51 protein-coding genes, 5 pseudogenes and 2 riboswitches (1 of these 58 running past the window's edge) are annotated in these 57,671 nt (G+C 31.1%); of the genes and pseudogenes, 8 read left to right on the top strand and 48 right to left on the bottom strand.

Annotation, left to right across the window (positions count from 1 at the left end; genetic code table 11):
• The 3 genes from JFU20_RS00270 to JFU20_RS00260 form a co-directional block, all read right to left on the bottom strand.
• On the bottom strand, nucleotides 1–375 hold the 5' end (the start) of the coding sequence (locus JFU20_RS00270) for a sensor histidine kinase (RefSeq protein WP_078204010.1). Its footprint begins 705 nt before the window's first position; only the first 375 of its 1,080 coding nucleotides appear in the window; it begins with the start codon at nucleotides 373–375; its stop codon lies off the left edge, out of view.
• Nucleotides 372–1,085: a response regulator transcription factor gene (locus JFU20_RS00265; protein WP_061675673.1), complete on the bottom strand. Its 714-nt coding sequence runs from the start codon at nucleotides 1,083–1,085 to the stop codon at nucleotides 372–374. The genes JFU20_RS00270 and JFU20_RS00265 overlap by 4 nt, the downstream gene beginning before the upstream one ends.
• A gap of 780 nt (nucleotides 1,086–1,865) precedes the next feature.
• Entirely contained in the window at nucleotides 1,866–4,121 is a 2,256-nt protein-coding gene (locus tag JFU20_RS00260; protein WP_201038165.1) for an N-acetylmuramoyl-L-alanine amidase family protein, read from the bottom strand.
• Nucleotides 4,122–4,995: 874 nt separating this feature from the next.
• On the opposite strand from JFU20_RS00260, the gene JFU20_RS00255 reads away from it, so the two are divergent.
• A complete protein-coding gene (locus JFU20_RS00255; protein ID WP_151304091.1) occupies nucleotides 4,996–5,589 on the top strand; it encodes a TasA family protein in 594 nt (197 codons plus the stop codon).
• Between the two features lie 370 nt (nucleotides 5,590–5,959).
• Here JFU20_RS00255 and JFU20_RS30485 read toward each other — a convergent pair whose 3' ends face one another.
• The 7 genes and pseudogenes from JFU20_RS30485 to mgtE form a co-directional block, all read right to left on the bottom strand.
• Complete coding sequence (locus JFU20_RS30485) at nucleotides 5,960–6,214, bottom strand: SunI/YnzG family protein (RefSeq protein ID WP_033728921.1); 255 nt, start codon at nucleotides 6,212–6,214, stop codon at nucleotides 5,960–5,962.
• A gap of 499 nt (nucleotides 6,215–6,713) precedes the next feature.
• Entirely contained in the window at nucleotides 6,714–6,860 is a 147-nt protein-coding gene (locus JFU20_RS00250) for a hypothetical protein (RefSeq protein WP_176127015.1), read from the bottom strand.
• A 283-nt stretch (nucleotides 6,861–7,143) separates the two neighbouring features.
• On the bottom strand, nucleotides 7,144–7,986 hold the full coding sequence (locus tag JFU20_RS00245; RefSeq protein ID WP_201038164.1) for an arylamine N-acetyltransferase family protein: 843 nt from the start codon (nucleotides 7,984–7,986) through the stop codon (nucleotides 7,144–7,146).
• Nucleotides 7,987–8,255: 269 nt separating this feature from the next.
• A pseudogene (locus tag JFU20_RS00240) lies at nucleotides 8,256–8,795 on the bottom strand (methyl-accepting chemotaxis protein); the annotation flags it as partial.
• Between the two features lie 320 nt (nucleotides 8,796–9,115).
• The gene (locus JFU20_RS00235; protein WP_002187237.1) at nucleotides 9,116–10,009 is read right to left on the bottom strand and encodes a cation diffusion facilitator family transporter; all 894 of its coding nucleotides are present in this window, start codon (nucleotides 10,007–10,009) and stop codon (nucleotides 9,116–9,118) included.
• A gap of 824 nt (nucleotides 10,010–10,833) precedes the next feature.
• Nucleotides 10,834–11,931 carry a phosphodiester glycosidase family protein gene (locus JFU20_RS00230; protein ID WP_078205576.1) on the bottom strand — a complete coding sequence of 366 codons (1,098 nt, stop codon included), beginning with the start codon at nucleotides 11,929–11,931 and terminating at the stop codon, nucleotides 10,834–10,836.
• Between the two features lie 160 nt (nucleotides 11,932–12,091).
• Nucleotides 12,092–13,420 (bottom strand): magnesium transporter, encoded by a 1,329-nt coding sequence (gene mgtE / locus JFU20_RS00225; RefSeq protein WP_016093729.1) that lies wholly within the window; start codon nucleotides 13,418–13,420, stop codon nucleotides 12,092–12,094.
• 277 nt (nucleotides 13,421–13,697) lie between these two features.
• Nucleotides 13,698–13,865, bottom strand: a riboswitch (M-box (ykoK) riboswitch).
• Nucleotides 13,866–14,385: 520 nt separating this feature from the next.
• Nucleotides 14,386–14,562, top strand: a riboswitch (M-box (ykoK) riboswitch).
• Between the two features lie 187 nt (nucleotides 14,563–14,749).
• Here mgtE and JFU20_RS00220 point away from each other — a divergent pair.
• Complete coding sequence (locus tag JFU20_RS00220; RefSeq protein ID WP_016097052.1) at nucleotides 14,750–15,877, top strand: FtsW/RodA/SpoVE family cell cycle protein; 1,128 nt, start codon at nucleotides 14,750–14,752, stop codon at nucleotides 15,875–15,877.
• A gap of 104 nt (nucleotides 15,878–15,981) precedes the next feature.
• Here the strand turns inward: JFU20_RS00220 and JFU20_RS29895 are convergent.
• From JFU20_RS29895 to JFU20_RS30320, 17 genes and pseudogenes are all read right to left on the bottom strand, one after another.
• Nucleotides 15,982–16,062: pseudogene (locus JFU20_RS29895) on the bottom strand (serine hydrolase); the annotation flags it as partial.
• Nucleotides 16,063–16,218: 156 nt separating this feature from the next.
• On the bottom strand, nucleotides 16,219–17,205 hold the full coding sequence (locus tag JFU20_RS00215) for a choloylglycine hydrolase family protein (RefSeq protein WP_078205577.1): 987 nt from the start codon (nucleotides 17,203–17,205) through the stop codon (nucleotides 16,219–16,221).
• Nucleotides 17,206–17,312: 107 nt separating this feature from the next.
• Nucleotides 17,313–18,845 (bottom strand): alpha/beta hydrolase, encoded by a 1,533-nt coding sequence (locus JFU20_RS00210; RefSeq protein WP_201038163.1) that lies wholly within the window; start codon nucleotides 18,843–18,845, stop codon nucleotides 17,313–17,315.
• A gap of 891 nt (nucleotides 18,846–19,736) precedes the next feature.
• Nucleotides 19,737–19,976, bottom strand: coding sequence for a cupin domain-containing protein (locus tag JFU20_RS00205; protein ID WP_078205579.1), 240 nt, complete (start codon nucleotides 19,974–19,976; stop codon nucleotides 19,737–19,739).
• Between the two features lie 293 nt (nucleotides 19,977–20,269).
• Complete coding sequence (locus JFU20_RS00200) at nucleotides 20,270–21,097, bottom strand: helix-turn-helix transcriptional regulator (protein WP_078205580.1); 828 nt, start codon at nucleotides 21,095–21,097, stop codon at nucleotides 20,270–20,272.
• 728 nt (nucleotides 21,098–21,825) lie between these two features.
• Nucleotides 21,826–22,035 carry a hypothetical protein gene (locus tag JFU20_RS30480; RefSeq protein ID WP_001021335.1) on the bottom strand — a complete coding sequence of 70 codons (210 nt, stop codon included), beginning with the start codon at nucleotides 22,033–22,035 and terminating at the stop codon, nucleotides 21,826–21,828.
• Between the two features lie 474 nt (nucleotides 22,036–22,509).
• On the bottom strand, nucleotides 22,510–24,630 hold the full coding sequence (locus tag JFU20_RS00195; protein WP_078205581.1) for a binary toxin-like calcium binding domain-containing protein: 2,121 nt from the start codon (nucleotides 24,628–24,630) through the stop codon (nucleotides 22,510–22,512).
• A gap of 55 nt (nucleotides 24,631–24,685) precedes the next feature.
• Nucleotides 24,686–25,324, bottom strand: a complete 639-nt coding sequence (locus tag JFU20_RS00190; RefSeq protein ID WP_078205582.1) for an EndoU domain-containing protein — start codon at nucleotides 25,322–25,324, stop codon at nucleotides 24,686–24,688.
• Between the two features lie 33 nt (nucleotides 25,325–25,357).
• The gene (locus JFU20_RS00185) at nucleotides 25,358–25,993 is read right to left on the bottom strand and encodes an EndoU domain-containing protein (protein ID WP_078205583.1); all 636 of its coding nucleotides are present in this window, start codon (nucleotides 25,991–25,993) and stop codon (nucleotides 25,358–25,360) included.
• Nucleotides 25,994–26,268: 275 nt separating this feature from the next.
• Entirely contained in the window at nucleotides 26,269–27,162 is an 894-nt protein-coding gene (locus JFU20_RS00180) for an ETX/MTX2 family pore-forming toxin (RefSeq protein WP_201038162.1), read from the bottom strand.
• Between the two features lie 701 nt (nucleotides 27,163–27,863).
• Nucleotides 27,864–28,874, bottom strand: coding sequence for a zinc-ribbon domain-containing protein (locus tag JFU20_RS00175; protein ID WP_078205584.1), 1,011 nt, complete (start codon nucleotides 28,872–28,874; stop codon nucleotides 27,864–27,866).
• A 13-nt stretch (nucleotides 28,875–28,887) separates the two neighbouring features.
• On the bottom strand, nucleotides 28,888–29,190 hold the full coding sequence (locus JFU20_RS00170; protein ID WP_078205585.1) for a hypothetical protein: 303 nt from the start codon (nucleotides 29,188–29,190) through the stop codon (nucleotides 28,888–28,890).
• Nucleotides 29,191–29,876: 686 nt separating this feature from the next.
• Nucleotides 29,877–30,803, bottom strand: a complete 927-nt coding sequence (locus JFU20_RS00165; RefSeq protein WP_078205586.1) for a CBASS oligonucleotide cyclase — start codon at nucleotides 30,801–30,803, stop codon at nucleotides 29,877–29,879.
• A gap of 13 nt (nucleotides 30,804–30,816) precedes the next feature.
• Entirely contained in the window at nucleotides 30,817–31,794 is a 978-nt protein-coding gene (locus JFU20_RS00160; RefSeq protein WP_078205587.1) for a hypothetical protein, read from the bottom strand.
• On the bottom strand, nucleotides 31,760–32,353 hold the full coding sequence (locus JFU20_RS00155; RefSeq protein WP_176127016.1) for a 7-cyano-7-deazaguanine synthase: 594 nt from the start codon (nucleotides 32,351–32,353) through the stop codon (nucleotides 31,760–31,762). Before JFU20_RS00155 ends, JFU20_RS00160 begins: the two co-directional genes overlap by 35 nt.
• 1 nt (nucleotide 32,354) lies before the next feature.
• Nucleotides 32,355–32,963: a hypothetical protein gene (locus JFU20_RS00150; protein ID WP_078205589.1), complete on the bottom strand. Its 609-nt coding sequence runs from the start codon at nucleotides 32,961–32,963 to the stop codon at nucleotides 32,355–32,357.
• Nucleotides 32,964–33,621: 658 nt separating this feature from the next.
• A complete protein-coding gene (locus JFU20_RS30320) occupies nucleotides 33,622–33,747 on the bottom strand; it encodes a hypothetical protein (RefSeq protein WP_274606569.1) in 126 nt (41 codons plus the stop codon).
• Nucleotides 33,748–34,091: 344 nt separating this feature from the next.
• Here JFU20_RS30320 and JFU20_RS00145 point away from each other — a divergent pair, with 344 nt between their 5' ends.
• Nucleotides 34,092–34,970, top strand: a complete 879-nt coding sequence (locus JFU20_RS00145) for a hypothetical protein (protein ID WP_201038161.1) — start codon at nucleotides 34,092–34,094, stop codon at nucleotides 34,968–34,970.
• A gap of 463 nt (nucleotides 34,971–35,433) precedes the next feature.
• On the opposite strand, the gene JFU20_RS00140 is transcribed toward JFU20_RS00145, so the two are convergent.
• The 4 genes from JFU20_RS00140 to hfq form a co-directional block, all read right to left on the bottom strand.
• Nucleotides 35,434–35,739: an N-acetyltransferase gene (locus JFU20_RS00140; RefSeq protein ID WP_201038160.1), complete on the bottom strand. Its 306-nt coding sequence runs from the start codon at nucleotides 35,737–35,739 to the stop codon at nucleotides 35,434–35,436.
• A 458-nt stretch (nucleotides 35,740–36,197) separates the two neighbouring features.
• Nucleotides 36,198–36,872 (bottom strand): DUF6037 family protein, encoded by a 675-nt coding sequence (locus JFU20_RS00130; RefSeq protein WP_201038158.1) that lies wholly within the window; start codon nucleotides 36,870–36,872, stop codon nucleotides 36,198–36,200.
• A gap of 38 nt (nucleotides 36,873–36,910) precedes the next feature.
• A complete protein-coding gene (locus JFU20_RS00125) occupies nucleotides 36,911–38,347 on the bottom strand; it encodes a toll/interleukin-1 receptor domain-containing protein (RefSeq protein ID WP_078205088.1) in 1,437 nt (478 codons plus the stop codon).
• 79 nt (nucleotides 38,348–38,426) lie between these two features.
• Entirely contained in the window at nucleotides 38,427–38,615 is a 189-nt protein-coding gene (hfq, locus tag JFU20_RS00120) for an RNA chaperone Hfq (protein WP_078205087.1), read from the bottom strand.
• A gap of 471 nt (nucleotides 38,616–39,086) precedes the next feature.
• On the opposite strand from hfq, the pseudogene JFU20_RS00115 reads away from it, so the two are divergent.
• Nucleotides 39,087–39,479: pseudogene (locus tag JFU20_RS00115) on the top strand (cardiolipin synthase); the annotation flags it as partial.
• 108 nt (nucleotides 39,480–39,587) lie between these two features.
• Here the strand turns inward: JFU20_RS00115 and JFU20_RS00110 are convergent.
• Together JFU20_RS00110 and JFU20_RS00105 are read right to left on the bottom strand one after the other, a co-directional pair.
• Nucleotides 39,588–40,802, bottom strand: coding sequence for an MFS transporter (locus JFU20_RS00110; RefSeq protein ID WP_078205086.1), 1,215 nt, complete (start codon nucleotides 40,800–40,802; stop codon nucleotides 39,588–39,590).
• A 57-nt stretch (nucleotides 40,803–40,859) separates the two neighbouring features.
• Nucleotides 40,860–41,336, bottom strand: a complete 477-nt coding sequence (locus JFU20_RS00105) for a MarR family transcriptional regulator (RefSeq protein ID WP_046956890.1) — start codon at nucleotides 41,334–41,336, stop codon at nucleotides 40,860–40,862.
• 288 nt (nucleotides 41,337–41,624) lie between these two features.
• On the opposite strand from JFU20_RS00105, the gene JFU20_RS00100 reads away from it, so the two are divergent.
• Nucleotides 41,625–42,095: a MarR family transcriptional regulator gene (locus JFU20_RS00100; RefSeq protein ID WP_078205085.1), complete on the top strand. Its 471-nt coding sequence runs from the start codon at nucleotides 41,625–41,627 to the stop codon at nucleotides 42,093–42,095.
• Nucleotides 42,096–42,219: 124 nt separating this feature from the next.
• Here JFU20_RS00100 and cypX read toward each other — a convergent pair whose 3' ends face one another.
• The 6 genes and pseudogenes from cypX to JFU20_RS00065 all read right to left on the bottom strand — a co-directional run bounded on the left by cypX (nucleotide 42,220) and on the right by JFU20_RS00065 (nucleotide 49,154).
• The gene (cypX, locus tag JFU20_RS00095; protein WP_078205084.1) at nucleotides 42,220–43,440 is read right to left on the bottom strand and encodes a pulcherriminic acid synthase; all 1,221 of its coding nucleotides are present in this window, start codon (nucleotides 43,438–43,440) and stop codon (nucleotides 42,220–42,222) included.
• Nucleotides 43,441–43,475: 35 nt separating this feature from the next.
• Nucleotides 43,476–44,195 carry a tRNA-dependent cyclodipeptide synthase gene (locus JFU20_RS00090; RefSeq protein WP_078205083.1) on the bottom strand — a complete coding sequence of 240 codons (720 nt, stop codon included), beginning with the start codon at nucleotides 44,193–44,195 and terminating at the stop codon, nucleotides 43,476–43,478.
• 814 nt (nucleotides 44,196–45,009) lie between these two features.
• Nucleotides 45,010–45,516: a DUF3902 family protein gene (locus JFU20_RS00085; protein ID WP_078205082.1), complete on the bottom strand. Its 507-nt coding sequence runs from the start codon at nucleotides 45,514–45,516 to the stop codon at nucleotides 45,010–45,012.
• 54 nt (nucleotides 45,517–45,570) lie between these two features.
• Nucleotides 45,571–46,216, bottom strand: a pseudogene (locus JFU20_RS29890) (D-serine ammonia-lyase); the annotation flags it as partial.
• 948 nt (nucleotides 46,217–47,164) lie between these two features.
• Complete coding sequence (locus JFU20_RS00070; protein ID WP_176126983.1) at nucleotides 47,165–48,436, bottom strand: O-antigen ligase family protein; 1,272 nt, start codon at nucleotides 48,434–48,436, stop codon at nucleotides 47,165–47,167.
• 418 nt (nucleotides 48,437–48,854) lie between these two features.
• Nucleotides 48,855–49,154 (bottom strand): ArsR/SmtB family transcription factor, encoded by a 300-nt coding sequence (locus tag JFU20_RS00065; RefSeq protein ID WP_033728925.1) that lies wholly within the window; start codon nucleotides 49,152–49,154, stop codon nucleotides 48,855–48,857.
• A 570-nt stretch (nucleotides 49,155–49,724) separates the two neighbouring features.
• On the opposite strand from JFU20_RS00065, the gene JFU20_RS00060 reads away from it, so the two are divergent.
• Nucleotides 49,725–50,105 (top strand): nuclear transport factor 2 family protein, encoded by a 381-nt coding sequence (locus tag JFU20_RS00060; RefSeq protein ID WP_078205081.1) that lies wholly within the window; start codon nucleotides 49,725–49,727, stop codon nucleotides 50,103–50,105.
• A 38-nt stretch (nucleotides 50,106–50,143) separates the two neighbouring features.
• On the opposite strand, the gene JFU20_RS00055 is transcribed toward JFU20_RS00060, so the two are convergent.
• The 4 genes and pseudogenes from JFU20_RS00055 to JFU20_RS00040 all read right to left on the bottom strand — a co-directional run bounded on the left by JFU20_RS00055 (nucleotide 50,144) and on the right by JFU20_RS00040 (nucleotide 52,222).
• On the bottom strand, nucleotides 50,144–50,596 hold the full coding sequence (locus JFU20_RS00055) for an SMI1/KNR4 family protein (RefSeq protein ID WP_078205080.1): 453 nt from the start codon (nucleotides 50,594–50,596) through the stop codon (nucleotides 50,144–50,146).
• Between the two features lie 14 nt (nucleotides 50,597–50,610).
• Nucleotides 50,611–50,802: pseudogene (locus JFU20_RS00050) on the bottom strand (HNH endonuclease); the annotation flags it as partial.
• A 535-nt stretch (nucleotides 50,803–51,337) separates the two neighbouring features.
• A complete protein-coding gene (locus JFU20_RS00045; RefSeq protein WP_078205078.1) occupies nucleotides 51,338–51,850 on the bottom strand; it encodes a helix-turn-helix domain-containing protein in 513 nt (170 codons plus the stop codon).
• Between the two features lie 21 nt (nucleotides 51,851–51,871).
• Nucleotides 51,872–52,222: a zinc-finger domain-containing protein gene (locus tag JFU20_RS00040; RefSeq protein ID WP_033707514.1), complete on the bottom strand. Its 351-nt coding sequence runs from the start codon at nucleotides 52,220–52,222 to the stop codon at nucleotides 51,872–51,874.
• Between the two features lie 232 nt (nucleotides 52,223–52,454).
• Between JFU20_RS00040 and JFU20_RS00035 the strand changes: the two genes are divergently transcribed.
• Together JFU20_RS00035 and JFU20_RS00030 are read left to right on the top strand one after the other, a co-directional pair.
• Nucleotides 52,455–53,498, top strand: coding sequence for a tyrosine-type recombinase/integrase (locus JFU20_RS00035; protein ID WP_078205077.1), 1,044 nt, complete (start codon nucleotides 52,455–52,457; stop codon nucleotides 53,496–53,498).
• Nucleotides 53,499–53,709: 211 nt separating this feature from the next.
• Nucleotides 53,710–54,036, top strand: a complete 327-nt coding sequence (locus tag JFU20_RS00030) for a helix-turn-helix domain-containing protein (RefSeq protein ID WP_078205076.1) — start codon at nucleotides 53,710–53,712, stop codon at nucleotides 54,034–54,036.
• A 273-nt stretch (nucleotides 54,037–54,309) separates the two neighbouring features.
• Here JFU20_RS00030 and JFU20_RS29885 read toward each other — a convergent pair whose 3' ends face one another.
• The 5 genes from JFU20_RS29885 to tnpB all read right to left on the bottom strand — a co-directional run bounded on the left by JFU20_RS29885 (nucleotide 54,310) and on the right by tnpB (nucleotide 57,533).
• Nucleotides 54,310–54,606: a hypothetical protein gene (locus tag JFU20_RS29885; protein WP_242488114.1), complete on the bottom strand. Its 297-nt coding sequence runs from the start codon at nucleotides 54,604–54,606 to the stop codon at nucleotides 54,310–54,312.
• Between the two features lie 111 nt (nucleotides 54,607–54,717).
• The gene (locus JFU20_RS00020) at nucleotides 54,718–54,996 is read right to left on the bottom strand and encodes an AbrB/MazE/SpoVT family DNA-binding domain-containing protein (RefSeq protein WP_078205075.1); all 279 of its coding nucleotides are present in this window, start codon (nucleotides 54,994–54,996) and stop codon (nucleotides 54,718–54,720) included.
• A gap of 70 nt (nucleotides 54,997–55,066) precedes the next feature.
• Nucleotides 55,067–55,294 carry a hypothetical protein gene (locus JFU20_RS00015; RefSeq protein WP_078205074.1) on the bottom strand — a complete coding sequence of 76 codons (228 nt, stop codon included), beginning with the start codon at nucleotides 55,292–55,294 and terminating at the stop codon, nucleotides 55,067–55,069.
• A 24-nt stretch (nucleotides 55,295–55,318) separates the two neighbouring features.
• A complete protein-coding gene (locus JFU20_RS30630; RefSeq protein WP_242488113.1) occupies nucleotides 55,319–55,486 on the bottom strand; it encodes an ArsR family transcriptional regulator in 168 nt (55 codons plus the stop codon).
• A gap of 925 nt (nucleotides 55,487–56,411) precedes the next feature.
• Nucleotides 56,412–57,533 carry an IS200/IS605 family element RNA-guided endonuclease TnpB gene (gene tnpB / locus JFU20_RS00005; protein ID WP_078205072.1) on the bottom strand — a complete coding sequence of 374 codons (1,122 nt, stop codon included), beginning with the start codon at nucleotides 57,531–57,533 and terminating at the stop codon, nucleotides 56,412–56,414.
• Between the last annotated feature and the right edge of the window lie 138 nt (nucleotides 57,534–57,671).

Here is a 57,671-nt window from a genome sequence, read left to right as displayed (position 1 = left end):
AATCAGCTCCTTACGTGCCTTTTCCCCTTCTTCTAACTTAGTAAACCCTTCTTCTAAATTTTTAGCCATCCGTTGAAAGGCTGTTGTTAATTCTTTAAACTCCCGTGGTTCTTTTCCAATTATGTACATCGTTTCAAATTGTCTATCGCTAAATTGTTTCGTTAGTTCAATTAAATTTTGAATGGACCTCATGATAGGGCGTGTCATTAACCAGTAAATAAACGTTGAAATAATCAGTCCGACAACCGCAATTACTGTTAATAGCCGTGTTTGTTCTGGTTCAAGTAACATTTGCGTTTCACTATACCATATAGCAATTACCAAGATACTGGTACTTAATAAATTCATCAATAACAATTGAATACGTAAACTCATGTTTCATTTCCTCCATTTGGCTCAAAGCGATATCCTATTCCCCAAACCGTATGAATCCAACGATTCTTTGTCGTATGCTTTTCCAGCTTGTCACGTAAACGACTCACTAACACGGTTACTGTGTTTGTACCCCCTTCATGTTCAAAATCCCAAATAAGTTCAAGAAGTTGCGAACGGGAAAACACTTGTTTTGGATGCTGTGCCATGACATAAAGTACCTCGAATTCTTTCACAGTTAATTCCACGTTATTTTCACAAACGAGTACACACCTTGTCTTTGGATAAATTTTTAAATCTGGAAATTCTATCACTTCTGATAGATATTCTTTTGCTTGTATCGTTACCTGGCTGCCTCTTCTTAATATAATTTGAACCCTTAATACTAATTCACGAGGTGAAAATGGTTTTGTTACATAATCATCTGCGCCCATTGTTAAGCCTAAAATTCGATTTCTTTCCTCTCCCTTAGCAGTTAACATAATAATAGGAACATTTGATTGTTGACGAATTTCCTCGCATAATTCCCATCCATCTTTTTTGGGCATCATCAAATCTAAAATAATCAAATCTGGTTGATATTGATGAAATACATCCCAGCCTTCCATTCCATTCATAGCTGTATATACTTCGTATCCTTCTCTTTCTAAATACCGTTTGCATACTTCTCGAATGTTTTCTTCATCTTCTACGATTAAAATCCTTTTTTTCATATATAATCCTCGCTTCTTGTGCATAAATCACAATTGAAATGTTTCTATTATCTGCTTTAATCTAATAAATCTATGGAACTTGGAGATGCAGGTGCTATAACTGATAGTATTGCTAGGTTAGAATCCAACAATTTGATCTTATATTCACTAAAAATTATTAAAAGTGATTCTATAATCCAGATGGTAATTTTAACACTTGATTACTTGTATGACTAGATAAGTTCTGTTTATGTACCATTCTGAAAAGAATACATACTGGGGAGTATTTAGTTTGTGGCGTATAGAATAGAGGTAACAAATTTATAGAAAGACTTGCTACATTAGAAATCTATATAGGTACCCCCTCTCCATACGGACAGGGGGTACCATATATAGCATCATTCTTTACTTAATACTTTCTAACTCCCATTTGTGGTTATCACCTGTGAGGTTGTATTCTCAGGTTTTAAAATAAACTCACTAGAAGCTACAACTGGGGCGCTACCATTATTTGCAACAGTACTAGCCCATTATTAACTAACTTTTCACCTTGTAATATCCATTACTATCAAAGACGAAGGTCCTACGGCCATTCTCGACTTGTTGTTTCATGGACATTAGAAATGTACTTCTTCACATGATTAAATTCTTAAAAGAATATCAACGCCCACTCTTTAACCCATTTTCTCATTCACTGATTGGAAGCCTTGTTTTTAGTTTTTCAGAGTTATATGATCCAGTTAGGTTGAGGGATCTCATTTAGAGAGTCATATTTATAAAAAACAGACTCTTTTTGGATTATTAATAACCTTTGTGTCCATGACTGTCAAATTTATAAGTCTTCCAAACACCTTTCCCATTATCAAGTTCAACAGTGGTGTTTTGATAAATTGAACCATCTTCTTTGGCATAATAAGTAAAGTACCCGTAATAAGGGAAATGGTATCCAACACCAACAGAGAACCATCCTATCTTAGCTGCTCCAGAATCATCGAAGTAATACCATTTACCATCGATTTCTTGCCACCCTTTTTGCATTACGCCTTTATTATCGAAGTGGTATATTTTACTATTTTCTTTTTTAAACCCTGTCAACATAGCTTGTCCGTCATTATTAAAATAATATTTTTTTCCGTCAATATTTTCATAACCATCAAAAGTGTAGTGCTTACCATCTTTAAAATAATAATTCTTTCCATCAATTATCTTCCAACCCGAATAGGAAGCTCCATCCTCTAAGCTATAATAGTGCATTGTGACTTTTTCAGTTCCATCTGATTGGAGGAAAGGTCTCTTTCCAGTGAGTCCTGGCTTTCTAACAGAACCGTCTTTCTCAAAGACTACGTGTTTCCCGTTAAGAGTAACAGTAGTAGTACTAGCTAATGCTTTCCCATTCAGATCTGAAGCCCTCTCAAGCACGCCTTTGTTGGAAAAGTGAAGAATGACATGTTGGTCTTCTAGACGCATTTCATTCTTTGTAACTGCGAAATCTTTAAAATAGTAAATTTTACCTTCTATTTCTTTCAGACCCTCTTTAACAAACGCTCCAGAAGCATCAGAATATTGCTCATCTTTCCAGGCTGATCGCTGCAGAACACCAGAATCCTTGAAATGATAGACCTTACCCTCAATCTGTGCATCAGATGAGTTTGACGACATTACCAGGGAGTTAGAATGCGGAGCAAAATAATACGTATTAGCCTTAATTTCCTGCCAACCCTTCAAAAGAACTCCAGAAGCATCTGCATAATGATATGATCCATCTCGTTCTATCCAACTATTCGTTATTAATTTTCCAGAAGAATCGTATGCAGTCCATATAGAGCCATCACTTTTATCATTAGCTTTGAACTCTACTCTTCCATCATACTTCTGTCTATCATGTTCTTTACCAGGGTACCAGTCTATTAACCAGTTGTGAACTTCATCATTCGTTTTTGCAGTGAAACTAATTCCAGATCTGAAAGAATTAGCACCATCGTTTTCCTTCAGGAAGCCTTGAATGTATGGATTACTAGTCAGACGTACTCCATTCTTGTTTACCAAATCAAACTGCCATTTATTAAGAAAAGCGGGGGCTGAGACAAGTTCAAACAATTCATCGTCACCAATCGAATCGGAATATTGAAGAACATTTCCTTCTTTCCCTGAAAGATATTTTGAACCTGCTTTTACCAATACTTTATTGCTTCCTTTTTTATAGGGGATAATTTGATAGGATTCACCGTGATTTAGTGAGCCATATGCTGCTTTAATAGGTGTCTCTAGGGTATTGGTGATCTCTGCGAATACATTACTTGACCGGTTATTAAAATCTGCTTGAGCTGTAGGGTTATTCGTAACATAATTAGAAAGAACTTCTCTACCTACTGGATGTGAAGTCAATGTTGCTACCTTCTTTTGTTCATCTGTTAAGTAAGAAAAGCGGTCCACCCCTAATCCTTTAAAACCGTCAAGAGAATCTGCTCCAAATTTCTTCTTATAAAATTCGTCAACAAGTACTTTATTTTCACCGGATGTTTTTTCTACGTATATGGTGATACCTTGATTAAGCGCAACCCCGGTTTTTCCTTCATCCAATTGCGCCTTTGTAATGTAAAGAAGATCGTGCTCTGATACAGATTCTGCAAAGGGTTTCAAATCTACAATTGTACCGGGTTCTGTAATCTTAAGCTGTTGCCCCGATTTTAAGTCTTTCATCTCACTTTTTCCATCTGGATAAAGTACTTTAATCGTTCTAGTGAAATTGGAATCTCCTTTCGTATGATGCATAGAAATATTAAATTCCCCAGATTTAAAGTTAGGAGCTCTGTAAGACACATTCTCTGCATAGGGGCCAGTGTAATTAGATAAGTCAGGCTCCCCTACAGATATCCCAAGCTTTTCATAAATATCAGCTACAATACCTAATGAAGTAATAGTCACATCCAACACCGTGGCTAAACCTGCGCTAGCTTTGTTCTCTGCAACAGGGGCTAAAGAAAAAAGAATACCTAATGCAGCTGTGGCAGGAATTAATTTCTTACCAATTCTAATTGTTTTAAAGTTTTTTTTCATTTTTGTTTTCCTCTCTTAGTAGAATTTAGTTCAGATTGCTTTAACACAATGCTGTTCCTCACTCTCTACTTGTACTTTTTATTAACCACTGATATAACATCAATATCAGTAAGTTCATCTTAGTTTAAAAATCTTTCATTTCTCTTTCACAAATGTTACAAAAGTCTTTCATAAATCTTTTTTTATTTTATGTATATATTATGTTGCTTTTATGGTGGGTAGTTTGAGTGAAAATAATTGGGGTCTTATCAACAAAATGCGGTTGTACAAGTACATGAAACTCCATACCATTTAGACAAGAAAATCTAAACTAAATTTTTATAGATTTAAAGAACTATACCCATTTAATCTTGAGTGAAAAACTCCCATTCTTACCTAATAACCTATACCATCATGCTTACTAATTTATTCATATAAAGATAATGATTTTAAGTGGATTATGGGAGTTACATTAGTTTGAGGGAAAGCTTTTTTCCCGACAATTCATATATGATTCAAAAGGTCTATGTATTTTTGAAGTCCTTCAAAATGTTATCTCGAACCTTTCGACACATTGATTTTTATAGAAATTCCACCACTTCAAAAGGCGTACCTTTTGAAGTATTAGAATACTCCTGAAGAAATAAATAATTCTAATCATAAAGGGCAGTTAATATTAATTTGTTTTTGGCAGAGGTTTTGATAATTATAAATCCAACTTTTCTATTTTTGGCACGTTTCATTTACAGAAGATAGATAATAACATAATTTTCTCAATAAGGAATTTTCTGCTTTAAATATAATTTTTTCGCAATTCATGGTATATCTGTATTAAGGGGACCTTTTCGGTTGATTAGGGAGAAAGATTATAAAAATGATATGGGAGGAACAAAAAATGTCATTGAAAAAGAAATTAGGTGTTGGAGTGGTTTCAGCCGCTCTTGGTTTATCTTTAATTGGTGGGGGAACATATGCATATTTTAGCGATCAAGTGGTGACAAATAATTCATTTGCTGCAGGTACATTGGATTTAGCTATGCAACCAACTACTTCACTTAACTTAGAAAATTTAAAACCAGGGGACAAAATATTAAAGAAATTCAATTTAAAAAATGGTGGTACATTAGATATTAAAGATATCATGATGAAAATAGACTATACTGTAAACGATTTAAAACAAAATAACACTACAGAAGATTTCGGTAAACATATTAAAGTACAATTTCTTTGGGATTGGGATCCTGCAAAAAGCCCTGCATACGAGACAACCCTTGCAGAACTAAAATCACAAAGCCCAGAGATTGCCTCCAAAAAAGTATTTCATTCTAAGTGGACTGAAACAGGAGGATTAAAACCTGGGAAAATGGATTGGTTTTGGATTAAGTTTATATTTGAAGACAACGGAACAGATCAAAACGTGTTCCAAGGAGATAGTATTGCTCTAAAAATGGAATTCCAAGCCAATCAAACAGATGGACAAGAAAGATAAAGTATTTATATTCAGGATTAATTTATATCTTTTGTTATTTATGAAGAATTGAATTTTAACTTCACATTTAATTAGTATTTGCTATTTTTACAAAGTACCCACTTTGGTGTCTTAGTTTAAAAAGTACCCATTTTCTTGTCTCGATATATGGACAAGAAAATGGGTACTAAATGAAATGTATCTGTAGATAATTCAGCATTTTACACTTTAAAATCAGTTCCTACTTTCATGACTTTTTACAAACGACATGAATCTCTAAGCTATTTCGAGAAGAAAGTACAAAATTTATTTACTGTCTATTTATCAACGTTTGTTAATGAGATTTTAGTTTAGACTTACATGCCGTTCTACACTTCTTATTAGAACTGTATTACTCAATATTAATTTCTTCTAAGATTATAGATGGATTAACAACAAATATAATGAAGTTTAAGTTTGTAGTATGTACTAGTATTCTATTCTTCGAGGAAGATGGAGTTCCAATATAAACAACATGATCGAGCTTATTATAAGGAACGTCATTCGTAGATATAGTAATTATATCTTTTAAAGGGATGGTAATCTCTGCTGATTGCCATGCAATCATTATACTATCTTGGGACTTTGTTATGCTAATTATTGACATTTTATATCAATCCTTTATTAATTTTAGATAAATAATTAACCAATTACCTAAATTATTTTAAATTAAACCATCTATCATGATATAAGGATTTTAAGAATTTGTGCTTATATATGCAAAATTACATGTACAAACTCCTTATTTTCATAAAAATACACTATATTAAAAACGATTTGACTACTATTAATCAATTTCGTTTCTTTTCAATTTAACAGTAATTAATTGAAAAAAGCTGCTATTCTATTAGCGAATCAAATAAGGCATAAATTGATGAAAACAAAATCTTTGTAGACAATAGTGTGGGATTTTTTGACACATCTGCTCAATGAAAATAAAAAAGACCATTGTATTTTATAAAAGTTACAATAGTCTTTTTTAAAATCTTATATCATCATATTTGATATTTATTATTTCTCTTTTCCTTTTTCCTCAATAATAAATTTTGAAACTAATTTCGATAAAGCTTCTACTTTTTATTTTGTTAGATTGATTCGATATCTCCTCAATTGATACTTAAGCCTATTATTACATTTATACCTTCTACTTTAAGAGTCTTACTTAGATTATCAATAAATATAGCATAAATGGAAAATAAGATACCCATAATTCCACCAGTAAGCCCTAATCTGTATTCTGTTGTTCTTCTCAAGATTAACACTCCTTAAAATACAATATTATTCTATTAAAAGTAAAATACAAATCAGTTACTTTTATAGCTATATTGATTTATAGTTTTATGAACGAAAAAAGCACTCTTTCGAGTGCTTTTTCTAATACTGCATAAAAAATTATGCTTTTCCACTCTTAAAACATATTGTAAATAAAGTATACTAACTATCTCAATTGAAATTATATAAAGGTATAAAAATGTAATTTTATTTAAACAAATCTATTTTTAAACGACAAAGAAATTTTATATGAGTTAGTTTAAGCTAGCCTCTTTCTAAAATTTTATCGAGGTATTTATCTAGAGAAATATTAAATACTTCTTTAAGAATCTGCTGATATTCTTCTTCATTTATAGTTCGTTTACTTTTTTGGCCTTTTCTTGTTTCTGTAATACTTTTTTTAGTAAGCGAAATATGTCCATCTTCTACTAATTTGCAGACAATGTATCCTTTGTTAAAAGGTGATTCGGGGTGCTCTACAATAATATTTTGTATAGCATTTACTTTGTTGGAATCAATTTCATTTAATGAAAACGCAAACCCAGTACACCATGTATTAGTAGGTTCAGAATTAAGGAATTGGGCACTCTCCCCATTTTCTCCTTTTTTCATTTCAAGTAGGTAAGTTCCTTTTTCAGTATTCTGTTTACGAATACGATATTTTCCCGTTTGAGATGAGATCACTTCACCGCTAAATGGAACTGGGTACAATGGAAGATGTGAGGCAAGTCCCCCATCTACAATGTATTTTTGATTATTATAATTTAAAATAATAATTACATGTCCATCGTCAGGTTTCCATTTACCACCACCTAAATCGTAGACTGTACCAGATATGCGATAGACATCAAATCCACAATCAAGTAAAAAATAATATAATAGTGTATTAAGCTCGTAACATAGTCCTCCGCGTTGAGTTATGAGTAATTTTTCTTGAACATTTTTTCTAGTAATTTTTCGGGTATTTTTGTCCATAACGTCTAAATTTTCATAAGGTATTACATATGCCATTTGCTGAAGAATTTCATGTAAATTTTCAAAGCTTACATCTTTTTTCGGAGTTATCTGTAGCCGTGAGAAAAAATTTTTTTGTAAATCAGTCAACATTGTATATAACCTCCCATTTATAGAAAATTTAACCATTGAACATAATGATACACTAAATAAATATATAATCAAGTGTAATAAAATAAAATCAAGTTCTTTATGGTATGTTTTTATATAAGACATAGCATAAAGCTATTTATTATATGAAAATTTATCCAAAAACAAATTTCACGTTCCTTGAGGAAGGAGTCTTCTTGGCTAAAATGATAAAAAAGTACAGGCCTTTAATTGATTAAGGACCTGTACTTTTTTGTCATATTTGATATATTTTATTTCTCGTTTTTTTGCTCTTCAATAATAAATTTTGAAACTAATGCTGACAATGCTTCTACTTTTTCTTTTATTTTGTTAGATTGATTCGATATCTCCTCAATTGATGCTGCTTGTGATTGGATTGAATGTACAGTTTGAGTTGTTTCCTTAGCTACTTGTGTTGCTGTTTCAGAAACACTCGACATAGAGGCATTTACTTCTTCTGTCGCTGCAGATACTTCTTGAATTTGGCTAGTGATTTTATTAATAGCCACCATAATAGATGAGAATGCTTGATCTGCTTTATTAGCAGTTTCTTTTCCTTCCGAAGCTTTTTGTTGGCCTTTTTGCATTGCATCAACTGTATCTTTTGTATCTCTTTGAATTAATTGTATTAAAGTATTGATTTCATTTGCGGATTTTTTAGACTTCTCAGCTAAATCCCCCACTTCTGCTGCCACCACCGCAAATCCTTTTCCATTTTCTCCAGCACGTGCAGCTTCAATTGAGGCGTTTAAGGCAAGAAGGTTTGTTTGTTCAGCAATATTATTGAAAATGAACCCTCATATATTAATTCATTCCCCTCAATGATATTTATCTTTCAGATTTTGTTGATGCTTTGTATAAAAAAATTCAAAGGTAATTGTAATTGAATTAGAGAAAATACGCGAAGGTTGGGAAATTAGTAAATCATAGATAAAAACGTCCTATATTTTAATAGGACGTTTTTTCTTCTATAAATAATGTATTTGAGATGTATTGTACTCATAACTATAAATGTTTTTTAATTATGGACATTATACCAGTCGACCAATTCTCCAATATCTAAAAAGGACGGTTTAACTACTTACTTATATCTATCTATAATTCAATAAACCTACTTCTCCTCATACCATGGGTTTAAATGAATTAGTACTTCATATATTTCTGGGTTCTGATTTATAATAGTAGTTTTTATATCCCTACAAATATCATGTCCTTGCTGGATGCTTAAATGTGCCGGAACACTAATTCTAATATCAATTAGTACATAGTGACCATGATCACGTGCGCGCATTCTATCAATTCTTTTTACAAAAGGATGGGCCTGAATTATTCTCTTATATTCACTACATTTCTCGGTATGAATACCACCTTCCATTAATATATATATTGATTCTTTCCCCATACTAATTGCTAACTTTAATACGAAAAAGGAAACGATAATACCAGCTAAAGGATCCCCATATGCTGCATATGGAATGGAATAGATATTGTTTATCAAAGCAATACCAATTCCAATTACAGCTGCAATTGAGGCATAAACATCAGCAAGATGATCATAAGCAGTTGCTATAAGCCCTTTGCTGCTTGTTTTTCGACCAATTCGTATTGTGTATACATATAAAATTTGCTTCCATATTAATGAAATAATCGCTGCTATAAAAGCAATTATATGGGGTTCTGTCGCTGGTTCAAATAATGACTTTATTGATTCATAAGCCATAAATAAAGCCGCTAAAATTAAAATCACAGCTACAATTCCTGATGATATAACTTCTGCTTTACCATGTCCATAAGGATGATCTTCATCAGCTGGCTGGTTTGAAATTTTCATTGATCCCAATGAGGCTACGGATGCTACAACATCGGCAGCATTATGAATCCCGTCGGCTAATAATACCTGACTTTTGAAAAGTAAACCGACTATAATTTTGATGAGAGTCAGAAATATATTGCTAATTACACTAATCCATGCTGCCAATAAGGACGTTTTTTGGTTAGCATTCATAGTTATCCCCACCTTAACTTTACTCTTGTTTCAAAATATTATTGTTTAATTCAATTGTGTAGTTATAAGTCTATGTCTCATCATTTTAATTTCTTTCATACATTACCCAATAATAAGTGTGTGGGTCTATACAAACATTTTCTCCCATCAGTAAAGGTTTAAAGCATAACTTACTTTGTTCTTTTATCCTTATTTGTTATGAAGTGTAAAAAGAGTGACACAAAATGCCATGCTTTTATTATTCCTTTTACGTTTAGTATTGGAGTTACTTTAACATCCTTAAAATAGTAATTATGATTGAATAAAAAGACGAGAGTTGGAAATTAGGAAATCATAGAAAAAACGATCTATAAGATGTAATACTGAACCTAAAATAATTAAAGATAAATAAGATATACTACACGACGACGCATGTTGTTTAACAATGTAGTTTTAGGGTGTATTATCCCTTTGCTTGATACACCTATTGTTTATGTTTTTTATCACCCTTTTATCATTACAAACATCAAAGCGACTAATGTGTTGCTTTGATGTTTGATGAAATGTTTTCAGGTATGATTACTAATTCATTCTGCGCATTAATCTTTACTCATCTGATCACAACAATTATTTTTACAGGTTGTCCATTTCACATAGCTGTAGCAAATACTATAAGATTAAAAGCATATAATTGAATATGAGTGTAAACTGTATACATTATTTATCCTTCTTTTAACTTCTTGGAGATTTTCCATATGATTGAGTATCTCTTTACGCTTTTCTTTAATTACACTCTTTGTATGTTAGTTTTTAAACTTTAATTAATCCTTCATTTATTTAAGAATTCATAAATCAGTTGAAATATTTGCATCAAATTCATCTGATTTTTTAGTATCTATTTTTTTCCCATCTATTGTCATCTTTATTTTTTGTTTTTGGTTTGCTGTTACCACCCAAGTATTTGGTAAATAACGATCTTCATGTGATAATGTAGAAGGTGAATTTATAACCTTTCCTCCTAAATATAGCGTAGCAGAAGAACCTCCATCCATTGCCATTGCATTTATTGCTCCTTTTTCATATAGAATATCTTGACACTCTTTTAACGTGGCTCCTATGCTATGTGTTTGTCTACCATCTATCACTAGAAACATTATTGTGCCATCTTCTTTTTGAGCCATAATACTTCGTGGAGCAGAACCCCAACCACCGTCTCCTTCTGTGATCATTTTTTCTCCATTTACAATTAACTGTGGCATAAATCCTGCTGCTGAAACGACTTGTTTATCCAAAAGTTGTTGGGTAGAATAATTTCCTGTTATCATTTGTCCAAACTTTGTTAAACCGGTAATAATTGTAGGGGTATTTTTATCTATATTTGTATCAATAGCTTTTCCATTTTCTATTACTATTCCAGTTGCAACATTCCCTCCACCTCTTCCTGTCTCATCAGCAAATCCACTTGCATTCACAGCAACAAGTGCATGATTACGTTTTGCCATTACACTAATTTTTTCTCCCCTGTTAGCTCCTTGTGTTCCTTGATGGCTAACAAGTTTAACATTGAAGGGATTGCTAATGGTAATTAACTTTCCTTCGAAAAGAAAACGACTATCTTTATTACTTTTAATTGTTTCTACATCAATTTCTAATGGCTGATTTTTTAATTCTTCTAATCTTTTTCCTGCTATTTTTTTATAAATAGCCTCATCACTATTTGACCATTTTGGATGATTAATTCTATCTTGCAGTTTATCTAGTTCCTTTTGGGATAGGAATGTATATTTCGCATATTGTGGATGCTGAGAAGTTAGTATACTTCCAGCAATTGTTACACGAAGATCTCGGCCATAGTTAGTACCAAATAATATTCCTATGCCAATAAGCATGAAAATAGAAAAAAGAAGCAAAATTCGTTTGAAGATTTTTCTTAGATGTTTCATAGGTTTCTCCTCCGGCATTAATTACATTCAATGAATCCTTTAAGATATTATTTGCCTAAAGACAAAAGTGTTTGTTTCCCTCATTCCCGAGTTCCCCACTATGTCTTGGCAAGCAAAGCAAAATACTTATTCTACATTTCGTATTTATTTCAGTGTATATTTACAAATTTAATAACGTTTTTGCAACCATGAAATAAATTACTAATCCTGTTCCGTCAACAAATGTTGTAATAAATGGACCAGAAACGACTGCAGGATCTAATTTTAATTTTCTCAGAATCAAAGGTAAAACAGCTGCAACAAGAGAGGCCCAAATAACAATAAATAATAAAGTGATTGCTACAACTTGTGCAACTTCTGTTCCAACTCCTAACATATAAGCACGAGTGAGCCCAGCTACCCCAAGTGCAAGTCCGAGAAGCATACCAATTGCAAATTCCTTTTTCATTACACGGAAAATGTCTTTAAATTTCACCTCTCCAATACCGATTGCACGAGTAATTGTTGCTACAACCTGTGTTCCTGTATTTCCTCCAGTACCTACTAATAAAGGTACAAAGAAAGCTAAGGCAACTACTGTTTCAATTTCGTCTTCAAAATACTTTAGTACTGTACCTGTATATGCTTCAGCAACAAAAAGAAGCAATAACCATGGTAGACGTTTGAAGAAAATGCTCCAAATACTAGATTCAAAGTAAGATTGATTTAACGGTTCACTTCCGCCTAACTTTTGGATATCTTCTGTAGCTTCTGCTTCCATAACATTCATTACGTCATCAAATGTTATAATACCAATCATTTCATTATTTGCTGTTGTTACGGGTAATGCTGCTAAATTATAATTCAGTAGCTTTTTTACAACTTCTTGCTGATCAACTTCAGCGTGTACTGAAATTACCTCTTGAATCATGATAGTAGATAATATTTCTTCATCTGCTGCTAGTAATAACTCATGTATGGAAACGATTCCCTTAAGATAACCATGACTATCAAGAACATAGATATAAGATATTGATTCTACATTTTCAGAATGCTCCCTAATGTACTTCAATGTCATTTTTACTGACCAATTCCCTCTAACTGCAACAAAATCACTTGTGACAAGACTTCCTGCCGTTTCAGGTTTGAAAGCCATTAATTTTTTTACATTATGTTTTGTAATTTTATTTAAATACGCCATTAATTTAGCTTGTTTTTCCGGATGAACCGCTAGAAGTAGATCTACTGTTTCATCAATCGGTTGTAAATCTAGTAACTTTTTAGCTTTGTTTTCAGATAAGTGAATTAAGATATTATATTTTTCTTCTGTACTCAAATGTTGAAGAATTTTTGAGCTTTTTAATACAGGAATCTTATCTAGTAATATGACTTGATCTTCAATTGAAAACCGTTTTACTTCTTGCGCAACATCATACGACGGATGACGTAAAACTTTCTCTGCATCCAAATTATTTTGGGTTACAAGTAATTCATTTAATAATTTCTTCATGTTAACTCCTCCTTATATTGCTAAGGGAGACTCTAGAGTTTCATGAGTGGTTTTGTGTTATTTTATCTGTCTAAAATTTTTATTAGAGCATTAATAGTTACATTGCTATCAATTTATTATTTAGAACTACCTCCTTTTTGAATATAGACAAGATAAAAATAAATAACATTAAACAAAAAAACCTTTACTCAAAAAGGAGTAAAGGTTTTTTACAATACAAATAAATGATTATTAAGACAGCTCTGTTAAAGTCCCAGAGTTGTCTTTCTATCAAATCGTATACCACTCCCTCGTTGAGTTTTAGCACTGTATAGCATAGGTTTTTATAACCAGCTACATTAAAAAGGGCCTTAATCCGACCGTTCCTGTTGACCCATTGGCGTCTCTCGACATTTTTGGGCAGCAGCGTTTCTCTATACAGGAGCCTCACCTAACAAAGATTATTGAATTACTTCAAAATTTAAACCAGATTTTAATATTTGTCAACTAACGTTCAATTCGATTCATAAAAAAATTATTTTATAGAAAAATGAAATTATATTCTATTACAAATTTAAAATTCCACTTAAAAAACATAGAATTCAAATAGATTTAATTAAAAGAAACGTTATAAAACATATGAAATCTCGTATATGAAGCTTATTGTTTATGATGAATTTTTAACTTTATAACAGAAGTGGAATCATTAGTCATACCGTACTTCAAAAGAACATTCTTCAAAAAATCTTATTATATGACTAAAATCTTCTTTACTGTTTATCAAATTTATATGGTTAAACTACTTAATCATATACACCCCAAGTCGAAAATATGTATCTATATGAGACGATTAAATACAATTTCTCACATCATTTCTCAAAGAATTATAAAGCAATAAAGAATATAAAATTAGCGATACGTATACTTGACAAGCAAAAAAAAAGTAATTATGCTGGCTACACGAAACAAATACATAAAATTTATATTGCTAAACCTGTTAGGTGAGGCTCCTATACAAACACAGGCTATTGCCCAAAAATGTCGAAAGACGCCAATGGGTAGAACAGGAATTGTCGGATTAAGGCTCTTCTTAAGATAGCTAAGTAATCAATTTCCATTACTTTACGTTGTATAGTGCCAAAGCTCTACTAGGGGGAGGAAAGCTTTATTTAGTCATGCCAATTTAAATCCCCCTAGTATGTAACTAGGGGGGATTTTTGCGTAAGAAAACAGGGTGTAAGCTATAGAATCTTTCAAAACAAAAATACTATTTAGTAGTTGATGAGAACAAGATTCTACTCATTAGCAAATGTGATATTAAGTGTTAATGTAAATCAGGAGGATATTAAAATGAAAAAAATATTAAAACTCGATTATCTATTGCTCCTCCCTCTATTCATAACATGTACTTTAGGTATTATCATGATGTATAGCGCGAGCTCCATTGTTGCTGTTCAACATTACGGTTATAACAGTAGGCATTTTGTTGATTCTCAATTAACAAAGCTATTTTTAGGAACAATAGGGTTAATAGTTTGTGCTATTCTCCCTTATGAAATATGGAAAAAACGAATAGTCTCTATCTGTATTATGGTTGGGGGAATTTTTTTATTAATTATGGTTTTGTGGAAAGGAAAAGTGGTAAATAATGCTCAATCATGGATCTTTGGAATACAGCCAGCTGAATTTCTTAAATTAGGAACAATACTTGTAACAGCCCGTTTTTTTGCATTACGACAAGAACGAGCTAAAAATATTTGGAGTGGTAGCGGAAAACTTTTATTTTTTTTAGCTGCAATTTTTTTCCTAATCTATAAACAGCCAAACTTAGGATCTGCACTTTTAATATTAGGTATAGGTTTTAGCATATTTCTTTGCTCTGGAATAAATGTAAATCTATTAATTAAAAGAATTATAATCGGTTCTATTTTTTGGTTACCTTTTTTATACTTTTTAATTCAATTTAGCTTGTCAGAAGTTCAAAAGACACGTATTACTACAATTCTCAATCCCTTTGTTGATGCGCAAGGAAAAGGATATCAACTTGTAAATTCTTTTATTGCCATTGGCTCTGGAGGAATTACTGGACGTGGATTCGGAAATAGCATTCAAAAAACCGGTTATCTTCCAGAACCACATACTGATTTTATAATGGCAATAGTTTCTGAAGAACTAGGGTTTATTGGTGTATTTATTGTATTGGCAGGGGTTTTGACTATCGTTCTTCGTTCCTTAAAAATTGCACAACTATGTGTAGATCCATTCGGAAGTTTTATAGCAATTGGTATAGGATGTATGATTGGTATGCAATCCATTGTAAATTTAGGTGGTATTACGGGACTATTTCCTCTTACTGGTACCCCATTTCCATTTGTTAGTTTTGGTGGAAGTTCTTTAATGGTCAATTTAATAGCAATAGGAATATTGCTTAATATTTCAATTTTCAATAAAATTAAGTTTAATAATTATAATATATAATTCTATTTTTGGGAGATTATAAAATTTAACCTCATTGAGCAATCTATGTTCAAATAATTTCTAATTAGGTTTTTAACTGTATGAATATTAATTTTAATACCAAAAAAGGCAGGAGCTTTTGGTGAAAACTTGTTAAATAATTGTTTAATCGATGTATGTGTCTTTTCATTATATGTATTATTCATCTCAATCACATACCCTTCACCTAAAATGATTAGAAATATATTGACTTGTTATTTTTCTTATATTGAATTTAATGGGAACACTGTTGTATTGTCGTATCGCCTATAAAAAAAGAAAACTTAATTAAGTTTTCTTTTTTTATGTTATTCCAAATCTGATTAGTTTTCATAAAGTATCTTATGTTTCCGCTGGAACGGATAAGTTTTAATTTCATCTGTATCTAAATTTTCATGAAATAAATGAATAGCTATAATTTGTCTACAATCATAGGTATGGTAATAATATGTACCAGAATCCATACACATTGCGCTTGTATAAATGGTATTATCTAATGTACCTTCTTCCGTTATTACTCCACCTTTTGGAACCTCACAATTTGATAAGATATGAAAAAGGGCCGATATGCCCTCTTCTTCGTTATCTATACCTTGAATATTTTGTTTGCCATACGCTGCCCGAACAAACCTTGATGGTGGGGTGAAATCCCCAGGGAGTCCCATCGAACCTGAACCTTGTCCAAAAGCACTTAATGGTACATCCCCCCATTGTGTTGGCGCATATGGCTGCGATTTAAGACCGATATATTGTCTTAAATTTTGTAAATGCCAGTTAAACTCAGGACTATTGGTCATTACCCCAAGAGGATTATCATATATTTTTAGTCCTTCAGTTGTCGGCTCTAGTACAATACAATCTCCCCATTTATCCGCTAAAATCCAATGTAGCGGTGGAGTAACCCCTAAAACAGGTAATGGTACATCCAAAAAGGAAATACTATCTACAGAGTTCTTTAACTCTTCGACAGAATTGAATTGTGTGAGACTCCATGCCACAAAATCAAATGGAGCCAGATTCGTTTTATTTTCATCTATACTGTTACTATAACTTGCGAATCCTGGAAAATAGAGTGTTGCACATGTCATACCTGATTCATTTACTCCGTCCGCCAGGATGATCCTTCCTTGATGGTTAATCCCCATCCCTACAACAGCTTGTTTCGCCTCGATGGTTTCACCAGTTATATTGTTCCATTGATAACTTCGAGGAACTATTATTACTTCTTGATTGAAATCTAATGTAAAATCCATCGTTCTTGCAAAAAGATGCTGACCGCTTTTTGTCTGTAATGTCAAACTAGTACACATAAAGAACACCCCTTTATTTAGTTTATTTGAATAAAAACCATTTAATTTCTATCCTTAAGTTAATAGGCATGTATCGTGACCTTTATTAAAAAATATGGTTGCTAATTTTATTTCGATCTTCCTTGCACCCAAGCAGCAATATCATTTATAACATACTCAGGGATATTAGCAGGACTATAATATTCATCCGGTTTACTTAACTCCCCATCTCCTTCTGTAAAGAAGTGATTTAACTTTGGATATAGTCGATAATCAACGTTATCTCGCTCTTTTAATTGTTCTTTCCAAAGAGGAATTTCGATTTTTGATTGAACTTGATAGTCTCTTTCTCCTTGAATAATAAGAAGCGGTGTCTTTTGTTCTTTTGACATTTCTGCTGCTTTAATTTTACGAATAGAATCCCAAAATACTGCTGATCCTAAATAAAAATCTTTTGGAGGATTCTGACTAGAGAAATTGGGATCATTTAATAATTCAAATTGCAATTTGTAAAATTTATATTCATCCGATTTCATTGCTCCAATAGAAAAAAGATACTCGAATTGATCTAAAACAACATCTTGGATTGTACGGGCTGGTCCTCCCATCACAATTGCTCCAGCTATATTTTGATTTTGGTCTTTTTCAATCATTTTCGGAAGCATCAGTCCACCTTGACTATGACCAAGAATATAAATTTGATTCTTATTTATCATAGGTTCATTTTGAAGAAAATGAGTCACAAGAAGAGCATCATCTGTTGTCTCTTTATCAACTGTATAAAAAGGACTGTATTGTGTTTTCAATCCATGTTCATAAGTTCGTTTATTATAGCGAAGGACAGCAATTCCTTTCGAGGCAAGACCTTCAGCTAAATCGCGAAATGGTTTTAAAGCAAACGCTGTTTCATCCTGATCGGTTGCTCCAGATCCTTGCACAAGAATAACCGCTGGGAAAGGACCCTTACCTTTTGGAACAGACAATGTTCCTGGTAATGGAAATGCACCACTTCCAACTACTACTTCTTTATCAACAAATGATTCAGGCTTACTATATGATGGACGCTCTGCAACAGGACTAAACGACATGCTGAGTTGAAAATCGTCTATTTTTCCAGATGGATCTAGTTTAATTAGTAAAGGTACAGTAAATTGTTCAAAAACTAATTTAACTTCTACATTCGCATGCACGGAATTTGTCTCTTTTTGTATTACCTCTCCAATTCCTAGAAAAGAACCTGCTTGTAATTGCAATGGGATTCCCTCCCAATAGCCCTTCAGCCATTCTTCCGATATTATTTTCTGTAATGACCTTGAGGTTAAATCAAATGCAGATTTATAATCTTCACTATTCATATGGCGAATAAATGAAAGAGTAGTAGATATAATAGGATTTTCATCATCAATATTGTCTACTTTTTTTATATTTGTGTTTGTTTCCTTTAATGTCGGAATAAATTGATGGTTAAACGGATTATTATATGTATTGGGATATACACTTGTTTTCAATACATCCATATTCCGTTCCTCATAAAGACTTGAAGCAATCGCGAAATTTTTAGGTAAAGTTACTTCCTCCGCATATGAAACTGAAGGAATCGTTATTGTACAAATTGCACTGACAAGTAATAACTTATTACCTATTCTTTTTTTCTTCCCCATATTTATTGATTCTCCCTTCAAAATTTAAAATTTTTTATACAGTATGCCAAATACTATAAGGGAAATAAAAATTATCAAAGAGATTAATAATCTACTTTACGATTCCCCCTAACAAATTAAAAAACTATTATAAACAAACTTCAATAAAAAATGCCTTCCCCCTCTTTTTATAACTCGATTTTTTGATTAGATGGATGTTATCTAAAACAGAATTATTTATTGCATGTGCTTCGTGCTGATTAACTCAAAAGTCGATCGTCAGCAGACAATCGACTATAGATTCTTATAATTATTGTGTTCGCTAAATGAGAATTTAACGAACACTTGAGGGTTTTAGTTCATCTTCTCTCCCCCTCTTAAATTGTACAAAGACATGAAAATGGATACTTTTTAGACAAGAAAGTATCCATTTTCATTTTTGGGACTTGCTTGGGCCAAGAAAATTCAAACTAAAATTTTATAGATTTACAGAACTAAATACATAGTACATAAAAAATAGACAAGATAGATAGGCTAGCCTGCCAGCAATTGATTCTCTCATAAATTTCATAAGTATGACTTTGCTATAAATAAATCGTTGTAGTTATTTATATAAAATACGATTTTCAATACAAAATCTATTAATTAAAGAGAACTTTATTTTCGTACAGCTACGTACAACGATTCTTTCTAACATAAAAATACATCACTATTAAATAGTGATGTATTTTTATGTTAGATATTAGAATAGGAATACGGGCGAATTAATAAAGAAAAGGTTACTGCATAATATTTCTATAATAGGGTATCAATTAAAGATGCATGCTTTATTCCGTAATAGAGCATTTAAATCCTAACTTTTCAATTGTATCTACACTTTCTTATCTGCCAACGAAACATTAGATACAATTATCAATCCATTTCCCTTTTAGGCTCTACCAACATAATGTGGGATTCCTTTTCAGTGAAAGGTTTAATCTCAACGCCTCTCGGGACAATAAACATCTCGCCCTTAGAAATTTTCACCTGTCCATCACGAAAATCGATGAACATCTCCCCTTCAAGCACAATAAATAGCTTATCCGTATTAGGATGCTCATGCCATATAAAATCTCCATTAGCTTTAAAAAGCTGAATTTGATCATCATTCATTTCACCAATCACTTGTGGATACCAATAATCGTTAATTTTAGACAACTCGTCATTTAGTTTAATAGGTTGGTAATGGATAATAATCCCTCCTCATTTATAACTTCCACTATATTACAGTAATCTAAGTGAAAAAGTAGTCATTACGCTTAAAAAGAAAATGCTCAGGCCAGAACTTTTCATTCAGATAGTACAAAGGAGTGATTTCAATGAAAGTTCTTTCAATCCAATGTTTCATTTAACTCTCCATAAGTATAGAACAGTAATTTTCAAATAAGAATGGACCCCTGTTGACATTAGTATGGATTATTGATGAACTTCTCGCGATATTTAGTAGGCGAAATGCCAACTCGCTTCTTGAAAATTCTACTAAAATAAAAAGGGTCTGCGATTCCAACAGCCTGCGCAATTTGTTGTACAGGCACACCACTTGTACATAACATTTTTTGAGCCATCTTTATACGATAGTTCAATAAATATTCTGCTGGCCCCATACCTGCATGCTTTCTAAACACGTAAGAAAGACGATTTCGATTAACATTATTTTGTTCTGTAAGCATATGCATTGTAATATCTTTATAATAGTATTTATGGACGTAACTAGCTATTCGTTCGAATAAAGTATGCGACTTATAGTTGTTTTCTCTATTGACAACACTTAATAAAGCCTCATTCAACGCTTCGCGAAACAGCATTTCGGTCTGAAACATCGAAATGCCTCCACGCTGATTATACACATCCCAAAGACGCATAAGTAATTCGACAAGACGAGGAGATTGTCCTGTTAATAATTCAAAATGCTGATGAGTAAAGCCAGAGTCTTCTCGTTCTGAATTGCTTATCCGATATAAAACAAGAATATATTCCCAGTTTATTTCACCAAGCATTTTATGGGCTAATGTCATTTTTGCACCCCCATGTATAACTTTTCCTGGGGAAAGGGTATACGGCGTACCATTAAATTGAAATTGCGTCTTCCCTGCAAGTGGAAATACAAATCCTGGGAAAGAATCTGTAGACTCAGCACAAGGCACACCTGGATTTTTAGCATAACGATATACTCCTTCTACTCGGAAAGGAGTATTGGCAAGATACTCTGCTAACTCATTCACGTCCAACTTCACAATGCACGCCTCATTTCAATAATAGTTTCCTTGTAATTCGCGAGATTAATTGGTGTACTTTCTGGGCAACGCTAAACTAAAAATAGTACATACGACTTAACAAGATCTGGTTACTAACCTATAAATATATTGTTTTTCATTTATTTAGTCTACTGTTAAGCAGCTTTATTGAAAGCCAGAAATTTAACCTTTATATATTCTACAAAAACTTATCTAATCCCTTTTTATTTCAAATTTATATTAATAGCTCAGATATAAGAGTTAGATATTAAAATTGAAACCATCTCCTAAAAATTCAACGTATAGCAGTTAAAATTTCATTGTGTTTGCAGCTAGTTTTAAAAAGTACCCACTTGGTTGTTGTCTGTATGTGAAAAAGTATCCACTTTAGTGTCTCCGTTTAAAAAAGTATCCATTTTCTTGTCCCGATATGCGGACAAGAAAATGGATACTAAATAAACTTTCACCATAGATAATTCAACATATTACACTATAAAATAAGTTCCTACTTTCATGTCTTTTTACAATTATTGTACAAAGACATGAAACTCTAAACTATTTAGACAAGAAAGTCTAAACTTTCATTTTTGGGACTTGCTTGGGCCAAGAAAATCCAAACTAAAATTTTATAGAGTTACAGAACTAAATACATGTAATCTTGTGTGAACGTATAGGCTTAAATACTACGTTACTTTTATTTATAAAAAAAAGCATCCTAAGATGCCTATCTATTCTGTAACAAATTTAAATACATAGTACATAAAAAATAGACAAGATAGATAGGCCAGCCTGCCAGCAATTGATTCTCTCATAAATTTCATAAGTATGACTTTGACAAGCAATGCTAAGAATAACGGTATAAACAGTACCATAGCAAGTTTTATTGCTATTTCATTTATTGTTGGATTAAATGGTTCAAAATTAATTATAATATTCACTTACCCTTCTATTATCTTTTTATTTATATAACATAATTATATAAATAAAATCACTGCAAAGATACTATAAGGTTCCTTCCTCCAACTGAACCACCTTAATTTTAATCGGTTCTGGTGCAAATATAGGACACATTTCAAGGAACAATCAGGATTCCTACTGAAATTGTTCTTTTTTATCATATGCATGGCTTCTACTCCTATATGATATTACCCTATATGGGGTAAGGAAACGATTCAGGGAATGAGGGGCCACTCTGGAAGTTTATTCCTCTAATTGTTTCCGAGCCTTGCCGACCTAAAATGTAAAACTAAGTTCATATTTTTTTATAATTGGTAAAATAGACAGTTAAATATTCATATAAAAAAAACCATTGTATCAGTACATACACATGATACAACGGGTTTTTATGGGTTTAACATTTTCTTAGTTTTGTAAAACTCATATTGTTTTGGTTATAATGAGCTTATATTCCCCTATTTTTGAAAAACTAATGTTTCTTCGCCATTTTTAGTGACTGCGTATACACTAAGTGAACTATTACCTGATAGTATTGAATTGAATTGAATCAGCAGTCTACCATCTGTTTCGGGGAATGGTTTTGAAACAATTTTTACATTGTCTTTGTTTATAATACATTTAAAATGTTTAATTTTTTTAAGAACTTCCGAATTCACTTTATGGAAATATAAACCATATATTGACCAAGAACCTATATAATACCAAGAGCTGAAACTATGAGCTTGTTTTATTTGTTCTGCATTTACTTTTTGAATCATTTCAATATGCATCCCAGCTTTTAATTTTACATCAAATAACGATTGGATACCTTGCTTCTTCATCTCCACTTCAGTTGATTGATCTACTATTAATTTTGTCTTGTCTGGGGAAATTTCTTTATCATTAATATATATTTTTCTATTTAATTCCACAGCTCCATAGCTTAACTTTAATGCCTCTTTAAATGTTATTTCTGGTACAGTTTGTTCTACAGGTGTTGTTCCACGTGCTGCTACATTACGTTTTGTAATTTCTCCTTCTTCCGTAGTAAAAACAATTTCTGCAGTATTCGCTTTAATTTTAGATATTACATTCGTCCAGTCGAGATTACTTGTATAATCTTGTCCTTGTGTATCAATTAATACTACTTTTGCATCTATCCCTATCGTTTCCATCATCAAAATATCATTCTTCTGTAGACGTTGTACATTTCCTTGATCTAACAGCAAGGACTCGCCAAAATGTGTTGGTTTATCAAACGCTAAAGGTACTTTGGACTGTTCTGGGTATGTTTTTCCTGGTAGGACTTCTAACCCTTTGTGTGTTTCGCCTACAAGTGAGCTAATTAATGAAATCGCTTCTCCGTTTGTAGTTTTTGGAAAGTGCAAAGTGAATAGAGGTTTCACACTAAATACAGGTGCTGTTCCTGTGTTCACATATCGTACATTTGGTAGGATTTTCCCTGCTTCTGCAGTGTTGATACCTAATACTTCATTCCAATCTTTTGTCGTTGAATCGCTAACAGATTCATCTTTGGTGGTAGATGTTGTCGTAGAAGACTCATAACTTGCACTAACAGATCCCCCAAAATCTAAGAGGCTTGCATTGGCTGTCACAGTAGTTCCCCATGACTCAGTATTGGACACAGTATATGATGTTCCACGAGTTACTTGTTTACTAGATGATCCACCCTCTCCTGCTTGGAAATTGGTGTTAGGGATTAATAAGTATTTTTCCATTTTAATATATACTTCCGGATAAGCTGCTACTAAAGGATGATGTGCTTCTTTTATAACCCGGGTATCCATTTGTAATCCCGTTACTTTTTCATAATCACTGTAAGGATCGTCACTTGTACTCCACTTCATGGGTGAAGATGTATATTTTACAAGACCTTGATGCATTTTATCATCCCATTTAACCAAATCTTTTACACCAAACTCGCCATCTACTACTGTATAACCTTCATATTCCCAACTATCTGGAATATTATCACCATCTGTGTCTTTTTCATCTCTAATAAAATCATTCACAGCATATTTTAATTGGTGTAAACTTCCTTGTACGGTTGGTTTGTCTTCCTGAGCTAAACTTGGCGCATATAATACATCATGAGGAACGACTTCTTTCTTTTCTTCTGTACCCCATAGGAGAGTGAATGCATCTTCTACATCTGGATTCACTTGATACTCCACTATAATTTTGTATAACTTATCTTTTTGAAGTTTAATTTCTGTTTCTCTTCCTATATTATCTACTACTATACAGTTATCTACTTGAATCATGACTTGATCATGCTTTCCTGTTGAGAAAGTGTATACTCCATCTTCTTTGGGTTGAATGAAACCTTGCCAACGAATAGATTGAATGTTTTGGCTATTTTTCAAACGAAGATCTCTTATTTCGTTTGAATTGATTTGCTCATTCATACAACTATTACCTCGTATTAATAACAAATTCTTGAAATCTTTATCTCCATAGAAATTACCCAGTAATCCATTTTGTTTTCGTACATTAGTTTTCTCATACGTCATAATCGCATCTGATTGAACAGAACTATTCGCTGCTCCTGTTAGTATATTTTTCTTGTTTTCCATTCCTTATATCCCCCTTTATAAATATCACATACAATCATTTTACGCATGATATTCATTATTTTTCATACTTTGGATAAGCTGTAATAACCTCTCCAGTGTTCGGTTGACATTTCATGACTATCATGGAACCCGTAATAGGATCTCTTCCTTCCCATGTCTCTGTCCCATTTGATGAACCAATTTTTCTTGCAACATCATAGCTTCTGCTTATTACATCAACCACTTGTTCTTGTGACCAATCTTTTGGAAACATAGTGCTTTCTTTTCCTTGCCATTTATTCCATTTTGTTTCTCTCAACCATATTTTTGCTTTGTATACACCATTTTTACCGGGAGGGGCATAATTCTCATCTTTTTCAGTCAATGGTCGTACTGCACGTGTTTTATCTGATTTATCTTCAGGTGTTTTATCCTCTTCAACTTGCTCTAAATCAGATCCTGGTGTAATAGTATGCATACCTACAGGCTGTTCTTTTGTATATCCTGCCTTGGATATGCCACCTAAGAAAATATGAGCAATTGAACTCGTTGTGACATCCCTATCGTATAAGGATTGTGTACTCACTTGACCATTAAATTTTTTTAATTTGAATTTATTTTTGACTTTATCCAACAATCTTACTGGAATGACCGGATTCGCCTGTATCATGTCTTCTTCGATAAATTGTGTAACCTTATTTTTTTCATCTTTCATAGAACCTTCCTTTCTAATGATTCATAAAAGATACTATATACTCTCAAATATCGGATAGGCTGTAATAATCTCACCACTGTTTGGAGAACGCTCTGTCACAATTAAAGATCTAGTAATTGGATCTCTACCTTCCCATAATTCAATACCATTAGATGTTGCTATCTTTTTGCCTACGTCATAGCTTCTACTAATCACATCAATAATTTTCTCTGCTGACCAATCTTTTGGAAACATCGTACTCACTTTTTCTTTCCATGGATTCCATCTTGTTTCACGTAACCATACTATCGTTTTATAAACGCCATTTTTCCCTTGGTAAGCATTGGTTTCCCCTCGAGCCGCAAGACAATACTCTCCATAGCTTTCATCATTTGCCGCACAACATGCTCGGGTCTTATCAGATTTAAAGTCAGGTTCTTTGTGAGGAGCCACTAGTTCTAAATCAGATCCTGGTGTAATAGTGTACATCCCTACTGGATCCCCTTTTGTATTTCCTGATTTTGATATACCACCTAGAAAAATATTCGCTATGGAGCTTGTTGTAGCATCCCTATCGTATAGGGATTGCGTGGTAACTTGACCATTAAATTTTTTTAATTTAAATTTATTTTTGACTTTATCCAATAATTTCGGAGGGATTATTGGATTGTTTTTTGGCATTTTTGTCATTATATTTCTCCTTTGTATCTAAGAATCATTGATATAAAATAATTACATATATTTTTTTCACCTCCACTAATATTATTTAAAAAATCACTTTCAATTCACATTTTACCTTTTTTATCCATATCGCTTATTGAGAAAAAATATTTACAGCGTATTCTAATATTTAAAAATTCACCTTCAAATTTATAATAAAAAAAGAACTTGTAGAGATTCCTACAAGTTCTTTTTGACATAATGGTAATAACACAATTGATTTTTATTAGTTTGCTCTTTTTTAGTTACACTATTTCATTTTGTAGTTCCTTAAGCTTTTCAAAAACTTCAGGTTCCATTTGGTCTTTCAGATCATCAAGATCAAAACCTAATTTTTTCCCATCTAAATTAATTTCATAAGTACCAAGCCCCGTCTTAGCATCAAATGGCTTGTGTTCTTGAATTCCTTGTGAAGAAGGTTTATCTGTTATAGTGACACGGAATTTTGTACCAGTACCATAGAGATAGTCTGAAACTCCTTCAAAATGGATGGATTTATCTTTGTGATTTAATGAAATCCCACTTGGTAACGGATGGTATGATTGATAAGTATTTATAAATTCATATATATTACCAGTAAATATCGGCAATACTAACGATTGAATTTTCATCATTACATGACAAATACCAGATAAATCTGCTTTTAAACGGATAATTCCTTCTAATTGACTTCTTTCTAGTGCAGTATATACATATCTTGTAGATTTAGGAGGTACAACAACCGATTGGCTAGGGACTGTGTATGCAACAGATTCTTCGCTAGTTTGTCCTTTAGTAGTACTTGTACTCACTTCAAACGACATACTTGTTTCTACACCCATGCCAAAGATTTTCCCACCAATACTTATATTAACTCCAGCCGTTATTCCATTCGTTACTGAAAAAGTTGCAGAATCAGTAATTGTTTTAGTAAAAGAATCAGAATGTATTGTTTGAGTATCATTCGTATCATTCCTAAGGTCAGATTCTCCTATAAACATTGTACCTTGAGGTTTACTACTTTTAATTTCAAAACCATAACTTTCTGCATTTTCGATTGATAAACTTGTAGTAATTGCTTCAGTTATGAGTGGAGCATATGAAGGAGCAACCTTTTTTGCTAGTGCTACCAAATATGCATCTAAATCAAAAATTGCCATAAATATTAACCTTCTTTCCGTTTTTAATTTAACTTACTAAATCACTAGAGCATTGGAGTTAAAGAAGGGTTGATAGACAGGCTCATTTCATTAACACATCATAAAAATCCCATTTTTTGTATTGAGAAAACTTTAATAATTTCTTAGAAATTTTTACATAGCATATTAGGGATGTAAACAAATATTCAAAATGTTACTTTCAAATTTATAATAAAAAACAAAAAAAACTTGTAGAAATTACTACAAGTTCTTTTTGTGATAATGGAAATAATACAGCTGGTTCGTATCAATTTGCTATTTTCATACTTTTGTTAAACTCGTTTTCACTAAATGAACATTAAAAGAGTTTACTTTCAGTTTTTGTTTGAATTTCGAAATTGTAATTTAATCCCAGAGCGGCCCCTCATTCCCTGAATCGTTTCCGTACCCCTATATAACAAAAAAGCACGGCTATGATTTCTAGAAGCATTGAAAATATTCTATCGTACTAAATTAACTTTCATAAATAGAACATATAATAAAAGACCTGGCTACACAAAATAGAAAGGTCTAGATATAGTAAAATGAGCACCTTTGATATTTATAGGTACTTTTATTTAAATTCATTTCCACAAAATAACATGTAAAAAACAAAAAAAGCAAAAAGGACACTTTTTTTGTTTTTCTAGCTTCCCAGCACAAATTTGAAAAAAGATTTCAAGCTATCCTTCACTATCTTTAAATTTTCCTCTTAAATTCTTCTCAAAGATAACCCTATTATCTTCCATCTTATTATAAGTTTGAAATAAAGCTTCTCTTTTCTTTTTTCTTACCCTTGGTTCTGGAGGATAACATGATGGACATTTTGCAGCCCCTTCATGTCTAGCTTTGACCATTGCTTTATATTCATGTCCACACTTACCACAAACCCACCATGCTCTTTCGTTACATCTGGTAGATGTCTCCTCAGCTGTTGTTACACCATATACTTCTTTATTCTTTGTAGGATGCCATTCTTTTGCTATTTCTGGGTTATGAAGAGCAATTGACTGTTGATACTTTTCACACGTTCTACATCCCTTACCATTTTTCACTCTTAAATTTATTTTTTCTCTCCACATATGACCTTCTTTACAAACCCACATTACTTCTTCATTTGAAGTATAAATTGCCTCATATGGATTTCGGACTTTCTGCCGATAACATGTGTCAAAGATACAAAACTCCTTTGCTATCTCTGGATACATTGTTGCTAATGAGTTGTCTTTGCAAACTTTCTTATTTGAACAGTATGGACACACAGTTTTATCATGAAGTCTACTTCTAACAGACTCCTTCCACTCATGACCCCTACCACATATCCACCATCTAACATTCCAATTCTCTTCGTCAATCATCTCATTATCAGGTGTTACATCTGCATTTCTTTTGAAATTCCATTGCTTAGATAAACCTGGATCAATATCTCTAAGTGATTTAGCTTCTATTTTATTAACATTGTTTAATTTATCTAGCTGCTGCTTTTTCTTCATACACTTTGGACAAAGCTCATCTTCAACTTTCAGCCTATCACTTGGAGTTGATCCCCAAACATGCCCCTCAGAGCATTCCCACCAAATATATTCGTAACTTCCATATGTAATATCTTCAGGATTCAAGCGACCATTCTTGGTAGGATGCCATTCACTTAACAGCTTTTTAGAAAGATCTGTATTTATAAGTAAATTAATCATAGTATTCTCACCTCTACTTTTCTAATTCAATCCACCATTTGTCTGCGTTCAATTCTTCTGTAGTCATCTCATACTCATCTAATTTAACAATTTCATTTTCCCTATTAGGAAAGCAAGGCTTTACAAATATAGATGCATTTCTATAACTATAACTTTCACCTTTATACGCTTCAATTTTAGAAATCTCTAGCTTATAAACATATAATGGATGTGAATATATTTGTCCAACTTTAAAAGTTTTATCACTATTGTTTTCCGAAGAAATCTCTTCAACTTTCACTTTACTTGGAGGACCATGGAAATGACTATCCCACATTACGCTTCACCCTAACTTTAAATTTATTTAATTCTATTGTATCAGAATATTCATACGTGCAATTAGGCAAAAGGTATGATTTTCTCATTATTTTCATTTATTATAATAATGTAAGTTACAGATGTTAATGACTAAGTAGTTTAAATTTTCTTGTCTCAAATTCGAAAAGTTTAGACCTTCATGTCTCAGTAACGGGACATGAAAGTCTAAACAAAATTTAAGATAATGGCGATTTATCAATGTTGTTTCATGAGATTTTAGTTTAGAGATTTATGTCTTTCTACATGTAGAAAGACATGAAAATGGATACTTTTTAGACAAGAAAGTGGATATTACTATTCTTATCATTGTTTTAGGACAAGAAAGTGGGTACTTTTTTATAAAGGAATTGCTTTAGTTATATATATCTACGTGCATCTTTACCATGATTTTCAATAGCAAACTTATTAATTAAAAGAGAACTTTATTTCTGTATAGTTGTGTATAACGATTCTTTCTAAAATAAAAATACATCACTATTTAATAGTGATGTATTTTTATTAATGATAAGAGGCAATTGTGTAGTAATCTACTTTTACTAGTAAATATTGCTTCAAAGTTTGACGTTAATGTATTTAACTCTCTAAACCATAGCCTTTATCTAATAATTCATCATCACAAACTAATTTCATCTACATACAATGTATTTACTTGCTTCCTAAAATCACTTTCCATTGATCTAAAGATTTTGAGTGATTTGCACTTTCCATTTTTTTCAGTAATTGCTTAAATGTATTACTAGCTCTTTGACGCTCAGGGCTTTTAGCATTTCCTAAATAAGTATCTACATGTAATGACTGACCTGTGCTATCAGTAATTGGTTTTAAAACAGCCCTTTCAGCATGGCGACAGAAATGTTCAACCATTCCTTTATATGTTTTAGGTGTATGATTGGGAATCTTAAAAGCATCTATAGCCAACGATTCAAGATGGTATCCTGATAGTTGTCTTTGCTTAGGTAAAGCAGCATTAATGTTTTTCATTAACTTAATTAATGGAACAACCTTATTATGATTTAATTTATTAACATTAGTTAGTTTTTCTGCAAATTTACGTGGTCTTATAACGTTACTCCAATTATTTTCTCCAGGTCTCGGAATACGATAACCCGTTGCAGTTTTGATACTAGGTAATAACTGAATCTCATGACCAGATTTAAATTTTACAGTTATAGCTAATTTACCAATCTTCACTTCGGTTTTAGGTAATCTTTTTTCTATCTGCTCTTTAAAATGCTTGAGTACTTCTATTGGTTGCGCTTTGGCATAATTTGTGTTGTTAATTTGAACTAACATATCAACATCGCTTATCCCAGCTGAATAAGTATTTTTAATTACTGAACCACCAAACTTTAAATCAACAAAACCTTCTATATCTTTTTCAAGTGCATTTTTTATAGTTTCTAAGTGCCGATTAATCCCCTCAACATCTCGACTATTTACTTCCTGAAAATAGTCTTTAATGTACTGATTAATATCCATTTCAAATCTCTCTATCTCTAGTTGTTCTTGTTTTTCTTGTTCTAACTGACTAAGGGTCTTAGAAGGAATATTATTGCCTCCACTACCGCCCATTATACTTCCCCCTCTATTTATAATTTTGCATAATTACTTTAAGAATCCGTTTGATCTCTCGAAGTTCTGTAGCGCCCACCCCCAGTTCTTCCCAATCAGATGATTTTGAAAAGGAAATCATCTGATCTTTTAACTGCGATAGAACTCCAAGGTTTTCCACATAACTTAATACCTTAACTTCATTATCTAATTGATTCCAAATCCCCGAATATAATGCATGATGGTTTAAATATGTTGGCGTATTATTTTTAAATGAGAAGCGCAGCCAAGATAAGCCATCAAAAATATCAGCTCCACACAAAAAATACAATACGATAGATATAGGATCAACACACCCAAAAATATGGATAGGTGTCTCTAATCCTATTTTCATCAAAGCTCTTCTAATTTTATAAATGCTCATAGCCCGTTCAAATACAGAACCTCCCAGCTCTTTTTCTGTGAATCCTACTACATCAAAGGTAGAAAGAAGATTAATCTGTTTTGTTAAATTATCTACATCTATAAGTAACTCACCATAATTAAACGGTTTACATAAAAAATCGCTTGAAAATTCAGGGGATTTACTAAAACTCTCTTGCGCAAGTTCCACTTGTTCTCTTAGTGTATATACTTCTTTAGGATCAAAATTAACCAATAATATATCTGTAATAGGTTTTAATATTTTCACTTGACTTTCATATAATTCTACATTCCATTCTTTGGGTATGTACAAAGAATTATAAATATCAGAGATATCATGTTCATGATTGCTTTCATAGCCTCCACTATCTACAATTAAAATATCCGATTCATAAATTTGAGAATGCTCTAGATATTTATAGTACAAGTCATACACACTTATAAGAGAAGCCTCAGTTAATTTTTCTTTAAGATAACTATGAAGCTCTTTAACATGAGGGAATCCTTTACTTGAAAACGACGGAACAAGAATAGGCGTATCATAATCTATTTTTTTAATCTTTCGAATTTTGGATAGATGCTGATTCATTTAATATCCCCCTATCAATACATGAAAGACACTTTCCACAAGGTTCTATCTGTCCTAGTTCACAACTGTATGTCAACTGGATAGGTACTCCACTCTTCATAGCATATTCATAAACCTGGCCCTTAGCATACTTAAGAAATGGTGCTATTACTCTTGTAGCTCCTCCAAAATAACCATCAAGAATATTCTGAATATCTTCAATGAAGGTTGGAGAACTGTCATAGTATGGAGTGCCTGAGTGAATCCCAATAGAGATTAAGGATACAGGTACTTTAGTATGTCCACATCCTGCCAAAATAAAAAGGGCATTTCGACAATAGTATTCTCCATCATAATCACTAAGTTTAAATCCCAATTTTTTATGATGGAGCTTTATACCATAATGTTCACTTATTTGCTTTGCAGCTAAAAATTCTTGTTTATAACTTTTCTGCCCATAATCAAAAAAAATAGCTTCAATGGCGTCTCCTTGAGAAATATGATATCGTACTAATGCAGCAGAATCTATTCCTCCACTTAATAATATCAATGTTGAATAAGTAGAATTTTCTTTACTCATTTTAATTCTCCCTATCTTCATGATTTGTTACATCTGACGAAAAAAGTTGTTTAAATTTCATCTTAATAATATACAATCGTATGGACATATGAGGTGTTTGTTCAAGTTTTTTACTAATGTCAATTTTCATATACAATCGTTTCTTCTCTTTAAGAAAAACCTTATCAGGAATTATAGGTGCATTTTCATTAATTACAGTATATTCATTTACCAGCTGATTACAATCATCCTGTGTAAGAGTTTCATAGGTTTCCAAGTTACTTGCTGTTCGTATGAAAGTGGTTAGCTGCTTTCCAATTGTTTCATGAATGGCGGCCTTTTTCCCCAACCCCAAGTACTCTTCTAAAATAGTTATAATAAAGATTAGACCAGCGAAACTGCCAATAATTAACTTATAATTTCCATCAGTTAACCAAGGAAACCATGGGATAAACGTCTTATATTCTGCAAAAGTTAGGATAGCCGTTAAGGAAGAACCGATTAATGCAATCGTATGGAGCATTTTGTTCACTAAATTTGCTTTTCTACTTATACTTAAATGCATTTGTCGATTTTGTTCAGCTTTTTTCTTTAAATTCTTAATCTCTTTTTTCATTATATCCTGTGACATGGAAACACCTCATTATTCATTTCATAAAAATTATATCATTGTAATATGTAAAATTCTACCTATAAGTTTGTTTAGTAGGCAAGAATAATTTTACTAGAAAATAACTAAAACAATTTTAGCTCTATGTAATTTTAATATAGTCTTCTACTTTTCAGTAATAATTTATTTGCAATAGTCTTAAGCTTTTTAAGTTATTTTCACATTTGGGAGTTAAAACTAAACCATCAAAATGTTTTGCTATAGGTAAATCTACATGAAATTCAAGTGTAAATTGTTCTCCTAAGGAATCTCTAGATTTTTTAGCCGATTATGCTGTATTACAGGTTCGTTAAACCAGTCTAATGACGTGCCAGTATAAGGGGTGTTATCTGTCGTTTGTATCATTAGACTAATTTCATGCTTACACCAATAAGCAAATTGTACCTTCACACCTTTTTCTTTAGCCAATTGACTCCATTTCTCAACATGTTCATCCTATTTATCCCAGTGTTAGAATTCATGATTTGTCCCCCACGACCTTTTTTCGGCTATCATTTTAATCACGAGATAAGCATACACACTATTTTGTTAAATTTGGATGCTTCGCTAATGCGCTTTCTATTGACTCGGAAATTTGTTTCCATTAAGTTGTTTCGAGATAACCCCAAAAATATTTTGCTTACCAAGCATGTTTAAAACCATCAGTTAACTTCCAGTAGCATTCAACACCTGCAACTCCCCAGCGCCATCTTTTCTTGTGGAATAATCCGTATTTTCTGTCAGTGACAAATGAGCAAGTTGACATATTAGCTCTCCAAAACCATTATATTGACTGCCACCATGATTTTTTTAAAAAAGAAAGTATATATTTGGTGATTCATCTTCCTCCATTCATGTTAACAATTAAGTGTATATGCATTATTGTATCATAATTCAATTAATTCCCTTTTTTTATGTTTTTCATTTTAATGACAATATATATAGGTATAATTATCATCAATTAAATATAAATTGGTGTAATTATATTAGTCTAAAATTATTTTTTTATGTTTAATAAGCATATTAATTGATATAATACATATTAACAATTTAAATAAGGAATGATCCAATGCCATTTTTATACTCATCACCCATTACAAACAGAAATCGTTGTATAAATATAGAAACCTTTTAAAGAAGTATGATATTAATAAATATATATTAATACTTGATTCCAATATCTGCATCTATATAGAAAATTATTTTTTAGATCCTTTAAAAACTATTGATAGTTGGAAAAAAAGTAATGACTTAGAAACTTTAACTGACTTTTTTGATATGATAAAATTCATTAAGGAATTTAAGGTTTCATATAATACGGATCAAGCATTAAATGAAAGTTGTAGGGATATTTTAAATAATTATTCTTTAAACATACCTAAATTCGTAAAAAGAGTAGACTGTATTGAATATATATTATCAGATTTATCTGTATCACAAGTATTATATCCTACCGGAAAATTCCAATCTAATAATAACTTGAATTTCCTAAAGGAAATAATGGAACCTCTTTTTAAAGCTATTGATCCCCCCTATATCACTACAAATTTAATTATGTCGTATATATGTATTTTAAAGATAAAACAACTTATAGATGACAGAAAGCAAAAAAATTATGAGAAATTAAGAAGTTATTTTCAATTTATTACTGAGCAATTAGATCTTATAAGTCTAGCACACTTAGGAGTTGCCATTTTAATCTTTGGTGGCTTTAAACTAAGCAATGGAAAAGGTATGGAGAGTTTAATTCATATTAAAAAAAAGAAACATTTATCTAAAAGAGATTCTTATATTCACGGGATTTGGAACGCTGCTACTGATTTAGCTTGGGTTGTTAATGTATGTCGAGAAATCAAATATGATAAAATACCTATATTTGTGACTAATGACAGAGCACTAAATGAAGTAATGACTCGATATATTATTAATCCTAATATAAAAAAACAAGATAATGCCCCCTCCTTGCGGCATTTGATTATTCAAATGTAAAATTCGATATTAAATATGAAAAAGAATTGAAAAATATTGAAAAAGAATTAGATTCATTTCAAAATAAAAACCTACTACATAGGAGAATAAAATTAAATGAGGAAATAGAGAATGATGCCATTTTAAATAGGTTCTTAACAATTAAACAAGAATTAGAAACTCACCTTCCCTCAAATTAAATTGAATTTTTTATTAAATAAATTAAGAATGGCACACAACTTACATCTAGATATAAATAGTTTTTTTAGTCAGAAAGTATCCCCCTTGGTGTCTTAGTTTAAAAAAGTACCCATTTTCTTGTCTTGATATTTGGACAAGAAAATGGGTACTAAATGAACTGTATCCGTTAATAGTTCAGCATTTTATACTATAAAATTAGTTCCTACTTTCATGTCTTTTTACATTATAGAACTAGTATTTTTTCATACATTTTGTAATTTGTAGAACTTTATTAAACCAAATATCATAGTTTAATCTCGAAATCCCCTGTATCTTTATTAAGAATAGTAAACCCGTTTTTTTCATAAAACGTCATTAATCTGGAAGGACACATATTTGGATCAGAAATATTTAAAGGTCTTGCAGCACCAGTTATTTTTTTTACTTGTAAGTCGTTTCCAAATTCTAAAATGAAACGAAGTATCCAAGTACCAATACCCATATTTCGCTTACTATTTTCTAGTATTTCGATAGTACAAATGCGGAGCTCTTCTGAATCCCCATAATATCCAATCATAAACTCTGCTACCTTCTCGTTCTTAGTATGCATTTCATACTTTAAATAAGTAAGTAAATCATATGATCCATTTTGTTCAATTAATACTTCTCTTATTTTCCCTATAAATAAATCTTGTGTATTTAATGGAATTTCAGAGGATTCTACCTTTTTTGTAGTGAATTAGTAAATTTAGCTAACGAATGCATGCTATTTAATTTGGTTAATGAATCACTACGTGCTAATAGGCAGTATTTCGTATTATTAATAATCCCTTTTTTTATAGTTGTATAAATGTACTTAGATTCATCTAGATGAATCTTTTTTTCTTTTAATCCATTTAATTCAGAAGTTAAAGACAAAATTTCTTTTTCAAGATTTTTAGTTCGGTTTGTTTTATTAAAAAAGATGTCTATCCCTCCTTTTTTTATTAAACTCAAATGAAGCAGATCTATATCTCGATTATGGAAAATTTTGCGATGCGTTTACTTTATTGTAAACACAAATAAATCTTATAAATCGTTTATTTTATAATCCATTTCTCTTATTTCTTTATTAATATCTTTCGGCATAGTGGTAAAACATACTGATATATTTCTATTTCCTATAATTTTGTTAGCATAAGGTAAGAGTTTTTGTGCTTTTGCGTAATTTTCCAGACTGCGTTTCTCCCCTCTTTTATCATTATCCCTAAAACTGAGAAAATAAATTTTTTCATGTTCATTATCTTTGCTTGTAGGATATGAGTATGAGCAAACTCTTCTATCTAGGTTGTTTTGACTAGCTTTTGTTGGTATGGCAGCATTTAAGGCTTTAAAAAAGTGCCATGGATGAAAATCCCCATGTTTTGACTGATCAATTTCTAAAAAAATTTTTAGTTCATTGTACAAATTATTATCAAGTTTTATTGGTAATTCAAATGATTCAAATTGCTTCGTTTTTTTATGTTTTAGTGGTAATTCTATATACTCTCTGGTTCCTTTTTTAAATAATCCTAATACATATTCTTTGTCTGAGGATTCATTGTACTTCTTTTTCTTTAAATCTATGTAATCATATTTAAATATAGCGCATATTTGCAGATCATTTTTGTACTGAATTCCATTTATAACTTGGTAATCAAGCTGCTGTTTTAGCATTGAATGTGACAATGAAAAAAGTCTTGTTAGGTTAATTGTTTTTGACATATAATACTCCCCTTTAATTACTTACATTTCACATTTGGTTAGTATATTGCTAATTCATTTGGTAGTAAATTATTTAGTGACGGAACGCTTGACCTATATTCTTCTTCTGCTGAAAGTTTTTTTACATTTTCCAATTGTTCTACACTCTCAACCCCTAATAATTTTTTTATTTCATTAAAGTGCTCTCTTGATTTTAATCTTTGAAGTATAGGTAATATAGGATCTGAAAACTGGAAATAACCATATGTTACAGGATACCAACGTTTACTATATTCTTGCTTCTTTCCTAATAATCGTTGAATATCTTTTATGCAATACAATAAACAGTCGGCCTCTATTAGATTCTCCCATGAGTATCCAGAGGAAATAGATTGTTCCTTGATTAAATCAGCATGTACACTTGTACGGTTTAATTGTAATCTTCTATTTCGAGTGTCTATTAGGCTATGTAAATAAAAATAGAAGAATCCATAACTTCCATCTTGTAATTCATCATAATTATTATATTTTACAAAATATCTATGCTTACAAATTTCATGAAGTTTATCATACATTTTCCTAGAAATTAATATTGTTATAGTGTATAAGAAAAGCTCATGGATAAAATATCGAAAATGTTCAAATTCAATTGGACCAGTCGTACCAAAAGAACCAGAATAAACATTTAGAGTCTCAAAAAAATCGGTAATCATTTTAGTATCAAATACTGTTTGATCACTGCATAATAGCTCCACAAATTTAATGTAGTTCTTTCTTAATGGAATCATTTCATGAATTAGATTATATACCTGCTCATCATACGGTTCGGATAATTCTATTACTCGATATGCTTCTAAATCTTCTAAAAGAGCTCTTTTATAGTCATAGCATAAGGATGCTATTCTTCCAGGTCGGTGAATCATAGCATCCTGCATAGAAGATAAAATTCCATCTACCTTAAAGCTCGTTTTTTTTTCCTCAAATAAATAGCTTGGAGCCGTTCCTAATTTTGGCTTTCTTAATAATGGCTGGTTATACACTAAGCGAAGTAACTCTTCAAATCCTTTTTCAAAATTATGATCCAAATCAATATAGATTAGACCATTCATATGCACAGGAATATAGTCTTTATCTAATTCTTCTCTTTCTAAAATAATAGGAATAAACTTTTCTTGTTTCACCTTATTATATATTTGTGGTCCTATAATTTGTGTTTCTGTACCTACACCTCCAGCATAAGATGCTGCTTTGTCAGTATACAATTTATTACATAGGACTAATACTTTATCAATCGTATGATCTGTTACCATACTTTCCATAAAAGCAAACAGGCTATTACCAGGATTTAAATTCCAAAAATCTGCAACAACATCAATACCATTTTCCATTAGACGCTGTGCAAATTTGATGACTTTCTCTTGGTATTCCTGAGATGTCCAAGCATATGATATGAATATTTTTGGTGGTTTTGAACCAGGGTTTAACTTATTTTCCATATGGGTATCCACTCCTTTAGTTAGTACAATTTATGGGCAATTCTCATCTTGTTATTTTAAATTTTTTAGCTATCAAAAATTACTTAGTAATAGTGGAAATGGCTTTTTTGTAAATTAATTGTTGTTTATTATAAGCCATTACAAGAACAGAGTATGTATCCATTGAAAGTATTTGTCCTCGTATCGGAACACCACTTTTCAAAAATATAGTAACCGTTCTTTTTGTATCTATTATTTCTTTATACAAATCCTCCTGTATCATTCTCATATATTTCCCTACCTCTTTAAATCGTACCATATTTCAGGTATTGATATTATTGGAATAAAGTCATCATTGATTAAAAATTTATAAATTCCCACGAAACATTTAATATGTTGGTATTTAAAAGCCCTCCTAATTGTAGGAGGGCTTTTATCTCTCATATAAGTGAATCTGATTTTATGATTTTTAAAATGAATGTCGTATGTTATACCTCTATAATGCAGACGGATTAGAGCATACTCTGATTTATTTACACTTGATTTTTATACTAGTGCATACAATTAAAATCAAAACATTTCATGAGCATTTTATTATTATTATTGGCTAAGTAGTTTAGACTTTCTTGTCCTATGTTAAAAGGTTTAGACTTTCATGTCCCGTTATTGAAACATGAAAGTACCTACAAAATTTATGATAATGGCTATTTATCAACGATTGTTCATGAGATTTGAGTTTAGACTTTTATGTCTTCCTACAGCAGTTGTTGCACCAGATGGCACAGTTACAAAAAAAGCTACTAAGGTAACTACTAAAGAGGTTCAAAATAAGGATCCTTTATATATCGAACCTAAAGTTAATAAAAAATATATGATGTTTTTGAAAAAGAATCAATTATTTGGAAACTACTACGGATCAATTGAACCATTCGCCATTATCTTTGCTGAAAATAACAAAGCAGATCTTCAGATAAACATAGAAACTATTAATGAAAATAAGATGTCTTCTAAGGCACAACTTGTCGGAAAAACAATTGTATTAAAAAATGAAAGACATGAAACTATTACTGACAATATTAGCGGTAAGAACCTTGATGAATTAAAAGAACAAGTAAAACAATTAATAATTATAACTTATAATGATTTCTCCTAATTCATAAGATGATTAAAATTAATTTATAACAGTTATTACAGATTAAAGAAAGATCAACTGGAACTACCAACTACCCCACTTTCTATGCTGGAATCTTAAATGTTTTTCTTATTTTAGAGTTTCTTCTTTTGTCACAATTTTAATAAATCTCTTCTTAATCCGAATAAGCATACCAAAAGTGAGGAAGATAAAAAATCCTCCAAATATAACAAATACAAATGTAGGGTGGAAATATGTTAATAATACCCCCGAAACAATTGGTCCTACTGCCATTCCCATATATCTAATAAAGTTAAACATTCCCATCGCGCTTCCTCTATTATGTTCAAATTCATTTGCAATCATAGTAGCAAATAAAGGAGTGAGGATACCAATTGATATTCCGTGGAGAATTAAAGCAATTGTTACGCCAATTAAAGTATTCGAGTGTGTCACAGCAAATAATATAGCGCTCAAAGATAAGACTACATTTCCAGTTATAAAAAGTTTAGTTATTGAAATTTTAGATTGAATAGTTTTAAAAGTCATGCTGCCAATTATTAAACTTATTGCCATCGGTAAGTAAAGTAAACCTACTATCTGTAAACTTAATTGGTAATAATCTGTTAATAAAATTGGTAAGTAAACGATGAAAGAAAAATAGAGAAAAAATGCAAAGAAACTTAATATTAATATAGAACTTCCCACTTTACTTTTAAATATAGAAGCATAGTGCGATAGTAAAGTTCTAACATTCAAAGCTTTATTGCTCTCCACCTGATCTTTCGGAAAATATAACCAATTAATAATAAACAGAACTAAAGATACTGCTACAAGTAGCCAAAAAACACCCGGATAGTTATATTTTCCGCCAATAAAACCTCCTAGTACAGGTGCAACAGCAGGCGCAATAGATAACATTGTTTGATATGTACCCATTGCACTTCCTCGTTGTTCTCCTTGAAATATAGAGCCAATTGTAGTTGCCGCAATAAGTGGTATTGCAGCTGTTCCTATAGCCTGTAAAATTCTACAAATTAAAAACACTGTAAAGTTACTTGTAATCGCACAACCAATACTCGCTATAATTGTTAAAATAATACTAGGAATAAGAATAGTCCTAGCCCCTTTAAAATCAATTATAGAACCAAAAACAATTTGCATAATTGCCGTAATAAAAATAAATATTGAAACTGAAAGATTAACCATTGTTATAGAAACATGAAATGAATCTCGAATTATTGGGATTATTGGAGAGTAAATATTTTGGTTTAAAGAAGCGAAAAAAGCACTAATACACAACAAATATAAAAGAAAAGAAGTACTTGATTTAACGCGATTCATGCTATCCCTCCTAAAAGATTATTAATAATTAGCTAACTAATTTAAGGTGAAATAACTTTATTTCCCCAACATTCTTTCGTTTGTATTCTGTAAAAATTTTAATATTGCATTTTGTTCTATTTCGGAAAATGAATCGACAAACTGATAAAATTCATTCTCTTTCTGATCATGGATTTTCTGATGCAATTCACAAAGTGATTGTCCTGCTGGAGTTAGTTCATAATATACCTCCTTCTTATTATCAATCGACTGGAAACGAGTGATTAAATTTTCTCTTATTAATTTGGTATTAATTTTTGTGATATTCGCTTTAGATAAATTCATTTTCCTTGCAATTGTAATATTATTTATTGGTTGGTTTTCACCAATACAGGCTATTACGTGTATACTTGTCATATTTGTCGGTACATGTTCTATTTGTTCCATTTTAGCCTGCTTAAAAAAAGTCTCAACGTCCTTATCTGCCTTTTGTTCATTGAGATGTAATAAATGTAAATAATTATCGTAGATTTTCTGTTTTATGCCCTTATTCATTTATATACTTCTACCCTTCTTTATCTTTTTGTTTACCAGTAAACTATTTTGATTTTATATCTTCACCTAACAATTGTCAATTGCAAAATTAGAATTTATCTTATTACATAAGTATTTTAACTGTATACCCTTTTCATAAACAAACTTAATAAAGTTCTATTATTTTATAAAAGTTATTTTTAATGCATACAAGTCACTTTTTAAAATTCTTGACCGGATTATTGTTTACTGGTAAACTTTCTATATAGTTAACCGGTAAACAATAATTCTAGATAGGGGGAATTTATAATGACAAATATTGTCCATGAACAAACCTTAAAAGCTATTGAAGATTTTGTCATAACAAGAGAAAAGAAAAAATATGCATCTCAAGAAATGATAAAAGAATTAGTTAGTGAATCTGAGAACATAAATAAAAATTGGACTCTGACGCAACTACATATAGTTTCGGTAATTCATGAGAGTAAACAACAAATGAATAACACTCTATTATCTATGGAATTAAATATTTCTAAAGCAACTATTTCTAAAGCTATTCGCGTTCTTATAGATGATAAGATTTTATTGCCGCATAAAAATGCAGATAATAAAAAGGAAATCTTTTATACTTTAACTGATAAAGGAATGCAGTTAGCTATTGTTCATAAGAGGTTACACAAAATTGCACATGAACGTTACAATGAGTTATTCCAACAATTTAATGATTCCGAGTTACAAGTTGTAACTAATTTTTTAGAAGCTTGGAAAAAATGTATTTAATGTTTTGTTATTTCAGCTTAAAAAGTATATATGTTTAACCTTTCCATAAAAATAGAAAAACTAAGGGGCTTTTAGCCCCTTAGCAAAAATCGGATTTTATTAACAATCAAAATAGCAATGATTTTTAAACTAACTTATCAAAAAGAATAGGCATAGAAATAGGTCCACGTGTATAAAGTCCTTTTTCAACATATTGAAAATCTTCTTCCAATTTAATGTTTTTCATATTATCTAAGACTACATTTACAACTATTTCAATTTCTGATTTTGCAAACGCTGCCCCTACGCAATTATGAATACCTGATCCAAATGCAAGATGTCTTGCAGCACCACTAAATGCCTTTTTAATATCAAGATCCGGACGATAAATGTTGAATTCATCAGGTCTTTCAAATGCGTTAGGGTCACGATTCGCCGCACCAATCATACAGAATACAGTAGTTCCTTTTGATAATTGGATACCACTTATTTCCGTGTCTTTTGCTAATTGACGAGGAATCAATTGCACTGGTGGATTATAACGTAAAGTTTCAGCAATAGCCAAGGGTACTAATGAACGATCATTTAATACATCTTGCAATTGTTTCGGTTGGTTAATTAAATTATAGATTAATAAAGCAAGAGTCTTATCACCAGGTTCTGTTGCAGCTAATAGTATATTTAAAATTAATGCTAGAATATCAGTATCAGTCATAGCTATGCCTTCATATTTAGCACTGCATAATTTAGAAATTAAATCTTCCTGCGGGTTTAACCGCCGCTCTTTAATAATCGGTTCTAAATAATTAGCTAACTGTTCACTACACCAGAGAGAATGTTTTCTTGCCTCCGGTGGTTGATTTATACTGGTAATAAATTCAGCTACACCGCTATGCCATTCACCTATCTTCTTATGATCTTTCTTATCTAATCCAATCATATCCATTGTTACATAAACAGCAAATGTTCTGCCAAAATCATTAATTAAATCTATCTTTCCATTTGGAAGGTGTGGAGATAGTAAATCTTCTGCATTCTTTTTAATTAAGGGCATTAATTTTTGTAAAGCATCTCCCATAAAACTTCTTAAAACAATTTTTCTTTTAGCTACATGCTCTTTTCCACGCATTTGTGCTAATACTGGCCCACGCATTACTGGTTCAGCACGTTCAGCTAATGATTTTGTTGTAAATGTATCAGTATCATTTAATATATTACGAACATCTTGATATCTGCTAATAAAATAACTATCAATCTCAGGTTCATAATGCACTGGGTCATTCTGACGTAGGTATGAAAAATACTTATATGGATCTTCTTGAAATTCTTCTGATAATATATTTACCGTTTGCACTGTATTTGACATATTACTTCCCCCTTGTATTGGATACTTAATATTTATTAAGATAAATCTTCCGTTTCTTGAACCATCAAATATCCTTGATTTGGTTTCATCTTGATAGAAAAATCATTTCTAACTATCTGTTCACCAAGTTCCCATGGTTTATGATAAATAAGTACAGTTTCTTGAGTTCCCAAAATTTCAGCTCCTCCAATGAAAAATGGAAGTTCTGCAATGACATATTCTACTGCAATATTTAGCATGTCATTTGAAATTTGATCAATATCTATATTGGTACCCTTTGCCCTACCTAGAATGGCAGCGTGTGACATTTCTAAACAAGCATTTCGAAAATGAGTTTCGTTTACAAAGGTATGTTCCGCTTCTGCTCTCATGCTGTTATATGCATAATTGTCACTAAAATCAGAAAAAGTATGGATAGCATTTACATTACCCCCATGCTCTTTTAGTGCTTTTTCAGCTGATCTTCTATTTCGTGATACTTCTTTTCTAACCTTTCTTTCCGCCTTACCTTTTGGTGTTCCTAAAGCCTCAAGTAAATTTGCAGCTTCTTTTCCAGCTAATAAAACACTGACATCATCAAAAGTATGTAATGCCCATTCAATCAGTCTATTAATATATTCGTCTGAAAATCTACTATTAAACGGACTAATACCTATTAATGCATGGTTACTACGTTTAAATATCTCAGCACAATTAGTAGATAAGGGGTGAGAACTAAACTTTTGAACCTTTCTTACCGCTATAGCATTTGTCATACAATCATCCCTTTAAATAATTTTATCAATATAAACCGTTTTATTGATTTTAAATAACTAATAATATATCAAACTACATACAATAGAGATAGAAAATCTTGATGTTATATAAGATTAATAAAAATGATACTAATCAAAAATCCCGCTTAATGTTCACCGGTGAACAAAACTAATTCTATATCGTCACTGTTGCTTTGTCAATATATGTTATTCGAAAAAAAAGATAAAACGAAAATTTATAATTTTCGTACATAATTATGTAAGAATTTGAAATTTATACTGTATGCTGGGGTATTGCCACATTGCCATCAAGCTAACAAAGAAAAATACCCCAAAATGAAAAAACGGTATTCTTTTTGTAGAAATATACAGAAAGGATACCGTTTTAGCTATGAATTTATTGATTTCTGATGAACTAGGATTGTTTTCTAACGAGTTGCAGCGATATATGTCACCACATGCTTCGGAGTAATTAATTACTGCTTAAGTAGTTTAGAGTTTCTTGTCTCACGTTCAAAAAGTTTAGACTTTCTTGTCCTTTTGCTGAGACAAGAAAGTACCTACAAAACTTGTGATAATGACTATTTATCAACGTTTGTTCATAGGATTTTAGTTTAGACTTTCATGTCTTTCTACAAAAGACATGAAAATGGATACTTTTTAGACACGAAAGTAGATACTTCTTGAATATCTTTCGCTACTAATATAAATTCCAAATGAATTTTCACTTCACATTTAATTAGGTTTTGCTGAAATGCAAAAAAAGAGAGCAAAACTCTCTTTTTCTTTTAATCCTTTTATAATCTGTGAGCTGCTACCATCCTGCACTTGCATTCATAGCAGATCCCATAAAATTAATAAATAACGGCCATAATAACGGCCATAACGTAAGAAGTATATTTAGAAGTATAAGTATACTATATACCCAAGGGAAATTATGATTTTTACTATTTACCAATACTAAAATCACTAATAATATTATGGTTATTAAATATAAAAATAGCATTATAAACCAATACCATGTCATTAAAGTAAGACTCAATGGTCCTAATATCTCGTGTACAACTCCGAATGATATTCCTAATGCTCCAAAACTAAAGGTTGTAATTATTGTTTTTAGAAGCACTTTAGCCAATTTTGAGTCGTACGTTTTTCTACTATATAGACCTATCACAATATACAACGATAGATATGCCATTAATACACCTATCCAAATCAATAGCCAGTCTGCATCTAACATAAAGATGTCAAACAGCGCCCAACACACCCCTACTATTGAAAAAACAAGGGAAATAATTATATATTTTAAAACTGGTTTCATATTCATTTCACGTCCTTTAAAAACTTAAGAATACATTATTAGCTTGTATTCTTCTTTTTCTACCGCTTTACTATAGTCTGTTGTATATTCAATAACAGTAATCTCTTTACTTCTAAGTAGATTCTTTTTCCACGTTTTCGCATCAGTTGACATATGGACAATTACATTGAATCCTAACTTTACACTCATAATTCCAATGCTTAACCCTAAATTTCTGGTCGAACCTACTGCATTTGAATAATTTGAAAAGAATGTTCTAAACCTGTCACTATCTAATACGGAATAATCATCTTATTTAGTTAATAAATGATGTTTCAAAGCTAAATCTTCGACGTGTTTTAATACCTCATATACTCCGCCTCTTGCTTTAATAGATACTGAAATAGGAAGATGACTATCACATTTTAGTAATAATTGTCCTGGTATTTCTTCTTTATATTCTCTTTGCAGATATTGTTTCATGGAATTAATTTCAATAATGTCACTGGCCTCTTGTGTTTCAGGAAAAACTTTTGCATTATTATGGAGCAAATCGTTTTAATCGATCTTCTGCATCTATAACATCAGCTTTAGTTAAAGTACTATTTTGAATGAAATATTCAAAATTCTTATTATTTGGATTAAGCCATATAACTTCCTCGGTTTCGATTAATTTTTGAATCAATGGAAACCTCTTTTTCAACTTCTCTTTTGTTTCTATTGAAATTTCACTTATTCATAAACCCCCTTGAAAATATAATTGACCTATTTCAATTATTTCTCGTCGTATTTACTATTCTTACAACGACATAAACGTTTGAAAATTAATCATAATTTATTATAATTAAGTATATATTAACAACTTGTTAAGTATAAGTAAATAAAATTAATTTTAATTTAATAAAGATGTCTATATAGTGTGACCATCATCACAAATATATAAAATTAGAATTATACAAGGTTTATCAGCAGCTTTTATCCAGCCACAAATTTTATCAATCATTCAAATTATTTTCCCATCAAAAGAAAAGAATCTGGCTTTCGGTCTATATGGTGCTGTCATTGGGAATGTTGATTACTAAATGTTTTTTCGGTGAATCATTAATGTGCTTATTTCAAGTTCAATTAGAAAGTATCCACTTTGGTGTCTCCGTTTAAAAAAATACCCATTTTCTTGTCTCGATATATGGACAAGAAAATGGGTACTAAATGAAATGTATCTGTAGATAATTCAGCATTTTACACTATAAAATATGTTCCTACTTTCATGTCTTTCTACACTTCATAAATGTACAAGGACGTGAAAATGGATACTTTTTAGACAAGAAAGTGGATACTTCTGTTTTTGTTATTGTTTTTGGACAAGAAAACAAGTATTAAACGAATCTTCTTTATTGGTAATTAGATATTTTACGTTATTAATTAGTATCCAGTTTCATTTCCTTCTGCATAAAAACATGTTTTACGATAAAGAAAAAGAATCCATTTTGAAAAAAGATTAATCAAAATAGATTCTCGTGTTAGACATATAAAATTAGTTTTTATACAAGGGTTTAATCTAAGATTCCCAAAAAACTTCTTAAATCAATATTTCATTAAATTTAACGAAGGTTTTTAATTTAAACTTCATTTTAAAGCTATAACTATATTTGTGGCCACCCTTATAGTACTATTCTATTGTAATGCTCCAATCTCCATCTGCTTTTACTCCAAAACTATGCATCCCTGAATCTTTGAAAACGTGAGAAGAAGAACCTTCATAAGAACCAATTTTATTCACTAATAAATTCTGATCATTCACTTTAATAATAAAGTTTCTTGAACCTGTATGCTTTAACTTAACAATATGATTTCCACTTGGGATATTAATGAATACTACATCATCACCATGCCCGTTAATTGTCCCTGGAACCGATTCTGATACAAGTGGTGTTTCTTGCGTTATTGCTACATTCCAATCGCCACTCGATTTCACTTCTAAATAATATTCTCCACTAGCCGGAATCGTAGCTGATACCTTCCCTTTATAACTACCTATTGTATTTACTAACAATCCAACATCTTTGCCACTAGAATCTTTTAAATGTATTATAAAGTTTCTTGAACCTGCATTATTAAAATCAAAAAAAGCCAAACCTGACTTTAGATTAACTTTATTTGTGACAGAATCACCAGATCCTTCTAATTTCTGTTTATTATTTTCGTATGATTCTTTTAGCTTTCTATCAGCTTCTTCTTTTGCAACTCTTTTTTCTTCGTTCATTCTATTTTCTTCATCTTTAATGAAATTTCCTAAAGAAGCTTCGTCAGTTAACGTTTCAACTTTAATAACCTCTTTTGCATTTAATACCACTACTACAATTTGCCCATCTTTAGTATCAAATGTGTATAATCCAGCTGGATCGTAATTGTTATAGTTTCGAACTTTTAACTTACTGTCTTCTTTTTTTTCTTCAAATTCCTTTATACTCATACCGATAGTAAACAATGATTTAATTTCTTCCGTGCTATACTGTTTGTGAGTAGGTTCTCTAGATTCTTCTTTTGCATCTACTTTCCCCACATCTACAGCAGGTTTCTTTTGACTTGTAACATTTCCATCGCTACTTTCAACACTTGTACTATATGGAATTACATTGTCTAGTATGGTATATGTGGTAAATGCAATAAGAACCACAATGAAAGTTTTTAATTTTCCGGATTGTTTTTTTACAAATTGTAAAATTAGTTTTACTGTAGCGCATGCTCCAATAATAAACGTTATTGCGGCAAATCCACCTCTTACTCCAACAGAAAATCCAGATATGATTAAAGCAAGACCGAATGATATACCAGCAATTTTCAGCCATATGATAGCTGGTTTTTTTCTTATTTTCTGTATTAGTGAGTATACTAATAAACTGATTGAAGCAAACATTAAAATTGTTATCAAAATGTCCATACTATTAAGTTCTCTCCCTACAATAATTAACTTAGTAAATATTAATACTCCAGTTATTATAATAACCTTATATGTTGTAATAAGGAAGTGGTGATATTTTTTTATGAAATACAAATAGGAATTCTATTTAGATAACTATATTTTTAACAATAAAAGAAATAACTGTACAAGAACATGAAAATGGATACTTTTTAGACAAGAAAGTAGATCCTTCATGAATATCTTTTGTTACTTATGTAAAATTAAATTTTAGTTTAACTTCACATTTAATTAGGTTTTACTGAGAACTAAAAAAGAGAGCAAGGCTCTCTTTTTTATACTATTTACTATTTAGTTTTGTTTCAAATTCAGTTAAATTAGTTGAAGCGTTACTAAACTTTTGTTCAGAAAGTTGTATACATCCACCTATTTTTTCAATTTAATTAGCATGACCTAGTATTTGTATGATTTTATCAGCTTTGGAGTTTTGAATATGATAGTAAATCTCTAACCCTTTTCTTTCAGCTTTCAGTGCTTTCCCTTTCATTTTGGATAAATGTTGCGATACTGTTGATTGTGGAATATCCAAAATATTAGTTAATTGTGTTACATTTAATTTCTTGCTCTTAGCCAATTCACTAACAATTTGTAGACGTATTGGATGAGCCATAACTTTTAATAGATCAACGTTTTCTTCAGAGACTAAACCTTGTACATTATCATTATTAAATTTGTTCATAATACAACCTCGCATTCAATTTATATTTTATTCGAATTCTTAATGTATATTCCTAATATTATTATATTAAAATTCTTTGTGCGTTTAACTATGAATTAATTATATAATTTCAACTTGTGCTATGTGCGGAGTTAATATGTGTTTGTCGTGAAGTTTTTTAGATGTGTTTAGTAATTAAAAAATCTACAAAGAAATTTTATCTCTTTGTAGATTTGAATTAATGAATTATGCAGTATAAAAATACTAGTGCCATCAATATACCCATTTTTAAAGTAAAGATAAGTGAATCCGATTTTATGATTTTAAAAATGAATGTGTCTGTTATACCCCTATAACGCTGACTGATCAGAGCATGCTCTGACATTATTATTATACTAGTGTATATAATTGAAATCAAAATTATAGTAATAGGTAGATTTCCCCTACTTCCCTTCACTTTTAATACCTTTAATATCATAAAAATAATATCTAAAAATATATAGTTTTACAGTTTTAATTATTATATACTTATACAAGTAATTTAGCCCTTTTTAAGAGTTAAAATTACGTTATATATAAGGAGTGGTTTGAATGAAGAACAAATTTACACGTATGATCATGTTAATGGTGGTAATGGCCTTATCAGTTACAGCACTTGCGGCATGTGGAGATAATCGTGATCCTGAAGAAGTTGCTACAGCGTATTTCGAAGATGCAAAAGAAGGAAATGTAAAAAGTTTTGGAGAGTTATTCACTCCTGAAGCGAAGAAAATCGTTGCTTTTGTGGGCGGAAATGCAGAACTAATCAAATCCGTTAGCAAGGATCTTAAAAGCTATAAAATTCGAAAAATCGAAGAGAAAAATGAAATTGCTACAGTAACTGTTGATGCTGTATATAAAGGTAATCCTAAAAAAGTAATCGTAATTGAACTAGAGAAAACGGATGATGGTTGGAAAATTAGTAAATCATAAAAAAACGGTCTAGAATTCTAGGTCGTTTTTTAGTTTCCTCAATCTTCTTCTTCGAAATCACGTAGACTAGCAAGTAATTCTGTAAGTGTTGAGCAAACAGGATATATTGCTTCCTCTATGTCTTCTTCCTCATGATCCCAGAATACGATTGTTGGTGAATCAGTGTTGTTTCGATAATCAAAGCATAGAAGATTGCCGAATGGATCTCTAGCAAAAGGATATATTTTATCAGGTAATCTATCTTTCGTATTATTATATGTTTCTAGAAATGAATTTTTTCTATCAGAATCTAAGGTTAAAAGATTATTATGTGAATTTTCATCTTGATTTGGAATATTAAATGTATCTGGCGTTGGATATCCACCATCATATTCTTGTACACACTCAAGAAAATCATTAGGAAATTTAATATTTAAGTATTGTTCTAATTGTTTAATTTGGTCATCTGTTACTCTTTTTTCATTTACATTAATCCATGTAATGTGACTCATGGCTAAGTACCTCACTATTTATCGCTATCTTTTCCCCGAATTTTATATCCACCTGTATGACCAGTATCATGATGAGTCTGATAATCTACAAATTGCATCCTTCCAGTGTCTTGATGATGATGCCATGTATAATGCTCTGGAGTTTTTCCTATTTTAAATAATTGAATTTCTTCATCCGTAAATTTTAAAGCCAATTCAGTCTTTTCATAATCTATTAGTTTAGGATTTTGAAAAGACTTTAGTTTACTATAACCTAAATATGTATACTATATTTCTTGTTTTTTCATAATTTATTATAGTTTGATATGCTGTTTTTTATTATGTAAATTTCAAATAAAGCTTGTATGCTTTTTGATGTATTCCGCGATATATGTCTGCCCGAACTCTCTAGAATTCTCATAGGCCTACCAAGTTCCAAATGAAGTCTTTGTATTTATAATCCTGGGATCCTTACCTCTCATTTCTTTCTTTACACTTTTTTCAACTTAAATAAAACGCTCTTAAAATTATCTGTTATCTTTCCCTCTATTTTCTATATTATATATATAAACCCTTTTTTGTAATTACAATGAATTTTTTACGGAACGGACCCAAAAAATCGACCTCTCAAATTCATCTGTAAACAACATTGTCATCTTAGGTAATGTATTTAGACCTGATAGTTAAAAAGTCTCTTAAAAATAAAAATAGACCACTTAGAACGTTTTTGTGTTTTTTAGAGGTCTATTCTCACTAGAATTTCTATTCTTCTATGTCTTCTTTTACTTCTGCGGATAAAATGTCTTCAGCAAACTTCTTGTAGCCATTATATCCTTTCTTTGCAGCCTTTTTTTTTATTGCTTCTACTACCTTTTCATCAAGATATAGACTTAAATGCTGCTTTTTTTCTTTCGACTCCTCTTTTGTTCTATTTTCAATTCTTTCTTTGAAAATTTCCAGATCATTTTTTAAGTACAATCGTTCAGTAGATTTCCCTTTAGCAATCTCTTTAAAGGGCAATATCCCATCTTTAGCTGCATTATGAACGTAAGTCTTAGATTTATTTAGAAATTCAGCCGCTTCTTTTAATGTTAAAGAGTCTTTGTATAATTCCTCTAACCTTTTTACATCTTCTTGCTCAAAACGATATCCACCATCTGCTTTCCAGGTATCCAGATTGATAGGTTCGATGTGTTTATACTTAATTAAATAGCCTAATTGATTTTTTGTTAAACCTACCCTATCGCATACCTCTTCTAAAGATAAATAGTCCATTTCTCACCTCATCCGAAACTTTCATTCTAGCTGTTGTTTAAATTTTCTTAGTTGATACTTTGTTAAACCTGTTTCTTTTACTACATCTGTGATTGAGTACTCCTTATACTGCAGATACTTAAATGGATTTTCCATATAACGTTCTCGTACCTTATTAAATGTACTCTTTTTCGATAAAGAATTCAATTTCTCTCCTTTCTCTCGGATGGAATCGAAAATGGGACAACCTTTGCAATGTTTATAGTTTCTTTGTTTTGCCTGTTCTTGCTCATCTGTACAATTCACTGATAGGTTGTTCAGAGGGCAAATTGAACAATGGGTATCTTCTAAATTATAGATTTCATGTAAAATTTTCCGACGAAGATTAGTCAAAAAAATCTCCTCCTACCGCACTTGGATTGAAATGTACAAAAAAATAAATTAAACATTTCCATTATAAATCAACTAAACAGAAACGTTAAATATTAAGGTAAAAATATATATTTAAACATTTCATTTTATACCACAATAAATAATGCATTTATTGTGGTATAATTAGAATCATAAAAATTTATATAAAAAATATTTGTTTAATATTTCATTCTACTAAAGGTTGTGTTTAAATTTGAATATTATAAATTACGAACATAGTAACCAACTTGTAAAATTAAAATCAGATTTTTTTGATAGCAGTCATTTTGAAAAAATTATGCGTATGGGCATCAGAAATATTGACTATTCTAAATTAAGTGAAGAATCATTGGTTTATTTATTTCTACACGATGAACCTTCTTTAACGAAAAAAAGAAGTGAACGAACAAAAAAGATTTATCTGCATGATCTGTCTCATTTTCTTCGCTACATAAAAGAAACAATCGGAACCATTCACGATTTATCCCATAATGAGATGGAAATCTACTTCTATCAACTAAGTAAGAAGTATGCTGCCACTACATTACGTCGAAAGAAAACGGTAGTCCAGCAGTTTCTAAAATACGTTTATGATAACAATGGTCTCTCAGATGACTATAGTAGTCGTCTCAAAAAAGTATCTGTAAAAAAAGAAGAGCTGGTCAATCGTGACCTCTTTCCTGAAGAAGTAAATGAAATACTAGATGCACTGAAGAAAACAAATTTCTTTATGTATACATTGTTTTTCCTTCTTACGACTACTGGACTCCGGATTGAGGAAGTTGCAAACGCAAAATGGGCAGATCTTGTATTCCATTCCTCATTAAATGCTTATCTCTTGCGTGTAGTTGGGAAAGGAAATAAAGCCAGGGAAGTTCGTATTTTTGAAGATGTACTCGACGATATCTGTCGCCTTCGTCAATTGCGTAAACAAACAAGTGAATTGGACGCCTCTAGTACATCTGCTTTTCTACCTAAAGCCGATGGCTCTTACTATAGAGCCGACTACTTATCAAAATATGTAGCAGAAAAGATTGAAGAAACAAACTTACCATTTTTACGTTACCGAAAGGATAGAATTACCCCCCATACCTGCAGACATTTCTTTGCGAATCATTTGATGGGAAAAGGTGTCGAACTTAAGAAAATACGTGACTATTTAGGACACGAATCTATTATGACGACGGAACGCTATTTAAGGGAACGTACAAGACGTCAAAACTTGGCCACAATAGATATAGGAAATTCATTGTTTTAGTAAACATATATAATAGGAAGATTCTCGATTTGATGTATCGATTTCTTCCTATTTTTTCGCGTATAGAATTATAAATGGCTTTCTATTATCACAACATCAAGACTAACTATTACAAATAAAAATAATTTATGACTTATTATAAGTCATAAGGATGCAATTTAACTTTTCTGTTTTACACTAACGTTATAAATCAGAAAGGAAATGTGATGATATGTCTCAACTAAGTAAGCGACTTGCTGAGTTGCGAAAAAAACAGGGATATACTCAATTCGATGTAGCATATCGCCTGAATATCGCACGTAATACATATGCCAATTGGGAATATGGAAAAACTGACCCAGACGCAGATTCAATCATGAGTATTGCAGACTTATACAATCTATCCATTGATGAATTGTTTGGACGAAACGCACCTCTAGAAAGTAAATTAGAATCAATTAAAGTAGCAGCGTCAGATCTATCCCCTCAAAAACATCAGGAAGTTTTAGATGTTCTTATTGATTATACTAATTTCATAAAAAAACATTTCACTAAATGAATTTAAGGTTTTCATATAGAACCTTTTATATGACTTGTGAACTTTTATTGTATTCAAATTTATATATAACGAAAATGTGATTCATTATGTTAGAATGATTGTGATACGAAAGATTGCTGATATATTTGTTATTGTGAAAGTAATGTTAGTAAAGTAATGGTGATTCAAGTTGAAGAAAAAAGACATCTTATCGTTAAAGATGTCTTTTTTCTTTTTGTGGATGAATATATATAATTAGGTTAAATAAAATTTTTAATGTAATTAGCTATGTCACTAGAAAGCAATGCCATAAATGTAACAATTATATACATAGGTAATAAAATTTTTTGCTTTTTTTCTCTCATCTGCTTGTTCTTTATGAAGAGTGATATTGTAAAGAGATATAAATATAGTTCCGATAAAGACAAATACCAGAATTATTTTCTGAAGTAAGAAAGATTGTTCTTCAGCCATTTGTATGAGAGTTCCAACGTCAGCTTTTAATATTATGTTCAACACAACCATTAAATATAGAACTATTAATGTTAATTGAAGAAAATTTCTTTTTCGCATTTTCTTGTTTCGCTTCATAGTGTTCCCCTCTTTTAAATAAACCATATTAAATTGTGTCGTGAAACACTTTTAATATGGTTTATTTTGATAACATAGTTTAATAATGGTTTAATGCTAAGTAAAATGATCTTACTTCACTAAGTGTTGCTGAATCTCCTTAATTAAAAGTGCAGCCCCTTCAGGACTAAGAACAATTTGTCCATTACCTAATGAAATATTTTTTTCTGAAATATCACCAGTTATTGTACAAGCATCATATGACTTGTATTTTTGTAATATTATCATCTCACCGTCAACAAATATTTCTATAGGATCTTTTTCTGCAATTCCTAATGTTCTTCTTAACTCTTTGGGAAGAACAATACGCCCTAATTCATCTATTTTACGTGTCACACCTGTTGATTTCATATTATACCACCCTTTTATTTATTTTTTAAATGATCCAATTCTTTTAATAAATTTTCATGTTAGCTATAAATCATATATGAACAGATGGACTAAATGATGTATGCTTAGTATCATTTGCGTTTAATACTACAATTTTATCTACAAGATTAATAACTTTATCCAACGAAATATTTTTTTCATAACATTTATAGCCTAGTTCCAAAGTTAAAACCGTAGCCTCACTTAACAGATATTGTTTTTGAATTTTATCAATTTCTTTCCCTGTTTTACGAAGATTTATATACGGTTCTATCGACATATTTTTATTCTCCTCTCACTACAATTATATATCTAAATTGCTATTATCATCTTTTATTTCGTTTTCTCTTTCTTTAGCTTCTAACATAAATTTAGCGTAAATCATTATCTTTTCTAGTTCATCTTTCGTCGCGTTATAATCTGTGATATAACGTTCTTTTCTTCCTGGACTCATATATTTATTTTTTTTCATTTCGTTTATTGTTTCTATATTTAAGATTTTTTCTTTTCCTTTTAGCTCATGTATGAGTTTTAAATTTATAGCTAGACCGATGCTCCATAGGGGTAAACCGATAATGAAAGAAAGTAATAGATATACTGAGAGAGAATTATTAATGAACATGAAATAGAGAAAATAAATAATTGAGATTACCCACAAAAATGGATTGTAGTATTTTTGTATATTTTTATATTTTTGTATTTTTGTATTTTTGTATTTTTATTTCGTGTTGCTTTTTTCTCATTTCAAGAGTCTCTAACATGTATAATCTCCTTTTAAATAGTTTACAAAGGTCCATTTGCTAAATGCTCGTTTTTCATACGTTACCTTACTATGCTAGTACGCCACAATTTCGCCTAACAACGTATTAAATTTATTTATGGCCTAATCACTTTAACAATAGCAAACACCAGAAATCATTATAATAAACTTAAAACTATTACATGCAACGAGCCCCTTGTATACTGACTAAATATTTCAGTGAATTTGTTATAAGTGACTTCGAATTTATTCTTAAAAATAAGTAAAATTACAGAACTAATTAAACATATAATTGCGCCGGTTAATCTTATGATGTCGGGAGTATAAAGCTGGTTAGTTTTTAACCATAAGATAATACTCATCACTATGACAGTTGTAGAAAAGATGAAGATAGATATGATAAGAGATAAAATTCCGATAGTCACAGCATCTTCATTTTATAGTAATAGTTCTAATACATCAATATTAAAAACTTTATATATAAATTTATAGAAATATATTAAGGCTATTATATAACTATGAATAAGTTAAAGGGTGTTCAATATGACTAAAAAGAAACATTTTGAACTACCTCCACATTCACTTCGTTTAGAAATGGGGGATTCCTAAGTAAAGAGTTCTATCGAACTCTAATTTATTAGGCTATCTCCGCAGTCCTTGCGGTTAGAAGCCTTATCGCTTCATTCTTTAAATTAATACTTGCGTTAATATCCCTATCATGATGTGTACAACAAGAAGGGCAGTCCCATTTACGTAGATTCAGATTTTTAACGTCTTTGTTTTGGTATCCACAACAAGAACATAATTGGCTAGAAGCAAATGTTTTCGATACAACTATGACTTGTTTGCCGTACCATTTTGCTTTATATTCCAACATGGTTCGAAACTGTGACCAGGATACCTCACTAATTGCTTTTGCTAACTTATGATTCTTTAACATATTAGATACTTGCAAATCCTCTATACCGATAACATCGTGGTTTTTGATGATTTCAGTTGAGATTTTGTTCAAGTAATCTTTTTTAGCATTTGCCATGTATTCATGAATTCTAGCTACCTTTACTCGCTGTTTATTCCAGCGAGAAGATCCTTTCATTCTTCTAGAAAGAACACGCTGTGCTTTTGCCAACTTCTCTTCTAGTGACCGAAAAAACTTCGGATTTTTATAGATTGTTCCATCTGACAAAATGGCAAAATCTTTTAATCCCACATCCATTCCAATGTAAGACTTTGTTTTCGAAAGTTCTTGCACTTCTATTTCAACTAACAATGACACAAAGTATCTGCCAGAAGGGTTTCTTCTAACTGTAGCATTTAAAATACGTCCCTTTACTTCGCGACTTTTGGCAAATCGAACAAGACCTAGTTTCGGTAACTTTATTTTTTTTCCTACAACAGCAATGTTTTCATTTGTTTGTTTTGTGGTGTAAAATTGTACGTTGTTCTTCTTAGATTTAAAACGTGGGGCGCTGTTTTGTCTTTTGAAAAAGCGTGTATAAGCATCCGCAAGGTTACGAACAGACGACTGAATCGCAATACTATCCACTTCTTTTAGCCAAACAAACTCTTTCTTCATGGCAGGAATTTTGGCAGAGCATGTACCATATGTCAAACCTTTTCCCGTTTCTTTGTATGCGTGATCCCATAGAGATAGGAAATGATTGAATACAAAGCGAGAACAACCAATCGTTTTGTTGATTAGAATTGCTTGTGCTTGATTTGGATAGATACGAAACTTATATGCTTTATTAATCATCATTTGTTTCACCTCCATTTTGATATATCTATTATATACCAAGCGTATATTCGTCATATAATGAAATGATCATGACAAATTGTCAATTAACACTTTACTACCTATCGAACAATTAAGATGGCTTCCTGCCATCCCTTGTCC

It is taken from the genome of Bacillus sp. TH30 (genome assembly GCF_016650875.1).
GTDB classification, from domain to species: domain Bacteria; phylum Bacillota; class Bacilli; order Bacillales; family Bacillaceae_G; genus Bacillus_A; species Bacillus_A mycoides.
This window is presented reverse-complemented; position numbering and strand designations above follow the sequence as displayed.

Bases quoted from the DNA above. Each gene is read 5' to 3' on its own strand.
- JFU20_RS00085 (WP_078205082.1), bottom strand. From the start codon at position 45,516: ATGAAACCAGTTTTAAAATATATAATTATTTCCCTTGTTTTTTCAATA.
- JFU20_RS00110 (WP_078205086.1), bottom strand. From the start codon at position 40,802: ATGAATCGCGTTAAATCAAGTACTTCTTTTCTTTTATATTTGTTGTGT.
- JFU20_RS00130 (WP_201038158.1), bottom strand. From the start codon at position 36,872: ATGTCAAAAACAATTAACCTAACAAGACTTTTTTCATTGTCACATTCA.
- JFU20_RS00065 (WP_033728925.1), bottom strand. From the start codon at position 49,154: ATGAACAAATTTAATAATGATAATGTACAAGGTTTAGTCTCTGAAGAA.
- JFU20_RS00220 (WP_016097052.1), top strand. From the start codon at position 14,750: ATGAAAAAAATATTAAAACTCGATTATCTATTGCTCCTCCCTCTATTC.
- JFU20_RS00105 (WP_046956890.1), bottom strand. From the start codon at position 41,336: ATGAATAAGGGCATAAAACAGAAAATCTACGATAATTATTTACATTTA.
- JFU20_RS00195 (WP_078205581.1), bottom strand. From the start codon at position 24,630: ATGGAAAACAAGAAAAATATACTAACAGGAGCAGCGAATAGTTCTGTT.
- JFU20_RS29885 (WP_242488114.1), bottom strand. From the start codon at position 54,606: ATGAAGCGAAACAAGAAAATGCGAAAAAGAAATTTTCTTCAATTAACA.
- JFU20_RS00265 (WP_061675673.1), bottom strand. From the start codon at position 1,085: ATGAAAAAAAGGATTTTAATCGTAGAAGATGAAGAAAACATTCGAGAA.
- JFU20_RS00190 (WP_078205582.1), bottom strand. From the start codon at position 25,324: ATGAAAGATGAAAAAAATAAGGTTACACAATTTATCGAAGAAGACATG.
- cypX (WP_078205084.1), bottom strand. From the start codon at position 43,440: ATGTCAAATACAGTGCAAACGGTAAATATATTATCAGAAGAATTTCAA.
- JFU20_RS30320 (WP_274606569.1), bottom strand. From the start codon at position 33,747: ATGTCAACTTGCTCATTTGTCACTGACAGAAAATACGGATTATTCCAC.
- JFU20_RS00245 (WP_201038164.1), bottom strand. From the start codon at position 7,986: ATGTTGACTGATTTACAAAAAAATTTTTTCTCACGGCTACAGATAACT.
- JFU20_RS00260 (WP_201038165.1), bottom strand. From the start codon at position 4,121: ATGAAAAAAAACTTTAAAACAATTAGAATTGGTAAGAAATTAATTCCT.
- JFU20_RS00235 (WP_002187237.1), bottom strand. From the start codon at position 10,009: ATGAATGCTAACCAAAAAACGTCCTTATTGGCAGCATGGATTAGTGTA.
- JFU20_RS00090 (WP_078205083.1), bottom strand. From the start codon at position 44,195: ATGACAAATGCTATAGCGGTAAGAAAGGTTCAAAAGTTTAGTTCTCAC.
- JFU20_RS00055 (WP_078205080.1), bottom strand. From the start codon at position 50,596: ATGAGTCACATTACATGGATTAATGTAAATGAAAAAAGAGTAACAGAT.
- JFU20_RS30630 (WP_242488113.1), bottom strand. From the start codon at position 55,486: ATGAAAAAAAATAAATATATGAGTCCAGGAAGAAAAGAACGTTATATC.
- JFU20_RS00205 (WP_078205579.1), bottom strand. From the start codon at position 19,976: ATGAATGATGATCAAATTCAGCTTTTTAAAGCTAATGGAGATTTTATA.
- hfq (WP_078205087.1), bottom strand. From the start codon at position 38,615: ATGAGAATGATACAGGAGGATTTGTATAAAGAAATAATAGATACAAAA.
- mgtE (WP_016093729.1), bottom strand. From the start codon at position 13,420: ATGAAGAAATTATTAAATGAATTACTTGTAACCCAAAATAATTTGGAT.
- JFU20_RS00170 (WP_078205585.1), bottom strand. From the start codon at position 29,190: ATGTGGGATAGTCATTTCCATGGTCCTCCAAGTAAAGTGAAAGTTGAA.
- JFU20_RS00230 (WP_078205576.1), bottom strand. From the start codon at position 11,931: ATGAAACATCTAAGAAAAATCTTCAAACGAATTTTGCTTCTTTTTTCT.
- tnpB (WP_078205072.1), bottom strand. From the start codon at position 57,533: ATGATGATTAATAAAGCATATAAGTTTCGTATCTATCCAAATCAAGCA.
- JFU20_RS00140 (WP_201038160.1), bottom strand. From the start codon at position 35,739: ATGCATACTAAGAACGAGAAGGTAGCAGAGTTTATGATTGGATATTAT.
- JFU20_RS00255 (WP_151304091.1), top strand. From the start codon at position 4,996: ATGTCATTGAAAAAGAAATTAGGTGTTGGAGTGGTTTCAGCCGCTCTT.
- JFU20_RS00015 (WP_078205074.1), bottom strand. From the start codon at position 55,294: ATGTCGATAGAACCGTATATAAATCTTCGTAAAACAGGGAAAGAAATT.
- JFU20_RS00175 (WP_078205584.1), bottom strand. From the start codon at position 28,874: ATGATTAATTTACTTATAAATACAGATCTTTCTAAAAAGCTGTTAAGT.
- JFU20_RS00165 (WP_078205586.1), bottom strand. From the start codon at position 30,803: ATGGGCGGTAGTGGAGGCAATAATATTCCTTCTAAGACCCTTAGTCAG.
- JFU20_RS00155 (WP_176127016.1), bottom strand. From the start codon at position 32,353: ATGAGTAAAGAAAATTCTACTTATTCAACATTGATATTATTAAGTGGA.
- JFU20_RS00150 (WP_078205589.1), bottom strand. From the start codon at position 32,963: ATGTCACAGGATATAATGAAAAAAGAGATTAAGAATTTAAAGAAAAAA.
- JFU20_RS00070 (WP_176126983.1), bottom strand. From the start codon at position 48,436: ATGGACATTTTGATAACAATTTTAATGTTTGCTTCAATCAGTTTATTA.
- JFU20_RS30485 (WP_033728921.1), bottom strand. From the start codon at position 6,214: ATGTCAATAATTAGCATAACAAAGTCCCAAGATAGTATAATGATTGCA.
- JFU20_RS00160 (WP_078205587.1), bottom strand. From the start codon at position 31,794: ATGAATCAGCATCTATCCAAAATTCGAAAGATTAAAAAAATAGATTAT.
- JFU20_RS00100 (WP_078205085.1), top strand. From the start codon at position 41,625: ATGACAAATATTGTCCATGAACAAACCTTAAAAGCTATTGAAGATTTT.
- JFU20_RS00045 (WP_078205078.1), bottom strand. From the start codon at position 51,850: ATGGACTATTTATCTTTAGAAGAGGTATGCGATAGGGTAGGTTTAACA.
- JFU20_RS00180 (WP_201038162.1), bottom strand. From the start codon at position 27,162: ATGGCAATTTTTGATTTAGATGCATATTTGGTAGCACTAGCAAAAAAG.
- JFU20_RS00020 (WP_078205075.1), bottom strand. From the start codon at position 54,996: ATGAAATCAACAGGTGTGACACGTAAAATAGATGAATTAGGGCGTATT.
- JFU20_RS00125 (WP_078205088.1), bottom strand. From the start codon at position 38,347: ATGGAAAATAAGTTAAACCCTGGTTCAAAACCACCAAAAATATTCATA.
- JFU20_RS00030 (WP_078205076.1), top strand. From the start codon at position 53,710: ATGTCTCAACTAAGTAAGCGACTTGCTGAGTTGCGAAAAAAACAGGGA.
- JFU20_RS00215 (WP_078205577.1), bottom strand. From the start codon at position 17,205: ATGTGTACTAGTTTGACATTACAGACAAAAAGCGGTCAGCATCTTTTT.
- JFU20_RS00060 (WP_078205081.1), top strand. From the start codon at position 49,725: ATGAAGAACAAATTTACACGTATGATCATGTTAATGGTGGTAATGGCC.
- JFU20_RS00210 (WP_201038163.1), bottom strand. From the start codon at position 18,845: ATGGGGAAGAAAAAAAGAATAGGTAATAAGTTATTACTTGTCAGTGCA.
- JFU20_RS00185 (WP_078205583.1), bottom strand. From the start codon at position 25,993: ATGACAAAAATGCCAAAAAACAATCCAATAATCCCTCCGAAATTATTG.